Genomic DNA, 57,671 nt, shown 5'->3' on the forward strand with positions numbered 1-57,671 from the left:
CCTCGTACTGGTGCCGCTGTGCCGGGAGCCACTACCGCGCAGGCCCCGGCTCCGGGCGGCGGCCGCCGGACTGCTGCTCGGCACGGCGGTCCTGACGAAGGACCACTCGGCGCTGATCACCGTCCTTCCGCTGCTGCTCGCGCTGGCGCTGGGCTGGGGGCCGCCACGCCGGCTGACCGCGCTGACGGCGCTGGTCGCGGTGGTGCCGTACACCGTGTACGTGAGCCTGGTGTTCGGCTTCGGCCACGGTGCGCAGTTCTGGGACGAGAAGACGCACGGGGTGCGGCGGCTGCTCGGCTTCGTCCAGGAGACCGGGTTCAACGCGCCGGGCACCCCCTCGCTCTCGGGGCGCCTGTTCGCGGAGCTGCCCGGGTACGGGACCACGTACCTGCTGCTCCTGCTCACCCCGGTGGCGCTGTACCTGCTGCTGCGCCGCCGTGAGCCGGTGTATCGGCTGCTCGCCCTGTTCCACGCCTGCGCGATCCTCACCCTGGCGTACGCGCTGGGGCTCGGCACCCTTGAGGAGCAGGCGCTGTACCTGCTGTTCGTGCCGAACCTGGTGGCGCTCGCGGTCACCGTGCCGGTGCCCCGGCACCGGCCCGCGCTGCGGGCGCTGGCCGTGGCCGGCATCCTCGGCGTGCTGCTCGCTCCGGCGGCGGTGTACGCCACGGGCCGCTGGCAGCCGGACGACGGCTTCGTGAAGCTGCAGGCGTACCTGCGGACGCACGTCCCGGCCGGAAGCGGCATCGTGACGGTCGACGGGCAGCGGACCCGGGGCGTCACCTACTGGACCTTCGAGGACCGCTACCGGCTCGGCAACTGGATCACACCCGAGACGCGGAGCGCGGAGCGCGCCCAGTACGCGATCGTGCCCTGGAAGGTCGTCGAGCAGGGGTACGGGCGCAGCCCGCTGCCCGAGGTCCGCGAACTCACCCGGGGGGCCCGGCTCCTGTTCGAGTTCCAGGGGCCCACCTACGGATCGCTCGCGCTGTACGAACTGCCGTCGCTCCCCGGCCGTCCGGCGGGGCCGGGATGAGCTCCATCCCGCGCCGCCCGCGTGTCCTGCTCCTGACCAGCAGCCCGCTGGACGGGGCCGACGGGGCCGACGTGCGGCTCGCCTCGGACGTGCTGGGGGCGCTGCCGGACATCGAGTTCGTGTGGTTCTCGCAGTGGCCTCACCGGCGCGGGCACCCGCCGCCGCACCCGCCCGGGGCGCACGCGGTGCGGATCCTGTCCCGGGACGGGGTGCCGCACGTGCCCGAGCGGGTGCAGTCGGCGGTGGCCGGGGCGGTGTTCGCGCGCCGCTGCGACCTGGTGCACGCCTTTCTGACCATCGGCCGCACGCTCCCGGCCTTCTCCCGGCTGCGCCCGCTGCTCCTCGGCGCCCGGCCGGTCGTGCACACGGTCCCCGGGGTGATGGACCCGCGGCTGCTGCCCCGGGTCCGGCCGCTGGGGACGACGGTGGCCCTGTCGGAGTCGATGGCACGCCGGCTGCGGGCCGCGCGCTTCGGTGACGTACGGGTGATCCCGCCCATGATCCCGCTGGAGGACTGGCCGCCGCGGCCCCGTCCGCGCGGGGTGCCAATGGTGCTGTACGCGGGGCACCACGACCCGCAGGGCGGGGCGGAGATCGCCGTCGAGGCGGCGGCGGAGGCCGCCCGTTCGGGGGCCAGGTTCCGGCTGGTGCTCGCGATGCGCGGGCGCCCGGGGCAGGACACCCACGCCCTGGAGGAGACGCTGCGGGAGAAAGCGGGGGCGGAGGGGCTGCCGGACGTGGAGGTCCGCGGCTACGTCGACGACATGCGGGAACTGATCACGTCCGCGCACGTGCTGCTGTTCCCGCCGCCGATGATCGGCGGCAAGGCGGACATCCCGCTGACCGTGCTCCAGGCGCTGGCCACCGGCCGCCCCGTGATCCTCAGCGACCTGCCGCAGTTCGCCGACTTCGGCAACGCGGTGCTGCGGGCCCCGGCGGGCGACGCGCGCCGCACCGGGCAGCAGCTGGTGTGGCTGCTCGACCAGCCGCGCTCCTGGGACGTGCTGGCGGAGCGCGGGCGGGCCGCGGTGGAGGAGCACTTCGGGCCCGAGCGGTTCGCCGCGCAGTACGCGGCGCTCTACCGGGAGCTGCTGTCATGAGGCGCCCCTGGCCGGCCAGGCACCTGTCGCTCGGCCTCCTCGCGCTCCTCGCGGCGCTCGCGCTGGTCGCCGCGACCGTCGGCGCCCTGGACCGGAGCCCGCCGGGACCGACGGCCCCCGCGTACTCCTTCGGCACGCTCCAGACCGATCCGGAGCGGGCGGACACCGAGTACGCGCACGGGCTGCGGGTCGCCCATCTCCAGATCGACTGGAGCCGGTTCGAGCCCGAGAAGGGCGTGTACGACGACGGGTACGCGCAGCAGGTGCGGGAGCGGCTGCGGGCCTTCCGGGACGCGGGGCTGCGGGTGGAGGCGGGGCTCGGGCTCAACCATCCGCCCGACTGGCTGGCCGACGCCTACCCCGAGTCGGTGTGGCGCAATCAGTACGGGGAGACGTCCTCGACCACGCCGAACATCGTGTTCAGCGCCCCCGTCCGGGCCGAGGTCGCCTCGTACGTCCGGCAGGTGAAGGACCGGATCGGGTGGGACGAGCTGTGGGCGATCCGGCTCGGCATCGACGAGAACGGGGAGTTCGGCTATCCGGCGCCTGCGTCGGACGGGCACGACGACGCCGAGTTCTGGGCCTACGACCGGCACGCCCAGGAAGCGAGCCCGTACCCGGGCTGGCGGCCCGGGGAGCGCACGTACCAGGGGGCGCCGTTCACCGAGCGCCAGGTGCGGCGCTGGTACGACTGGTACCTCGCCTCGCTCTCCGACGCGGTGAACTGGGAGATCGGCCTGTACGCCGGGCTCGGTCACCACGGGGTGCTGAAGGTGCTCGTGCCGGGTGCCGGTTTCCACCCGGCCGACTACACGGCCGCCGTCTCCGGGTACCTGGACGGGACGCGCTCGGCGCGGCTGATCGGCCGGGGCGTCGGCTTCTTCGTCACGCTGGGACTGCTCGACCACCGGCCCGGCGTGCACCTCGTCACCACCGCCCTGGTGGACGGCACCGGCGACCCGGTCGACAACGGCTGCGCCCCGGGCGACGCGAGGACGTTCGCCGCCGCGGTCGCGGGCGGCGCCCCGGCCGCCGACGACGCCGTCCGCTCCTGGTCCTCGCCGCGTTGGGTGGCGGCGGTGGCCCGTTCCGAGGGCTTCGCCCACCTGGACGGGGAGAGCGCGGGTCAGCAGGTGGCCCCGTACGGGCCGGGCGTCATGGCGGCGGCCTTCCGCCAGTTCGACTCGTGCCGTCTCGAAGGGCTGATGTGGGCCTTCGACCACAACCTGTACGACGGGACGCCGGGTTCCTCGCTGGAGGCGTACACCGCGATGGTCCGGGCACGCACGGGCGGGGGCTGACGGGCGGGGGCGCGCCGACGGCTCGGGAGGGGCCGGCGGGACCGGAGGGAGCGGAGGGGCCGGGGAGGGACTGGCGGGACCGGCGGCTCAGGACTCGGGCCGCACGGCGGTGAGGAGGAGGACGCCGGTGTCCCCGTACTCGGGCAGGGTGCGGTCCTTGGCCAGCCGGGAGATGGTCAGCGCGGTGGTGAGCGGGGCGAACACGGCGCGCAGGGCGGTCTCGTCGACCGGGCAGGCGGGCCACACCGGGCCGTCGCCGATGCGGTAGCTGGGCATGCGCTCCATGAAGGAGGCGACGAGTCGCCCGCCGGGGCGCACCGCGCGGACGAAGGCCTCGCAGAGGGCCGTGAACTCGTCGAAGTCCTCGGTGACGCTCTCGGCGACGAAGTTCATGGAGGCGCTGCCGTAGGCGCCGTCGGCGAGGTCCCCCGCGTACCCGGCGACGACCCGGACCCGGGCGAGGGCCTCCGGCAAGGTGGCGGGCAGGGTGGGGTTCAGGGTCCGGCACAGGTCGTAGAAGGGCGTCCAGCCTGGGTCCGGGCCGTGTGTCAGCTGCCCGCGGAGGTAGGCGCGGCCGGCGGAGGAGGGTTCGAGCGCGTCGATGCGGCGGACGGCGCCGGCGGCGAGCATCAGCGGGTAGAGGTTGGGGCCCGCGCCGAGTTCGAGGGAGCGGGCGGTGCCGCGGGGGGCGAACCCGCGGTAGAAGGTGGAGTGGTGGTGGATGACGCCGATGTCGCAGGGGTGCAGCCGGCGGTAGTTCTCGGCCAGGTAGGCGTCGACCGGCCAGGCGTCCCAGTCCGCGTCGCGGTTCCGGCGGGGCGTGTCCCGCCCGAGGGCGGGGCGGCGGGCCGTGGACATCACGGCTCCGGGGACTGTCCGGCCGGGACCGCGCCGGGACGGGCGGGCACACTGTGCTGGAGCGGGAAGCGCCGCGCGAGGGCGGTGAGCGCGTCGTCGAGCTGGTCGATCTCCTCGTCGGTGTTGGCGGCGGTGATCTGGACGCGGAAGCCGACCCGGTCGCGCGGCACCAGCGGGTAACTGGCCAGGGTGACGTAGATGCCGCGCTCCCACAGGAAGGCGGCGACGGCCGCGAGGTCGTCCGCTTCGGCGAGGGGGATCTCGATGATGGGCAGGCCGTCGGTGTTGGGGGTGTCGATGCCCAGGCCGCGCACGTGGTGCAGGACGCGGGCGGTCCTGCGGTGCAGGTCGGCGCGGAGCGCGTCGCCGCGTTCGTCGTTGACGTGGAGTCCGGCGAGGGCGGTGGCGAGCGAGGCGGTCGGTGAGGGGCCGGAGTACAGGTAGGGGGCGGCGGCCACCTTGAGGTGGTCCTTGAGGCGCCGGGGCACGGCGAGGAAGGCGAGCAGGGAGGAGTAGGCCTTGGAGAATCCGCCGACCAGGACGATGCCGTCGTAGCTCTCGCCGAGGTGGCGGACGATGCCGTTGCCGCGCGATCCGTACGGGCTGGTCTCGCCCGGGGTGCGTTCGCCGATGACCCCGAAGCCGTGGGCGTCGTCGACGTACAGCAGGGCGCCGTTGGCCCGGCAGATCCGGGCGAGTCCGGGCAGGTCGGGGTAGTTGCCGGTCATGCTGTTGACGCCGTCCATGCACACCAGCCGGGGGCCTCCGCCGGGCGCCTCCCGCAGCATCGTGTCGAGCTCCCACGGCCGGTCGGCGTGGAAGCGGTGCACCTCGGCACCTTGGCCGCGGGCGATGACGCAGGCGTCGTAGATCGTCCGGTGGGCCTGGGCCTCGACGTAGATCCGGCCGCCGGCGGCGAGCAGCGGGATGACCGACTGGTGGATGAGGGTGATGGTGGGCAGCAGCAGGGTGTCCGGGGCGCCGAGCAGGTCGGTGAGCCGTTCCTCGATGCGGGGGTAGAGGCGGGGGCTGCCGATCAGCCGGGACCAGCTGGGGTGGGTGCCCCAGGCACGGACCTGGGGTTCGATGGCGGCCATGATCTCGGGGTCGAGGTCGAAGCCGAGGTAGTTGCAGGAGGCGAAGTCGATCAGCCAGTGGTCGCCGACGCGGAGCCTGCGCCCGTCGATCTCGTCGATGACGGCGTCGCACATCGGACTGGTCCGCTTGAGCCGTTCCAGGTCGTGCCAGCGGGCGTCGGGGCGGGCGGAGGGGGATCCGGTTCTGGCTCTCGTTCCGGCTCCGCGACCTGATCCGGAACCGGGCGCGGAGGCGGCCGCGGACGCGGTGGGGGCGCGGGCGGGCGGACGGTCGGGGGTGCGGGCTGCCTCGGACGGGGGCGGCGGGGTGGCGGGACGGCCCGGGCCCGCGGCCCGGCCCCGCACGGCGTGCTTGGCCGGCTCGGGGGCGCGGCGCAGGAAGGTCTCGGCCTGGTGGGCGGTCATCGGCCGGGCGAAGAGGAAGCCCTGTCCGTAGCGGCAGCCCATGTCGGCGAGGAGGGCCCGCTGCTCCTCGTTCTCGATGCCCTCGGCGACGACCTGGAGCCCGAGGACGTCGGCGATGCGGACGATGCCCTCGACGAGCGCGACCTGCTGCCGGTCGGAGGTGATGTCGTCGATGAACGACTTGTCGACCTTCAGGACGTCGATGGGGAACTCGCGGAGATAGCTGAGCGAGGAGAAGCCGGTGCCGAAGTCGTCGATGGCGATGGAGACGCCGAGGTCCTTCAGCGCCCGCATGGTCGTGCCGATCTGCTCGTCCCTGCGCATCAGCACGCTCTCGGTCAGCTCCAGGACGAGGGAGTCGGCGGCGAGGCCGGTGGCACGCAGGGTGTGCCGGACCACGTCGAGCAGCCCGGGGTCGCGGAACTGGCGGGCGGAGACGTTGACGTTGGCGCGCAGCGGCGGGGTACGGGGGCGGGAGCGCTGCCAGCGGGAGATGTCCCGGGCCGCGTGGTCGAGGACCCAGGCGCCGAGCGGCATGATGTGCCCGCTCTCCTCGGCCAGGGTGATGAACTGGTCCGGCGGGACCATCCCCCGGCGGGCGTGCGGCCAGCGGATGAGGGCCTCGAAGCCGGCCAGGGCGCCGTCGTCGACCTCGACGATGGGCTGGTAGCGCAGGGCGAAGGCGTGGTCGGCGATGGCGGTGTCCATGCCGGCCTGGAGCTCGTGCCGGGCGACCAGCCGGGAGTGCAGCTCGGGCCGGAAGCGGCGCCAGCGCTTCTTGCCGGCGGCCTTGGCGGCGTACAGGGCGAGGTCGGCGTGGCCGAGGAGCTCCTCGGCGTGGGCGCTGTCGAGGACGGTGGCGACGCCCACGCTGGTGGAGACGGAGACGGCGCCGTCGGTGAGGCGGAAGGGCTGGCTGAGGGTGTGCACGATCTCGGCGGCGAGGGCCTCGGCGTCGCCGGGTTCGCGGGCGCCCTCGATGAGGACGCCGAACTCGTCGCCGCCGAGCCGGGCCGCGGTGTCGGTGAGCCGGAGCACGGAGGTGAGGCGGCGGGCGACGGCGACGAGGAGTTCGTCGCCGACGGAGTGCCCCATGGTGTCGTTGACGACCTTGAAGTCGTCGAGGTCGACGAAGAGCATGCAGGTCAGGGTGGCTTCGCGGCGGCCGCGCAGCAGGGCGCGCTCGATGCGTTCCAGGAGCAGCACCCGGTTGGGCAGGCCGGTGAGCGAGTCGTGGAAGGCGCGGTGGGTGAGCTCGCGCTCCAGTTTGCGCTGCTCGGTGACGTCCCGGAGGGTCAGGACCAGGCCGTGGACGGTGGCCTCGTTGCGCAGGTTGCTGCAGCGGACCTCGACCTCCAGGTCGGCGGCGCCGCCGTGCAGCAGCTTCCAGTCGTCGCGGGCGTCGATGTCGCCGCGCGCGCGGACGTCGGCGAGGATCCGCAGGGCGCTCTGCGCGTCGCCGGGGGCGAGGAGTTCGGTGAGGGGGGTGCCGGGCAGCAGGGAGTGGCCGAACATCGACTCGGCGGAGGGGCTGGCGTACCGGACGGTGTCGTCGTCGTCGACGATGAGGATGACGTCCGAGGTGTTGTGCACCAGGGTGCGGAAGTAGGCCTCGCTGGTGCGGCGGCTGACCTCCTCGCTGAGTCCGAACCGCTCCAGGGCGAGCGCCGCCTGGGAGGCGAGGGACTGGGCGGGGCCGGAGATCTCGAACAGCTTCTTGTCCGTGCCGGCGAACAGGAGCGCGCCGAGCAACGACTCGCCGGCGGCCGGGGCCTGGAGGGCGAGCGGGCAGACCAGCACATGGCTCTCGGGCTCGGCCGCGGCGGCGAGGGCCGGGTCGAGGCGGTCGACGGGGAGCAGCCGCCTGCCGTCGCCGAGGAGCTCGGTCCAGGAGACGCTCCGGGAGCCGGGGCCGGTGATCTCCGCGATCTGGATGTTCCACGGGTGGCCGGCGGTGGGCACGGCGGTGAGCCGGCCGCGCCGGTCGCGGGCGAGCAGGATCGTCCGGTGCGGCGTGCCGGCGCCGAAGAGGGTGGCGGCCGCGGTCTCGACGGCCGCGGCGACCTCGCGGGGGCTCAGGGCGGCGACCAGGGAGGCGGCGGCGACGCGCAGGCTGCGCTCGCGGGCCTCGGCCTTGCGGTGGTCGGTCATCATGCCCCAGAGCCGTACCAGGACCAGCAGGAACATGATCGCGGAGAAGATCGCGATGACACCGACGTCCCGGTCGGGGTCCCGGCGCAGCGACTGGAAGAGCAGCAGGGCGGGCGCGATGAGGGAGGCGGCCGCCAGCAGCAGGAGCCGCCGTTCGGCGATCCCCGGGGCCGGTGCGGGAGCGGGCTCGGTCAGGCCGGTCATCGAGGGGTGCAGGGCGGCGAGGCCCCATGCGGTGAAGAAGACCACCCAGCCGAGGTCCCAGGGGGTGCCGACCTGCCAGGTGCCCTCCATCTGCTGCATGCCGTAGACGACGTCGGAGAAGAGGATGCCGCAGGTGCCGAGGGTGAGGAGCTGGACGGCGCGGGAGCGCAGTCCGCCGGGTACGAGGAGCCGGGCGAGCATGGCGAGCATCAGCACGTCGCCCAGGGGGTAGGCGATGGAGATCGCGCGCTCGACCCACGTCATGTCGGGGGACGTGGCGAGCGGGGTGATCAGGTTGACCCAGGAGAGCAGGGCGAGCCCGGAGGTGAGGATGAGCGCGTCGAGCGCCACCGCGAGGTCCCGTCCGGCGGCCCGGTGGCGGATGAAGCCGTACAGGCCGAGGGCGAAGAGCGGATAGGTGGCGAGGTAGAAGGCGTCCGCGACGGAGGGGAAGGGCCGGTTCTGGTGGAAGAACGCCTCCAGCACGTTGTACGCGGTGTCGCCCGCGACGAAGGTGAAGTTGGCGGCGGCCAGCACGAGCCAGGGCCAGCGGCGGGCCGGGCGGTGCAGCCTGACGCCCGTGAGGATGGCGGCGACCCCGCTGAGGCCGATGAGCGCCCACAGCACGGTGTGCCGGGACGGCACCTCCAGGTAGGCGACGGTCAGGGCGGCCACGAACAGCACGTACACGAGGGTCCACCAGCGCAGTGGCCCGGTCAGCTGTCGCAGCGCCATCGTCGACCGCCCCCTTGCCAGGTGGCCCGCAGGAGCCCGAGTACGTCCAGTCTCCCGGGTACGGCGGGGCCGTGCATCTCGCGGCGCCCGGGAGACCGGAGCGTGTCAGCGGGCGAGCTCGCCCATGGCGCCCCAGCCCTGCTGCGGCACCTCGACGTTGATGATCTCGGGGGTGGACGCGATGGCTCCGGCCATCGTCTCCAGGCCGGCCTTGAAGTGGGCGGACGCGACGTGGGCGGCGCCCGCCTCGGCGTCGGCGAAGGCCTCCAGGAGGACGTACTGGTGCGGGTCGTCGACGCTGCGCGACCAGTCGAAGAAGAGGTTCCCGGGCTCCTCGCGGGTGGCGCGGGTGAAGTCGGCGACGAGGTCGAGCCAGGTGTCGGCGCATTCGGGGCGGGCGGTGAACCGTACGGCGATGAAGATCATGCCTCCACGGTGCGCCGCCGCCGGGCGCGCGGCCAGCCGGGGCGGCCGGGATTCCGGCAGGGTCGGAATCGGCGGGTGCCGGGGAGCCGGCTACGGGGTGGCGGGCAGCGCCGCGGTGAAGAGCGGGACGGCGCGGGCGAGGGCCGCGCGCACGGCACCGTGCCGCTGCCGGAACCCGTCGGTGGGCAGGGAGACCGAGACGGCGTGCACGACCCCGTCGCGACGGGCGGCCGGCAGCACGGTGGCCAGGCAGGTGTACGCGGGGTCCGCCTCCCCCACGGAGACGGCGAAGCCGCGCTCGCGCACCCGGGCGAGCTCCGCCTCGAAACGCTCGGGGCTGGTGATGGTGCGCTCGGTGTACCGGGCCATGCCGTGGGCGGCCAGATACCGCCGGCGCTGCGCGGCGGGCAGCTCGGCGAGCAGCGCCTTGCCGTGGGCGGTGGCGTGCGCGCGGGCTTCGGCGCCGGGCACGAAGGGGTGTGCGGTGTCGGTGACCGGCGCGGTCGTGTCGACGACGGTGATCCGTCCGTCCCGGTAGGCGGTGAAGTAGGCCTCGGCCCCGGAGCTGCGGCGCAGCAGCCCGAGCAGCTCACCGATGCCGACCTCGCCGCCGCCGAGCCCGTGATGGCGCTGGTAGGCCCGGTGCAGCGCGGGCACGCGGGGCCCGGGCGCGTACCCCTCGGGGGTGCGGACGAGGTGGCCGCGGGCGATCAGCGGACCGGTCAGGTGGTAGACGGTCGACAGGGCACACCCCAGCGTGCGGGCGAGCGCCTTCGCACTGACGGGCCGGTCGGCGTCGGCGACGGCGTCGAGGAGTACGAGGGCACGGTCGACGGACTGGGGTCCGGGCGGGGACGGGGGCACGGGATCCCAGCCTAGGGCCTGGCGGGGAGGGGGTGCGGGGGCGGGTACCGGGGGGGGTGGGGATGGGTACGGGGGCGGGCATGGGGGTAGGCGGGCGGTCTCGGGGGCGCGCGACGGGCTCGGGCTTCCGGCGGACTCGGGGATCCGAGGTCCTGCGGACCCGGGGGTCCGGTGGGCCCGGGGGTCCGGTGGGCCCGGGGATCCGGCGGGCCCGGGGATCCGGCGGGCCCGGGGATCCGGCGGGCCCGGGGATCCGACAGACCCGGGGATCCGACAGACCCGGGTGAGATGATCCTCATAGTCCGATAAGCCCGATTCCGCGTACGGTGTACCGATACCCCTGACTCCTTACGCACCGGGAGGGTGTGTGCGCCGCTCCACGACCGACCACCCCACCGCGGCCCCCGCTGGGCGCCGCGGTCACATACGCAAGGCGGCGCTCGCGACCGGCGCGGTCGCGGCCGTCGCCGGAGGGCTGTACGTGGCGGGCCTCGTCGCCGCCGGGGACGACATATCCGCGGGCACCCGCGTCGACGGGGTGGACATCGGCGGGCTGAGCCGCGCCGAGGCCGCGGCCCGGCTGACGTCCGCCGCCCCCGCCGCCTGGAAGGACCCGCTGAAGGTCCGTATCGGCGACACGGACGCGACCGTCGACCCGGCCGCCGCCGGACTCACCGTCGACGTGGCGGCCACCGCCGACAAGGCGGCGGACCCGTCACGCGACCCGGTCACCGTGATCGGCCGCCTCTTCTCCTCGGGCGAACGGGAGATAGAGCCGGTCGTCGCGTTCGACGCCGCCAAGGCGCGCGCCGCGGTCGACGCCACCGCCAAGGAGCACGACCGTACGGTCCGCGAGGGCGCCGTGGCGTTCAAGGACGGCAAGGCGGTCCCCACCCAGCCACGCGACGGGCGCGCGCTCGACGCGGCGGCGGCGGTCGACGCCCTGCGCGGCGCCTACCCCGCGGCCGGCGGTTCGGCCCCCGTGACGCTGCCGGTCTCCGTGACGCAGCCGAAGGTGCAGGCGGCCGAGGTCTCCCGCTTCATGAAGGACTTCGCCTCCCCGGCCATGTCCGGCCCGGTGACCCTGACCTCGGGCGACAAGCGGCTCGCGATCTCCGCGGCCACACTCGGCGACCACCTGAGCGTGACGGCGGCCGACGGGCGCCTGAACTCGTCCCTCGACACCGCCTCCCTGCTGCGCGACCCGGACGTCTCCGGCCCGCTGGACTCCTTCACCGGCGCCCCGGTCGAGGCCCGGCTCGGCGTGCAGGACGGCAAGGTCGTCGTCGAGCGGGACGGCCGCCCGGGCCGCGAGGTGTCGCCGGCCGCCTTCCAGCAGGCGGTGGAGCCGCTGCTCACCAAGGAGGGGCAGGCGGCCCGTACGGCTCCGGTGCCGACGACGGTGACCGAACCCGAACTGTCGTCGAAGTCCCTGGCCGCACTGGGCATCAAGGAGCAGATGTCGACGTTCACGGTGAACTTCCCGACCGCTCCCTACCGGACGACGAACATCGGCCGGGCCGTCGAGCTGATCAACGGCTCGCTGGTGAAGCCGGGCGCGGTGTGGAGCTTCAACCAGACGGTCGGCGAACGCACGAAGGCCAACGGCTTCGTGGACGGCACGATGATCATGGACGGCCAGTACCAGAAGGCACCGGGCGGCGGTGTCTCAGCGGTGGCGACCACGATGTACAACGCCCTGTTCTTCGCCGGCGTCCAGCCGGTCGAGCACGGCGCGCACTCCTTCTACATCGAGCGCTACCCGGCCGGCCGCGAGGCGACGGTGGCGTGGGGCACGCTGGACCTGAAGTTCCGCAACGACTCGGGCAAGCCGATCTACATCAAGGCGAGCTCGACGGACTCGTCGGTCACGATCAGCTTCCTCGGCACGAAGAAGTACGACTCGGTGGAGGCGGTCGCGGGCCCGCGCACGAACATCAAGCCGCCGGCCGAGCGCAAGGACCCGAGCCCGAAGTGCGAGATCCAGGAACCGCTGGAGGGCTTCGACATCAAGGTCGACCGGGTCTTCAAGAACGGCGGGGCCGAGGTGAAGCGCCAGACGTTCTCGACGCACTACACGCCACGGGACAAGGTGACGTGCGTGGGCAAGGAATGACGCCCGCCTGAGACGACACCGGCCGAACGGGCGATGGCCCCCCTCCTTCCGGAGGGGGGCCATCGCCCGTTCAGGAACCACTCGTGGGCCGCTCACGAGCCATGCGAGGCTCAGGCGTCGGCACCACGGACGGACCCGCCGGCGGAAACCCCCTGAGCACCCGCGGCACCTCCTGCACCCGCCGCACCCGCCGCGTCCACGCCGTCCTCGGCGATCCCGGCGAGGTCCCGGTGCCGGGTCTCACGGGCGCAGCCGAGGGCGACGACGGTGAGGAGGGCGGCGGCGATCACGTAGAGGGCGATCGGGGTGGAGCTGTCGTAGTCGGCGAGCAGCGCGGTGGCGATGAGGGGGGCGGGGGCCCCGGCGGCGACGGAGGAGAACTGGGCGCCGATGGAGGCCCCGGAGTAGCGCATGCGGGTCGCGAACATCTCGGAGAAGAAGGCGGCCTGGGGGGCGTACATGGCGCCGTGCAGGACGAGGCCCACGGTCACGGCGAGCAGGAGGCTTCCGAAGGACCCCTGGTCGATCAGGGAGAAGAACGGGAACATCCACAGCCCGACGCCCACGGCGCCGACCAGGTAGACAGGCCGCCGGCCGACGCGATCGGACAAGGCCCCCCAGAGCGGGATGACGGCGAAGTGGACGGCGGATCCGATGAGGACGGCGTTGAGGGCGGTCTGCTTGGAGAGCCCGACCTGGGTGGTGGCGTAGACGAGGATGAAGGCGGTGATGACGTAGTAGCTGATGTTCTCGGCCATACGGGCGCCCATGGCGATGAGCACGTCGCGCCAGTGGTGCTTGAGGACGGCGACCAGCGGCATCTTCTCGGTCTGGCCCGCGGCGTCCGCCTTGCGCTGCTCGGCGGCGGCGAGTGCGGCCTTGAAGACGGGCGACTCGTCGACCGACAGGCGGATCCAGAGCCCTACGATCACGAGCACGCCGGAGAGCAGGAACGGGATCCGCCAGCCCCAGGACAGGAACGCGGAGTCGGACAGCAGCGCGGTGAGCGCGGAGAGCACACCGGTGGCGAGCAACTGCCCGGCCGGCGCCCCGGTCTGCGGCCACGAGGCCCAGAACCCACGCCGCCGCGCGTCCCCGTGCTCGGACACGAGCAGCACGGCCCCGCCCCACTCACCGCCGAGCGCGAACCCCTGCACCAGCCGCAGCGCGGTGAGCAGCAGCGGCGCGGCGGACCCGACGGTCGCGTGCGTCGGCAGCAGCCCGATCGCGAACGTCGCCCCGCCCATCAGCAGCAGGCTGAGCACCAGCAGCTTCTTCCGCCCGAGCCGGTCCCCGTAGTGCCCGAACACGAGCGCACCCAACGGCCGCGCCGCGAACCCGACGGCGTAGGTGAGGAAGGACAGCAGGGTCCCGACCAGCGGATCGGACTCGGGGAAGAACAACTTGTTGAACACCAGCGCCGCGGCCGACCCGTAGAGGAAGAAGTCGTACCACTCGATGGTGGTGCCGATGAGGCTGGCGGCGACGATGCGCTTGAGGGAACCGGGAGGCGTGGGGGCGTGTGTTGCGGCGGCCATGTGCACCACTTCCGAGCGGGCGAGGGGGACTGTTACGTGTCGCCACACCGTAGGAATGCGCAGGTCAGGGGCGTATGTGGTGGGACACCATAGTTCCGGGGCCCGGGGTGCGCGGGGGCACCATGCCCACCTCTCCGCGCCTCGCCGAGCTCCACCGGACGGCGCTCGACGAGGCCCGGAGAGGCCTGTCAGCTTTGCGTGCTGCGCCCCGGTTTGGGGGCGGGGTTCTGGATCCCGTGCTGGTTCGGTGCTGACCCGAAAGCCCATGTCAGCACCCCTGGGAACCTGTCCCGTGCTGGTTCGGTGCTGACTACGGAGCGTTGAACCGGGACATTCAGGCAGGGATCGGACGGGGTCCGAAGCCAGTCAGGCGTGCCTCGACGCGAGGTCTCACGCGGCCGTGACGAGCGCGTCGAACTCCAGGGGCAGCGTCAGTTCGGTCTCGCGGGTGAAGACGGCGTCCATGAGGCTCCGCAGCCGCTCCGGCGCGTCCGGCATGACGTGCGCGTACGTCTCCAGGGTGATCCGCGGATCACGGTGCCCCAGCCATTCGGCCACGTCCGATACCGGCACGCCCTTCGACAGGCCGGCGGAGGCGAAGAAGTGCCGCAGCCAGTGCGGTGTGATCTACCTCGTGATGCCGGCGCTGGCCTTGGCGCGGCGCCAGAGCCGGTCGACGAGGGAGTACATGAGGATGTTCGTGCGCCCGACGTTGGAGAACAGGTAGTCGCCCGCGAGCCGGTTCAGCCCTTCCTCCACCCGGAAGGTCCCATGCAGCCTGACATGCTCCCTCACCTTGGCAGCGATGTAGGCGGGCAGCGGTACAGCCCTGCCTTCGTCCATGTCACGCCATTTCAGGTGCCGGATGCGGTGGGCCCGGCCACGCCCCTTGGTGCGAGCCCTCTGCCTGGGCGTCTTCGGTTTCTCGTTCTCGCCATCCTGCGTGACCTGCCGGTCCACGAAGAGCGTGCCGGCCTCGAAGTCGATCTGTTGCAACGTCACAGCAGTCGCCTCGCCGATACGCAGTCCGCAGCCGACCATCAGCCAGACCAGCAGCTTGTACGGTCCGGGCAGATGCCGCTCGATCGCCTCGATCTCCTCAAGCGTCGGAAGCTGGATCCGCTTCCTCGCCCTGGGCTTCGCCCTCCTCCTGCTCGTACGGACCATGCTGGCAGGGGTTCTTGGCTATGCACTCGTTGGCGACAGCGAAGCCGAAGACACCGGAAAGAGTCTCGTATCGGTTGATCGCCGTCGACTCCTTGTAGCCACGGGTCTCGACGATCCACTTCAGCCACGCCTGCAGATCCACCGGCCAGCACCCGGCTGCCCTCACCCTGCTGGAGCGGTTCGGTTCACCGGCTCAGATCCGCAAGGCCAGCTGTCTGCGGCTGGTCACGCTGTTACGGCCGAAGGCCCCCAGGATGACTGAGCGGCTCGTCGAGGAGATATTCGCCGCCTGGGACGAACAGACCGTCACCGTTCCCGGCACTGAGGCGGCGGCACTGATCGTCCCGAGCCTGGTCGGATCGCTGACCGCGGTCCTTGGCCAGCGGAAGCTGCTGGCCGGACGCATCGAGGAATTCCTGGAGGCCCACCCTCTTTCGAAAGTCCTGACGTCGATGCCGGGGATCGGCGTCAGGGCCGGAGCCCGCAGGCTTCCGAGCTCGCCCCGGTCGAACATCAGGACCCTGGAACCCCGCGACCAAACACGTCTACCTGGCAGTTCTCGCCCCCGACACCTCTGCGAGCTGGACCTACGAATACGCGGGCATCGACACAGCGGCGGTTGGCTGACGCACGCTTCGCCACCACCGGGGTCACCGCAACAGCTTGACCAAAGAGATAGGAGCCCCCGGACCTGGTCCAGCACGCCGGCCGGTTCATGAAGATGCTGGACCGTTTCTGGGACATCAACGACAACCCGTTCGGCGAGCTGCCCTTCTCTCGCCATGCAACGAGACTGCGCGACAAGATCGAGCAGCACTCGGATAGGCCATCAGGGCCGTCCTCCAGCAACGGACGCCGCCTTGCAAGTCATGCGGCATCTCCCCAAGCCACACGTGGGTGGCATGCAGCGTAGCGACAGCGCGGGCCACAGAAAGGCGCCCGCGCAGCGCCGGTCGGGCCATCCGATACCGGTTGCCGACCGTACCCGGCACACCGAATCGCTTACCCGAAATCGGCATCCACGCCAAGCGCGAAGACCTTTCGGTGGCCTCTTATCAGGTACTGTCGACGGGGAAGCGACTATTCATCGCCACTTCCCAGTGGAATAAACGGGTCGAAAGTGTAGTAGCGGGACATCTGTTTAACATCCTCCACGAGGTTGGGGCCTGCGAATTCGCGAAACTTGAACCAAGTTTCAGGGAACCCGAGAAGGTAATCGGTCACCCGAATGCTGGCCATCTCCGGGACGGCCGCCCGGTCACTCGACAAAAGTGTTTCTATGAGATCGGCCGACTCTCTCAGCGTGAACACTTCAGGCACCTCAAGTGCTGGGAGTAGGATCCCCTCCACGAAGATTTGACTAACGAGGGAATACGGGCCAACCTCGGCGTCAAGATCGCCCATCAGGTCCCTATGATCGCGCTCCAGGGCCAGGATTGCCCCCCTATGGTTCGGGAATTTGCCCCAAATCAGCTGGCGGACATAGAGCCCATCCGAAATCTCTTCAGGCACGATAGATTCATCCTTTCCAAGAAGGGGTGCCCCCTCGCAAGAAGGTGGCACCCCGAACCTCGTCCGCGAATCAGGCGATATTTTCCGGATCGACCACACACTTTCCGCCGAACGAGCAGTCTTCCTGACGGAATGGCGCAGTGGCCGAGTCGGCGATAAATAGGATCTCGCCCACAATCCCAAGGCCGACCTGGGAGACGTCGTCCCCGCGCCTGCGGGGGTCTTCCGCGTGGAGCGGGGCCGTGGCCGACACACATCGCGTCGTCCCCGCGCCTGCGGGGGTCTTCCGCGTGGAGCGGGGCCGTGGCCGACACACATCGCGTCGTCCCCGCGCCTGCGGGGGTCTTCCGAGCCTCCTCATCGCTAGCACAGCCCCACTCACATACGGGCTTGGCAGTGGGAGAGCGACGCCGTACTCGCCGACGGCCGCCTGCTCCTGGCATGGCTGGACGAGCACACGGTATTCCCATCACTCTAGATCCCCTTACCCACAACTATTCGCGGAGACTTGCGGGCGACTCCAGCAAGATCTCGACACCCGCCATCGAAACAAGCGCGATCCAACCCTCTCGAAGTGTCATCTCATGTAAAGACTCGCACCGCAGCCCATGAGGGCGACGGATGGATTTACCCAGAGAAACCTTGCCTCTGATTGACGGGACAGCCCTACACGAGAACTTCGACAGCTCAAAGAAAAGAGCGAGCGAACGATCACAAAGTCACGCGAACTTTCAGCTACCGATCCATGCCATCACCCATCTCTTCGATTCTCTTCTTGCGCCATCGATTCGACCACGAGATAACGAAAATGGAAGAAATGAGCAAAAGAATAGGGATGCCCCAGAGTGCAACCATGAAGAGTTGACCCACCGACTCCACGAAATGACCTCCAATTGAATCCAACTAAACTCGACCACCGAAAAAGGGACACGGCAGCCCCAAGGGGCTACCGTGCCCCGAAAAGCACAACCGGGCGCTCGGACACTGCGAAGCCGCACATTGCACACTCCGCAGGATCCGGCTAACTCACGCTACCACTCCACTGATCCCACGAGAACACCTTGGTCCAGTAGAACTCCTGCCGCACGCGAGTACCCGTTCCACTCGCCACGTTTCCACCACCGCATGCGTGGTCGTGACAGAAGGAGGTCCAGTCCGTATTGTTCGCCGCCTTAAAATTGACGGTCACCGTTCGAGCCCTCTTGTTGATTTTGGCCACTTGGTAGCTTTCGCTCCAGGAGCCAACGACTACCTCAAAATCTGGATTACCGAATCTAGTGACCAGCCCGAGGGCATCCTTCCAGCTCCCGGGGCGGTTGGCGGGGTGCCAGCCCGACTTCGGTCCGACATTACTAAACTTACCCTGCCGAGCCAGTTCAGCGATTTCCTTCTCGAACGCCTTGTTGTGACTACTTCCGGCGATCATGCGAGTCATCTTCGACTGCGGACCGAAAACCAGCACGGGTATATACTGCCCCATCCCGTTCATCCACATGTCCGCTATGTCATACGGACCAAGCTCATTCACCGCGGAGAGGAAAGCAGGGTCGGTCGAATAGCCAAGCGGATACTCTATATCGCCGTAGTATTCGGGAAGGGCCGAGCATTTTCCTGAAACGAATGGGTAAATCGCACACGACGACTTCGAGTCATCAAGGTCGCCGAGCCCCTTACTTCCCCCGCTAGTGCCCTTACCAGCAGACTTAGTGGGATCTCCATCACCCTTACTGCTGCAGGCGTAGTAGCATCCTCCAGCTCCGGTTCCGCCCGGGGGGACACCCGGTGTGCTGCTTTGACCGCCGCCCGGGCCACCGCCAGGCTCGTTGTGGCCTGTCCCGTCGTCGATCCACAGACCCGTGGTGTCGCTGGAGGTCACAGGGGTGTTGTTTGCGTACGCGTAGCCGTTCAGCGACTGGTGCTGGTCGAGGACCAGAGCCGGGTCCACGCTGATGAACTGGCCGATGACCGGGTCGTACTCGCGGGCACCGATGTGCGTGAGGCCTGTGGTCTTGTCAGCGGTCTTGTCCAGGAAGCCCCTGTCCGTCGGCCACGTGCCGATCGCTCCGCCACGCTCGGCTCCGAAGGGCGTCATGTAGCGCTTGGTGGCGGTCTGAGTCGTGTCGGAGGTGACGGCGAGGGTCTGCGTGCCGTGGTGGTCGCCGGCGAGGAACTGGACCTGGACGGTGCCGGTCTGGTTCGTGCGGACGGCGATCGGGGTGCTGCCGGCGGTGTAGGTGCGCTGTGCCCAAGTACTCTTGTCCGCCCTGAGGTGAAGCTCAGTGGCCCCGGCGTACAGGATCCGCTCGCCACCCGTGGTGTTACGGATGAGCAGGGTCCCGTCGGCGTCGTAGATGTAGTCCGTGGACGTGCTGTTCTCGACGAGCTTGGCCAGCCGTCCCTCGTCCGACCAGGTCAGTTCCTGCTGCGCCGTTTTCCCCGGGCGCTTGGTGGTGTTTCCGGTGGTGTCGTAGTCGTAGACCTTGTCCTTTGCCGGGTCGGCGGTGCCGCACGCGGTGCGGGCTGTGGTGTACCGCAGGGCATGAGGCTGGTTGGCCGCGTTGTAGCAGTACGTCGTCGTGGTGTCGCCCGTGGCGGCGTGCTGGGTTTCGGTCTGCCGCTGGCCGCCCTGGTTGTAGGTGTACGAGGTCCAGTAGGGGGCCGGTCCGGACAGTGTGGTGGCGTCCTTGGTGTCGGTGCAGTTCTGGGATGCCGGGGTCCAGGCTTCGGTCAGGCGGCGGTAGCCGTCGTAGGTGAAGCACTGGGTCTCGGCCTTGCCCTTGCCTCCGAGGGTGGCCGGGTCGGCGATCGCGGTGATGTTGCCGGCCTGGTCGGCGGTGTAGGTGAGGTCCTGAGGCATGTACGGGTTGGTCTGGTCCACGACGAAACTGCGGAGCAGACGACCGGTGCCGGTTTCGTAGCGGTTGTTGACGTAGAGGTTCTTCTCACCGGTGCCGCCACGGCCGAGCGTGAGTTGTTCGACCTGGCCGAGCGCCGAGTAGTTGGCGTTCTGGAGGTAGTCGCTGGCGCCCTTCACCGTGGTGAGCTGTCCCAGGCTGCCATAGGTGTAGCCGATGAGCTCGCTCGCAAGGCCGCCCATCGCCGGCTCAGAGGTACGGCTGACTGTGCCGTCGATGCGGTAGAGGGTTTCGAAGTCGAGCGTGCCGTTCGTAAGGGGGGCGTACAAGGTGTCCGTGATCGGCAGCGTGAGCCGGGTGTTGGTGGGACGTGAGAGGGCGTCGTAGGCGGTGACCGACTTGGTGTAGGCGTCGCCGGTCTTGCCCTTGATGTAGCGGGTCGAGCTCGCGGGGAGCCCCAGCCCCTTGGAGACCGTGTCGTACGTGCGGCTGGTCAGCAGGTTGGCGTCTGCCACCGTGCCCGCCCAGGTTTCGGTGGGACGGCCGAGGACGTCGTACGCCGTCACCACGCTCTTGCCGCCCGTCGTAACCTTGTTCGGTCGGTCCAGCACGTCGTACTCGGTCGACGTCGTGCCCTTGTCCGGGTCCACCGCCGTCTTCTGCCGGCCGAACTGGTCGTAGGTGTACCTCCATACGGCCTTGTCCGGGCCGACGATCTGGGCCTGCTTACCGTCCAGCGTGTAATCGAACGTCGTCGACGTGTAAGAGGACCCCAGCGTTGCCCCGTACTGGCTGTCGGCAGGGTTGGGGCCCGCGTACTCACGGGTCTCCGCCGTCCGTCCCAGGGCGTCGACGATGGTCCGCTTTGCCGAACCTCCCTGCAACGCCGTCGTGGCGGTGGAGTCACCGGTATAGCTGGTGCTCGTACTCCACTTCTGCACGCCGAAGACACGCAGGGTGCTCGTCGTGGCCCGCTCGGCACCGTCGAAGAGCGTCTCCGTCTGCACGGGCGCCCCACCGTACTCCGCTCGCTGATACGTGCCCGTGGGGCCGCTGCTGGTGTTGAAGACGTCCGCGTAGGTCTCGTACGCGAGGCCTCGGCTGTTGTAGCGCGTGTCGGTCAGCAGCCGGCCGCCCTGTGGCGTCGGTGACTGCGTCTGAAGGGGGCGCAGCAGGGAGTCGTAAATCGTGTAGCTGTCGTTGTACGTCGTGCCGTCAGCCTTCAGGGTCGAGGTCCTGACCCAGGACTGGGTAGTGTCGCTGAGCGAGTAGGCGTACTTGATGTTGGCCGTCTCGGTGCTGCTGATGCGGTTGGGCAGCCAGACATCGGTCAGGCGGCCCAGCGCGTCGTACGCGAGCTCGGTCTTCTTCCCGTTCGCGTCATACGTACGTAGCGGGAGGCCGCGCCTCGGGTCGAAGTACGTGTTGACGTTGTGGCTCTTGGCGTTGGTGACCCTCGTGCTGGTCAACGGGCGCATGTCCGCGGGGGTGTACGTCGTGGTCGTGGCGTTCCCGCCGGCGTCGGTGACGGAGGTCGGACGTCCCAGTGTGTCGTATGCGGTGCTGGTGAGGTCGTCCCAGCTCACCTTCCCGGCTGCGGGGTACGAGGATGCCCGTCCGGTCCAGGTCGGCAGCCCATTAGTCGGTGTCATCGTCGCGGACCAGCCGATGTTGTCGTACGAGATCGCGGTGTCCGACAGGACGTTGCCCCGCGTGCCGTCCGCATTGGCGAGCTTCAGATCCGATTCGGGGACGTTGCAGTCCCCGCTGACCTGACGGACGCGGGATACCAGGTTGGTGAGGCCTGCGTTGTCATTGCGGGCGTACCAAGTTTCGGTACAGGTCTCGTCGCCGGTCTTCGCCTCGTCTCCCAAGTCGACGGCCTTGGTCGGCATGCCGTATGCGTCGAAGCCCAGGGTCGCAGTGGCACGGGACCGCCAGGTGCCGGCTGCTGTGAGGTAGGTGTAGGTGGTCGCTTGCTCTGTCCGGACGAACCGGGCGACGTGGTCGTCGGCGTCGGGGATGCTCTTCTGGCGCGCGGATTCCTTCGACCACGGCTTGCCGGCAGTGGCCGTGAGAGGGGTCGAGCCGTCGTACGTGACCTGTTCGCGCAGGGTGCCTGCGTACTGGTCGCTGTCCACGAGGGTGGGGACGTTGATCGGTGGCTGTGCGAGCTTCACGACGGAGGCGGACTTGGTCGTACCGTCCTTGTTCTTGTCTCCGTGCATGCCCTGCATGTACAGCGAGACGGTCTTGGAGCGGGGGAAGATTGTGCTGTCTGCCCCCTTGTACGAGGTCACTTCACGGTAGCCGCGCCAGTCGGACCACGTCCGTTCGGCCTTCGGGGTAAAGGGATCATCGTTGTAGTGCCAAGCGGCGCCGCTGTAGACGTACGAGTACTCGACGGCGTCGTTGCCCGCAAAGCCGGCGGTCGTCACGCCCAGGACGCGGTATTTGTGGAACCAGTCCAGCTTTGCATCCGGCGCACCATTGATGTGCCAGTACTGCGGGTAGCAGTTTCGGGTGTTCGTGTCCTCAGCCGGAAGCTGGCTACGCACGCACTCCTCGGCGGACAGCGTCACCTTGGTGATGCCGCCTGTCTCGGAGGTGATGGTGGAAATGCGCGGGCGGGTCAACGGCAGGACGTCGTCCGTGCTGCCGTCCACCCGGTTGCGCAGCTTCGTGTACGTGAATGCCACGGGCTTCATGGGCAGCGCCGCCGACCCGGCGTTCGCGGTCCTTGTGATGGACTTCAGGGTCAGTGTCTGGTCCGACGGGACAGCGAGGTCACCGTTCGCCACGTACTCCTGGGCGAACGCCCAGGAGTCCACCGGGTCGTAGCCGTTGGTGGAACCGATCCGCGAGCCAGTGTCGATACCGATCAAGCGCTTGCGGCTGAAGAACGAAGGTGAGGTGGCGGAACAGTCGGTGGAATCCTTGTCACAGAGTGCGTCGAACGGCACGTCCGGCCACATGTCGGCAGTTTCTTTGATGAGCGCGGGGCAAAGGTCCCCGTCGGTGTCGCACCGCTCCGTGTACCGGAGTGTGACCTTCGCTCCGGCGGGGCTGAACAGCGCGTCCTTGCGCAGCCCGTACTTGATCTCCGTCAGATAGCCACCGCGGGTGTAGGCGGCGTCGGCCTTCGTGGCCTTGTTCTTCTTGTAGTAGTTGCTCTCCTTGGCGTACCAGTACGTGGCCGCGTTACCGCGGGTGTCCTCGACGTAGTCGAGGTTCCAACGCCATGCCTTGTTCAAGGAGCGGGCCGCGAACGTCGTGCCCTTGTCGTAGCCGGGCTCTCCGACGTTGTCGCCGAAGACCGGGGCGGCCCACGCGGAGTTGGTGCGTTCGGTGGTGGCGCCGTCGAGCTTGTCCTTTCCGAAGACGTACTTGGTGCCGTCCCCGGTGGTGACAGTCCAGTACTCGCCTTCGTCGTCGGTGTTGTCGGCCCCAGTGGAGCGGGTCACCTGGGAGGCGTCGTCGTTCTCGAGCCGCCAGGTGTCCTGAGACACCTTGACCAGGCGGGAAGACTTGCCGTTCAGGACGAGACGGGCGTTGTCGTACTTCCAACACCGGTCGAAGACGTCGTCGTGCCCCTCGTCGTCGCAACTGGCGTACGAGCGCTCAATGTACGACTCGGTGAAGGCGAAGCCCTCACCTACCGAAGTGCCTTGGTTGTTGCTGGTGCCGGTACGGCCGTCGATGCTGCCCGAGTCGTAGGAGATTCCCAAAGACGGGACCGGTCCCGCTGCGACTGGCGGCAGTGTGAGGCCGTACGACCAGGTGAACGATCCGGAGTTGCCACCGGCTGCCCAGGACGAGGACGCGGACAACGGTGTCGCACCGTAGTCGCCGGTGCCCTTGGGGGACTGGGTGCCCGCTCCGGAGGCTGTCAGCGCCAACACGGTCGCGTCCGAGCCGGCCGCGCCCAGCTGGGTAGCGGTTCCGCTGTCAGCCTTGGCGATCACCACCGGTGCCGACACCGTGCGCCGCTTGGTGTCGTTACGCGAGGCGAGAGGCTTCTGGATCCGGCACTCCGCCTTCTGCGGAGTCGTCAACGCGCAGGCCGGAAGCTGGACGAGGCGGAGACGGCCGGACCAGCCGCCGCCGATCGCCGAGGCGAAAGCGTCGTAGCCGACGCTGACCTCGGCACTGCCGCCCTGCTGCGCCTCGGCCGTCAGCACGACGCCTGTGATGCCGAGCCGACTGGCGATCGTCTGGTCAAGGACGGTGACCGTTGCCTCAGCTCCCGTCGGGACGCCGGCCTTGCCCTTCACTGGTGTCACGGCGACCGGCAGACCGCCGGGCGTTGCGGTCGCAGCCTCCTTGGCGAGTGTCAGGTCGGCGGCACCGGCCTTCGGCCAGTCGTCGCGCTGCCGCTCTATACGGGCCCGGCCGGCTTCTGCCTCGTTGTCACGCAACTCCTTGGCGACCTGCGCGCGGGCCTTCCGCGCAACTACGTCGTTGACCGGCTCAACCCTACTCGCGCGCGGCGCAGGCAGGGCCGGACGGCCCAGTCCCCCCTCGCCGTCTGCGGCGGCGACCGGCGTGAGGCCGATCGGTACCGACAGCGCCGCCGCCAGTGGCAGAACCACCAGTGCGCGGCGGCGCCGGAAGCCGGCCCTGCCCCGCCAAGTAGTCGTCGTTCTTCTGCCGAATATCACAGAGACTCTTCCCCACCCTCGTCAACAATCCTGAACAGCGGCGAGCCGACGACGCGCCGCGAGAAAGGGGGCAGCACCCGGCAGCGCCGTACACATGGCGCCGGCGGGCCCACCCTGGCAGACGGTCAGTAGCCGACCTGCTCCTTGACCTGGTTCTCGTTGTGGATCGCGCCGGCCCACATACGTACACCGGCGACCTTCACCGGCAGGTAGTGCTTCCAGCCCCCCGCGGTGAACCCCTTGGCGAGAGCGAACTCACCCGAGCCGACCTGAGCAACGAACTCCGTCGGCTGGCTCACCGGCCCACCGGCGACACGGAGCGTGATCTCTTGCTCTTGGGCGTCGAAGACGCCGGTGACCCGGACCGCGCCACTGATCGTGTCGCTGGCCGACTTGACGGAGGAGAACGTCTTCCCGTCCGCACCGAGTCGGCCGAAGTGCCAACTGCCGACGGGAACCTCGACCTCGCCCCGAACCGGATCCAGGACAGTGGTCTTGGATTCCTTTTCGAACCACAGGCCCCAGGCGGAACCATCCGAGGTCCGCTGACCGACCACCTGGCCGATGTAGCCGTCGTCCTTGGCGGCGGCCTGGTCCTCCTGCAAGGCGACCAGCGCCGACACCGTGAATGAACCACTGTCATCCACCACGGGAGCCTGAACCGTAGTCGTGGCCGCGTCGTTGACACCGTCGAAGACGATTTCATCCCCTTCGACTGCGGCACCGTCTTCCAGCGCCAGATCCCGGCGATACGGCGAACCGTCCTTGACGGTGGATGCGGAGCTCCCCGTGGCAGACCAGTCGGCGACCAGCTCTGCCCCCGTCCAGCCACCGGGCATCACCAGTGCGGCCTCGTCGGCGATCTCGTCGCCTGTCAGTGCACGTTGCCAGGCCGCGACCTCATCGATCGATCCCTTCCACTGGTCGTAGTACGCGCCACGCCACCACGCGCGGCCGATCTGCAACCGTCCGGTGGAGGCCCACGTTGCCGAAACGGTGTACGAGCCCTGGCTCTTGCCGTTGACGTAGAGGCTGATCTCCTTGGAGGAGGCGTTGTACGTGGCGGCCAGGTGCGTCCAGACATGGAGGGTCGCGGGCTGCCTCGCCTTCACGATCTGAGTGCTGATGTCTCCGTCAGTGGCGTTCCTCGGCGAAGTGCGCAGCTCCCAGGTCTTCGATTCCGAGCGGTAGCCGAGGTAGAAGGCGCTGTACCAGTCGGGAGTCAGGCTCGGGTCCTGGCTGAGGGCGGTGTAGTTGCGAGTGTCATCCTCCAGACGCACCCATGCAGCGACGGTGTACGAGGCGGCCGTCTGCACAACCGGCCCGGTCGTGGCGGCGTAGCCGCTGGTTCCGTCGAGGACAAGTCCCTTGTCCTGCACTGGCTGGCTCAGCTTGACACCGTTCGCGTCATGGGCGATCAGTCCTCGGCGTCCCCGGTCGTCGCGGGATGCGACGCCGAACAGCGTGATATTGGACTTGCCTGTACCGGAGTCCACCGCCTCGCCGGAATCCTCCGTGAAGTGCCAGTTGCCGACCGGGCCCTCGCCCATCGCGACCTTGAAATCGACGGACGCGATGTCTCCGTCGCGCCCGGCGCTGTCGTAGGCGCGCACGTACAGCGTGTACTGCCCGGCCTTCGGCGGCACAACGGTCGCCTTCACTACCCCGTCGGCGAGCTTGTTCCAGGTGCTGGGGGTGGAAGTGGAGGTGGAGGGCGCCAGATAGTACTCATACCGCTTGTTGACGTCGCCGCTCGCCGGAAGGAATGTGAAACCGCCCTCGACACCTGGCGCACCTGCTTCCGCGCAATCTGTGGCTTGCGCGCATGCCTTGTATGGTCCGTCGAAGGTGATCGTCGGCTTCTTGGGACCCTGGGAATCGACCTTGAAGTAGCACCAATTGCCGTACGGGGACGACTGCGAGTGGGACCCGTTGTCGTAGAAGACCTGGGTGAGGGCCGCGTATCGGTGAAGGGCGCCGTCAGCCAGCTTGTTCTCCCACGTGAACGTGACCTTGACGTTGTCGACCCCGAAGTTGGGACTCGACGGGCGAGCTGTGCCGGAACCGGACCACGTGTTGTCCGTACCCTTGGTCTCGACACGGAACCAAGCACGGAGCTTCGCACCCGGTCCCGCTCCCCATGCCGCGCGAGGCGTGGCGTTCAACGTGGGGTAGGGGCTGGCGATGGTGGTCGGTGCGTTCGGGTCCTTGCTGCACACCGCTCCCGAGCCAGTCACGATGCCCACCCCCTGCGCGAGGGCCGGGTAGGCAACGTATGTGACGGCGAGGGTTGCGTCATTCCTGAACCGCTTCCAGGCACTCGCGTCGTTCTCATCCTTCGCACGGATTTCAAGGGTGAGCCGGGAGAACTTTCCCGCGGCGAACTCACGCACCGTCGAGGTCAGGTTCTGCCAGCTCTGGTTGGCGTCATCGTGGAACTCGATCGGTGCTGTTGTCGAGTTCGGATCGCATGCGGAGCCGCGTCCAGCCGAAACGTTCCGCTCGGTCAACCAGTCCAGCTCCGTCGGACGCGTGGCCCAGGTGGTGGAGGTGGAGATGTTGTTGGTGCGCACCAGCTGGACCACGCGCGGATCGCACTGGAACGCCCACGGTTCGGTCACCCGGAAGGTTGCGTCCAGTACGCGCTTGCCCGTCAGCCCGTCGGGCGCGAACTGGAAGTACAGCCGCTTCACATAGCCTGGGCCGCAGTACTCGCCGCCCCAGCTACCGCACTTGCCCACACCTTCGCCGAGGTTGTCAGTGCCGTTGTCCCAGCCGTAGGAGGCGTAGTTGTCGGACCGCAGCATGGTGCGTGTGGACTCACCCCAGGACACCGTCGGGTCGATGAACACCGGAAAGTGCTCCGGCTCGGTACCGGTCAGCATCTGTGCGTCCGGAACCACCGACAGCGCGGTGTCCGTCACCTTCACATCCATGCGGGTGACGTTGTCGCCCTGTCCCGGCTCCAGGCCCGAGCCGGACTCGGCCGCGCCGGACACGTCACCGGGGGACGGCTCCTCCTGTCCGGCCTTCTCCACAGCCACAAGCGTGCGCGTTTGGAGCTGGGCAACCGGCTGGGGTTCCTTCGCCTTGCCGGCCGAGTCCCACATCTGTGCGGGCGGAGCCTTGAAGACCGTGTTGCCGTCCCCATCGACCGCGGCAAGGTTGCCGGCGGCACCCTTGCGCAGCGTCACACCATCCGTCTTCAGCCCGAAGGTCAGCTCCTTGAGCGCCGGGTTCGTCGCTGCCTCAGGAGTCTTGACCACAAGGATGTGCTGGAAGCTCTCAACGGTCGCCGTCACCTTCAGGTCGACGCCCGGGAGCACTTCAGGGTAGAGGGCACTGGGCCCGTCGAGCTCGGGCGCCGGAAGCGTCCCCCGCCAGTCCAGCTCCATGGAACGCCCTTGGCGGCTCAGTTCTACCAGGGGCTTGGATTTACCCCCTCCGGAGAACGTCATCTCGGCCGACGCAGCCTTGGGGCCAATGGAGCCGTCAACCTTGCGCTCGAGCGTCGCGTCGGGAGCCTGCCAGCCTCCGCCCGGCTTCGCCACGCGCACCGGAATCGACGACTCCTCCAGCGTGAAGGTGAAACCGTCCGGGTTGGCGAACACGGTGGCCCGCTCCGAACGCTCCCCCGTCACCTCGACCCGCTGCCCCGACTCCTGCGCCTGATCAAGAGCCCTGCGTCCCTCGTCCGACACCGCCGCCGCGTCCACGGCCTGCCCGTCGGCCCGCGCCGTCGTCGGCGCAACTGCCACCGACCCCAGCACTAGCGCCGACCACGCAACGGCGACAACACTTCGGGCACGCCAAGGCGCCCCCCTCGTTCTCACAATCCCCACCCCTATGTGATGCACAGTTCACAGCAAGTGGGCAACCTAAGGGCCTCGCTCGCGAACCCGTCAAGATTGTTTATGGATGTTTGGCAAGTCCATGCTTCGGAGCGGGCGTTAGCTGCCGCTATACCCCTTCCGCTCTGACCCCGGAGCCGCAAGCAGGGGACCTTCTGGCCGGGTCGCTCGGGACCGAAGGGTCCATCAGCAGATGGCTGCGGGTTTGGCGTACAGCCGCACCGCTTAGAAGGCCTAACACAATGAGGCAACTGACTACATGCAGGCGACGCAGCGGGTGAGGTCTTCGGTGACGAAGACGACGAACCGCCGTTGTGATCCGCTGATGTTGGCCGAGTAGATTCGGTCTGTTCCCTCGGCATGGAGTGTGTCGACGGCTTGGGCCGGTCCGGGTCAAGGGGCGGCTCCATCGTCGAGCAAGTTCTGGTGCCGGTCGGACCAGATAGCCCAGAGCAGACGCGCCGAGGAGCTTTGGCTTCGGAAGACTTCAAAGTCCGCGCCTCCCTGGAGTTCGGCCAGGGCGACACGTGCCAAGGCGCTGTCGTGTCTGACGCCTCGACCACGTTGCTCGGGCCCTCGTTAGTCGTCCCGGAACACGACCCTGCGGCTGGTCAACGCTCCCGGTCGTGCAGCACGACGGCCGGGAGCCCGCCGGGTTCGCCGCCGCCCTCCAAGGACTGATGGCCGACCGGGCCTGGGACATCCCGGCCGCCGACACCACCGTCCTGGACAGCTGGCCCGACAGTGCGGCCTCCATCGCCCCGCAGCTGTCCGACCACGTCCACGCCGCCACCTTCCACCCGGCAAGCGGCCAGATCGACCTGCGCCTGGGCCCCCCGACCTACGCCACCCAGCTCCGCCTGATCACCGCGCGGATCATCGCCGCCGCCAATCCGGCGGCGACGCGGAGCGCGGGTCTCCCTCTCACCGCGCTTCCTGGCGGCCTCGCGGGCCTGGTGCAGAGCGACCCGGGCGAGGTCGACGCCGGACAGCTCCGGGCCGTCGACGGAGGGCCGCTAGCTGGCGGCGTTGCCGAGGCGATTCCGCCGCTCCGAGGCCGAGCGGCCCACTGTCGTCACGGCGTACGACCGTGGCGGGGCCCCAAGGCCTGACGCGCGAGATCGACGCCGCTCAGCGCGGCGAGCCGACCCGGGGGCCACCGTTGGACGTCCAACAGTGCCCACTCGCCCAACTCAGCGGCCGACTTCATGAAAGTCGACCACTCTGAGTCACACCGATCACCGGAGCAGGGGCGCCCGCTACACCGCCCACACCCAGCGCCACCGTTCTCGAACCAGCACCTCATTCTCCCGTGCTGGTTCGGTGCTGGTTCGCACGCCCCGCCAGTGGCAAAGCCGCAGGTCCTAGCCCTGGTCGAATGAGTTGTCGTACCACTCGATGGTGGTGCCGATGAGGCTGGCGGCGACGATGCGCTTGAGGGAACCGGGAGGCGTGGGGGCGTGTGTTGCGGCGGCCATGTGCACCACTTCCGAGCGGGCGACGGGGACTGTTGCGTGTCGCCACACCGTAGGAACGCGCAGGTCAGGGGCGTATGTGGTGGGACACCATAGTTCCGGGCACGAGGGTGCGCGGCGACACCATGCCTGTCTCACAGCCCCCTGCCAGAGCCCCGCGGACGGCGCTGGGGGCGCGACGGACGGCGCCCGGATCCCGCCGGGCACGACGCTGGCCTCCGGTCAGGCGTACACCAGCGGTGTGTCCAAGCTGGTCATGCAGACCAACGGGGACGGCAACCTCGTCGTCTACGCGGCGGACGGCTCCACCGCCCTGTGGGACAGCACGCTCGGCGGTCGCTACTTCATCGGCAACGGCTGGTGGAACGGCTACGGGAACCCCCACCCTGATCGGCACGGGCTGGGGCTCACTCGACCTGATGCTCTGACCTGACCGTCCACCCCCACCGCGCGCGGCTCGCCCGAGGAGGTGACCGCGCGACCGAGGGCCGCCCCCCTGCCGGGGGTGCGGCCCTTCTTCGCTCAGCGCCCACAGGTCCCCGCGCCCCGCCGTGTCGGCGGGGCGCGGGGACCTGTGGCGGGGTGTGGGCCCGCGGGTGCCCGGGTCAGTGACGCACGCCGGGTGCGCGGCGACGGCGGACCCACCAGATCAGCGCGCCGCCCACCACGGCGAGCGCCGAGGCCACGCCGGCGATCAGGCCGACCGGCGTGGTGGAGCCGGTGTGGGCGAGGTCGCCGCCCGGGGGCCGGGTCGGTCCGGTGGTGTGGTCGCCGCCCGGAGTGGACGGGGCCGGAGTCGACGGAGTGTGGCTCGGCTTCGGGTCGTCCGGGCGGGTCGGGCTCGGAGTGGGCTGGGGACCCGGGGTGGTCGGCTGGTCGGCGCTCGACCCGCCGAGGTAGGCGGTGTCGCCGTCCCGGTAGGTCACTTCGGTCTGCACGGACGTCTTCGTCGTCGTGTCGAGCCCCTTGTACTGGGTGTTGAACTGGCTCTTGGTGATGTCCCGCTTCGGCGCCTTGGAGAAGTCCACGCCGCCCATCGACAGGATCCACACCTTGCCGTCGTACACGCGCTCGAACTTGTAGTCGCCGTTCCGGAACGAGTGCACGTACTTGTCGTAGACGGTCTTCTTGTCCCAGTTCTTGTTCTCGTCGCGCAGCGGCCACCGCTTGACGTCGTTGCTGTTGATGATCTTGCGGAAGTCGGTCGGGGCGACCGCGTCCTGGCGCCGGACGTACTCGGCGGCGACCCGCGACGTGTACACCCGGCGCAGATCGCCGTACGAGGGGTCCTCGTTCACCCGGCGCTCCAGCTCGGGCTGGATCATCTGAAGGATCAGCGCCTCGGCCTGCTTGGTCTGAGCCTCCGTCAGCCTGCAGCCGCCGACCGGCACATCGGGGCCGTGCGGCACCTCCATGTTGACCTTCATCGGGGCGTCCAGGATGTAGATGCCACCGTCCTGCTCACGCACCTTCGCCGGCTTCGGCGTGATCCACTGGCGGATGATCGGCAGACACGGCATCCCCTCGGGCGTCCGGGGCACCGCCCGCCAGAACCGCTCCCCGCGCTCGTACTTGTCGGGGTTCATCGCGTCCGCGTAGTCATGCTTGAGCGTGAGGTCCGCCTCCAGCAGGACGCGGCCCGCGTCCGTCTTCGCGAACTCCTTGTCCATCACCACGTCCGGGCGGATCGGGTTGAGGTTCACCCAGAACCGGTCCGGGGTCAGCGCCAGCCAGGTGAAGAAGGCGTCCGAGGCGAGCTGGAGCTTCTCGTTGCCGCCGTACCCCGGATCGGTGTCCGGATCCTTCACGTAGTCGGCCCGCATCGAGTAGTCGAGCCCCTTGCCCTTCACCGGGGTGCCGACGTAGTTGATCTCCAGAGTGGAGAAGTCGATGCCGCCGGGGCCGCGCCCGTAGTATCCGCCGCTGTTGTTCTGGTTGTAGATCGCCTGGATGCGGCGGGCCTCGGCGGGCGTCTTGCCGGAGCGCAGCGCCTGGTCGATGAGCGGGCCCCGGCCGCCCTTGAGCGGGTCGGCGTTGAAGCGCTTGTCGTAGTTGGTGTAGACGTTCGGCTTCTGGGTGCGCTCGATGGCGTTGGAGCGCCGCTCGTTGACCCCGGCCTGGGTACGCGAGGTGCCCCGGTCGCGCCGGAGGTCCTCGTCGAACTTCCGGATCGCCTCCTTGGTGGAGTTCTCCGTCCGGGCACCGGTCAGATAGCGGAAGGTCGACTTCGGCCGCTCCTTGGCGATCTGCCGGTCCGCCTTGAGCTGGTCGCTCTCGATCTTGCCGTTGGACTTCATCTCGACCTTGCGCTCCGTCGCCCGGTTGTGGGCGTCGATCACGCGGTACCGCTTCTCGCCGGTCTCCGGGTCGGTGTACTCCAGGGTGTCCTGGCACCACCAGTCCGGGCCGACCATGTTGTACTTCTTGACCATCCGCGCCTCGAACGCCTCGCCGCGTGCCGGGTTGCCGTGGGCGCCGATGTACCGCACGTCGAGGAAGCGCTGGAATTCCTTGTAGCCGCGATCGCTGTTGTACTGGCTGTTGTACCGGGCGTAGATCTCCATGACCTTGTCGGCCGGGTTCTGCGACTTGTCGAACTTGCGCTGCCACTTGCGGTAGTTGGTACCCGCGGTCTCCCGCTGCTTGTCCGTGGGCGGCAGCACCCCGTCGTACGCCTTCGCCGGGTTGTCGTACGTGTAGTTCTCGTCGGTCGGCCAGGCGTCGTACGGCAGGTTGTCCGGCGGTCCCGAATTGGCGGGCGTCGACGGGAAGCTGCGCCCGAGGAACTTCTCGTCGCAGCGGACCGGTTTGACGTTCGGCGGCTTGGCCGCCACCGCCTCGTCAAGTGCGGGCAGGCCGGTCAAGGTGGCCGCGGCGGCGGCTGTGAAGGCGATCGCGAGACGGCCCCACACCTGCCTGACGCGGCCGCCCCGGCGTATGAGTGTGCTCACTGGCTTCTCCCCCTGGGAACCCAGTAGATGACATGGAAGGTGCGCGGCGCGAGTGGGCTCCGAGGTCAACTGGTCGTGGAGCGCCGCTAGTTGCGTACCCTAGGGGGACGTGGCCGAGAGCCCCCTGGTTCCCGTGGCGTGCCCCCGTCAACTTTGCAGGATTTTCACACGCCATCTGCATACGTCGCCGCGCACCGCCGCCGCCCCGGCGGCCCGGTCCCGGCCCCGGAGCCGCGCCTTCAGTCGATCCAGGTCTCTTCGAGGTCGCCCGCGGTCCGCTCGTCGCGCCGCACCCGGAACACCGAGAGCGTACGGCCGCTCCGGGGCAGCGGGCCGACGCTGCGCAGCACCGCCCTGGTCAGGCCCTCCCAGGACAGATCGCCCGGCTCGGCGTCCAGTTCGACGGCCCGCTCTGCCAGTTCGGCGGCGCCGATGCCGAACGCGACGGCGATGTCGCGCGGTGCGCCCGACAGGTCCCAGTCGCCCTCACCGGCCCAGCCCGAGGCGAACAGCCGGGTCCCGTCCGGGTGGTGGATCACATGGGTGTGGTGGGTCGCGTGGTGGTCGACGGTCGTCGAGCCGATGACAGCGGCCCCGGGATGGCGCCGGGAAAGCTCCTCCGCGACCTTCGCGAGAGGGAAGTCCCCGCCCGTGAAGGCCAGGGCCGGATCGTTGATCTCGATCAGCCCGCCCCAGTGCCCGATCCCGACCAGGTCCAGATCGGCCCGGGTGGCGAACGGCATCCGCCGCACGGCCTCGATCCGGTCCACCTCGGCGACCACGCCGTCCACCGTCCCGAGCCCCACGGCCAACTCCCGCGCCCGCTCCGGGTCATGGGCCGGCAGTCCGTCCATACCCACCGGGAACGGCGGCTCGACGACCGTGATCCGGAACTCCCCGTACCGCGCGAGCTCCTGCTCCGCGGGGTACGTCCAGATGCCGTCGACGCCGTCCTCGCCCTCGCCGTCGAAGCCGTCCTGTGTCATCACACCACCTCCGCAGATCGCATCGCGGCGCCACGCTACCGGGCCCATGCTCGACGCGTCGCTTCGGCGTCCCTGCCAACGCGGAGTCGAAGCCTCACTCGTTCGGGTCGGCGGGTGCCCACACCGTAGATCGGCGCCGGCCTTGAGTGCAGCCCCCACCCTCGTCAGTACCGTCCGAGCCGTCGACATCGCCGCCCGCGCCGTGCTCCCGCCCCTTTCGCAGCGGTGCGGCCGGTGCGGGGAGTGGGCCGGGGTCCTGCCGACGGGGACGTGTCGGTGTGCGAGAGGGGAGCGGGCGGAGCCCCCGCCGCTCGGGGGATGGACGACGGGGGCTCCGTAGACACTTCTGACGGCTGGACGATCCGGATGCGGCCAGGTCCCGCGAGCGCCGTCTTCGCGGCCGTGGAGTCGGCCGCCGCGCGCATCGGCTGGTCGACGGTCGGAGCTGTGACGACCACGACGGCGCCCGCCGGCTCCAGGACCGGCAGGCGCCCCGTACGACGGCCATGGCTCAGTCGCCGTGGCCCGTTCCGCCGCTGCCGAAGCCGCCGCTGGAGATGCCGCGCCACTTGCGGCGCTCCTCGCTCTGCGGTTCGCGGTCGGCCTCGCCTGCACTCGTCAGGTTGTACGGCAGGAGCCGGTGCTCGCCGTCCGTCTGCGGCATCTCGGAGGGCTTCCGGTACTCGGTCACCTCGCCGGGCGGCTGGTCCGTGGCGGGCCTGTGGGGCTGCGACTCCGGTTCCGGCGGGGGGAGTTCGCGATTCCTGACGCGGATCCCCAGCGCGAAGGCGCCGATCAGGACCGCGACCACCAGCAGTCCGCCGAGCACCTGGGCCAGACCGGACTGCCAGACACCGGCCGCGAGGACCGGCTCCACCAGCGTGTGCGTGTGCATGGACGTACCTCGCTCGTCTGTCCCGGCCGACCGGACGTCGGGCCGGGATTATCGGAAACCTCGTCCGGGTCTCCGTCCGTGCGGACGGACCGCGCCGCCCCCGAGGCGCTCAGAAACCCGCGATGCGGAAGGCGAAGAAGAGGGCGACCAGGACGGCACCGAGGGCGATGAGGGCGAGCCACATCATGGGGTGGTCCCAGATGCCGCCGTCCGGCCGTTCCGGGTGCGCGGACGAGGTGGAGCCCTCGACGGGCGGTGTCTCCTGGGGCGGAACGAGTCTGTCGGCCATGACGCCTCCGGTGGAACGTGCGCTGCGTGTGCTCCGCGTACGTACTCAACGTCTCTCCCGGCCCCCACTGAGGCCAGTCGCATCGTTGGTGCATCGAAAACACGGCGCTCTCGGCAGGGGGTGCGCGTTCGCCTTGGGCCGGCTGGGGGCCCTCCTCACCGGCGCGGCCTTCACCCCGGTGCTCGGCCGCCGGCTCAGGGACGGGCGTACGTGTCCGGCACCCGGCGCTGCCACCACCGGCGGCGGACACGCGGGTGGACGGCCCTGCCGAGGCGGCGGCCGACGAGGAGGTAGGCGAGGAGCGCGCCCGCGGTGTTGAGCAGGACGTCGTCGATGTCGAAAGCGCGTCCCGTGACGAGGGCGCCCTGGACCAGCTCCACGAGCAGCATGGTGCAGACGGTGACCAGCGCCACCCGGACGAAGCCTCGGGTCCTACGGGACAGCAGCGGCAGGAGCACACCGAACGGCATGCCGAGGAGCACGTTGCCGCCGAGCTGCTTGACGGTCTCGACGAAGGCCGGCTGCCGGAGGTACGCCTCGATGGACCGGCCCGGGGTCAGGTTGTTGTGGACGAGAGGGACGGAGGCGGCCGACTCCCCCAGGGTGAGCCTCGCCAGCACCGCGGCGAAGGCGACCATGCCCGCGAGGGCGACGAGGGCGACCAGCACCCGGACCGCGCGGCCGGGGCCGGTGCGGACCGACCCACGAGCCGCGGAGCCCTGGACGACCGGCTCCTCCTCGGGGCCGCTCTTGCGCGTCGCGCTGGGGCCGCTCTTGCGCGTCGCCTTGGGGGCGATCCTGTCGTGGGCGATCCTGCGCATCGCCGCGGGGAGGCTCCTGCACGTACGGCCGATGGCAGGTCTTCGCAGCGCTCTCCAGCCGATCATGTGACACTCCCCATCTCCGGTCGGGCGTCTCCGGTCGGTCCTGCCGACGAAGCCCGCCTACCCGGACGCGCGGCCCGCATGCCGAGGCGCCGGACGTCCCCGCCCCAGCCGTCACACCCGCCCTCAGATAGCACAACAGAGCTCTTCATGAAGGGAGTTGGGAATGATTCGCGGCAGGCCGGGGCACCAGCGGCCCATGGGAGAAGACACCGCGAACAGACGCTCGTCCCGCGGGACCCGACCGGCGGGGTCGGCCCGCCGGCGGTGGCCGCTCGCCGCCGTCGTCCTGGTCGTACTCGCCGTCGCCCTGATGTTGGTGGGGCAGATCCTGCGGCTGCCGGGACTGGACGTGTTCGGCACCGACATGAAGGACCGCTCCGGCCCCGCGGTCCTGAAGTCCGTCCAGGACATGCACCGTTACGAAGGGGCGGCCGGGACCTACCAGGTCGTGGTCGACCTGGAACAGGACGCCCGATTCCTGCCGGCCGCCATCCGGGGCACCCGCACGCTGTACGTGGCGACCGGCGGCGTCACCGCCTACGTGGAGCTGGGCGGAGTCGGCAAGGACGCCGTCACCGTCGACGCGCAGCGCACCACGGCGACCCTGCGCCTGCCCCACGCCCGACTGGGCTCCCCCGCGCTCGACCCCGAGCGGTCCTACGCCGTGTCCAAGCAGCGCGGCCTGCTGGACCGGCTGGGCGACCTGTTCTCCGACAACCCGGCGAGCGAGCGGGCGGTCAACGTCCTCGCCGCCCGGCGCATCGGCGACGCCGCCCGCCAGTCGGACCTGACCTCACGAGCGGAACGCAACACGACCTCCATGCTCCAGGGCCTGCTCCGCGCGCTGGGCTTCGAGCGAGTGACGGTCACCTACACCTGAACGGCGGACGGGCCCGTTCCGTGAGCTGCTCCACGCACCCCGCGCGGTGTCGTACGCGCGGGGCGGAGGTGGGTCATCAGCCGCAGGAGGAGGCGGGGTTCGACGTACCGAGCTGGATCAGTTCGGGTGCGGCCGGGCCGCAGCAGCCGCTCTCCTCGGACGGCCCCTCCGTCTTGTCCGCCGCAGGCTGGTCGAAGAGGCCTGCGCCGCCGCAGACACCGGTCTCCGGCAGGGTCAGTTCGACGCGCTCCGCCGCCTCCCGGTCGCCCGCGAGGGCGGCGGCGATCGAGCGGACCTGCTCGTAGCCGGTGAGGGCGAGGAAGGTCGGGGCGCGGCCGTAGGACTTCATTCCGACGATGTAGGCGTCCTGTTCGGGGTGGGACAGCTCGTTGACGCCGTGCGGGTAGACGGTGCCACAGGAGTGCTGGTTGGGGTCGATGAGCGGGGCGAGGGCGACCGGGGACTGGAGGCGTTCGTCGAGGCCGAGGCGGAGTTCGGAGAGGAAGGAGAGGTCCGGGCGGAAGCCGGTCAGGACGATGATCTCGTCGACCGGGTCGAGGCGGGTGCCGTCCTCGGCGACCAGGATCAGACGGCCGTCGCCATCGCGCTCGATCGCCTCCGTGCGGAAGCCGGTGACCGCGTCGGCGTGCCCCTCGTCGACGGCGGCCTTGGCGGCCAGGCCCAGGGCACCTCGGGCCGGCAACTGGTCGGCGCCGCCGCCGCCGAACGTGGAGCCGGAGATGCCGCGGCGCAGGATCCACAGGGCCTTGGTGCCGGCGCCGCCCTCGGCCTTCGCCAGGTTCGCCAGCGCGGCGAGTGCGGTGAAGGCGGAGGCGCCGGAGCCGATGACGGCGGTGCGCTTGCCCGCATGGCGGGCGCGGTCGGCGGGGGCGTCGAGGTCGGGGACCCGGTACGAGACGCGGTCGGCGGCGGCCCTCTCCCCGAGGGCGGGCAGGCCCGCGGCGCCCGCGGGGCCGGGGGTGGCCCACGTGCCGGAGGCGTCGATCACCGCGCGGGCGAACAACCGCTCCTCGCGGCCGTCGGCGTACGCGACGTGCACGAGGAAGGGCTGGCCCTCACGGTCGGCGTCGACGATCCGGTCGCGGCCGGCGCGGGAGACACCCGTGACCGTCGCGCCGACGCGGACGCGCTCGCCGAGGGCGTCCGCGAGCGGCTGGAGATACCGCTCCGCCCAGTCGCCGCCGGTCGGGTACGCCGCCGCGTCGGGCTTCACCCAGCCCGTCGGGGCCAGGAGCTTCTCCGCCGCCGGGTCGACGACCTCCGACCACGGGGAGAAGAGCCGTACGTGCGACCACGCGCGCACGGCCGTGCCGGCGGTCGGTCCCGCCTCCAGGACCAGCGGTTCGAGGCCTCGCTCGACGAGGTGGGCGGCGGCTGCCAGACCCGAGGGTCCGGCTCCGACGACCACGACGGGCAGCTGATCGGTGGCGGTGGCGTTCACGGCGACTCCCCTTTGTTTCGACATCCGTCGATCCCATATGCCGCCAGAATGACACTTGAATCGATGAGCGTCAACATAGACACCCATCGAATCCGAGGGGTCGGCGGGCGACCGAGGGGACGTAAAGGTATGGACCACTAGGCAGCTGGTTCGATGCATGTCAACATAGACACATGTCGAATGCCAAGGTGCTGACGCTGCTGGAACCCGAGACCGCCGCCCCCTGCTGCCCGCCCCTCCACGAACGTCCTTTGACCGCCACGGAGGCGGAGCGGACCGCCGCGATGTTCAAGGCCCTCGGCGACCCCGTGCGGCTGCGGCTGTTCTCCGCCGTCGCCTCGCACGAAGGCGGCGAGGCGTGCGTGTGCGACATCTCCGACGTCGGCGTCTCGCAGCCGACCGTCTCCCACCACCTGAAGAAGCTCCGCGAGGCGGGCCTGCTCGCCTCCGAGCGGCGGGGCACCTGGGTCTACTACCGCGTCGAGCCCGCCGTCCTCGCGGCCTTGGGCCAGTTGCTCACCAAGGCCGCGACGGCCTGAGGCCCCGCTTCACCCCAGCAGGGCGGCGATCTCCCGGGCCGCCTCGCGGGCAGGGCGGCCGACGCCGATCAGCGTCGCGGAGGCCGGTCCCGTCCAGTCGCCGTACCCGAGGAGGTGGAGGCGGGGTTCTCCGACGGCCCGGGTGCCCTCGGTCGGAACGTGGCCGCGCGGGCCCCTGAGACCGAGCGGGGACAGATGGGCGAGCGCAGGGCGGAAGCCGGTGCACCAGATGATCGCGTCCGCCTCGGCGGTCGCGCCGTCGGCCCACGCGACCCCCGTGGGCGTGATCCGGTCGAACATGGGCGTCGCCTTCAGCAGCCCGGCGTCCCGGGCCTCGCGGACGGGCGGCACGGCCACGATGTCGCCGAGCGACGCGACGCCCCCGGTGTCGGGTCCGCCCGCGTCGAGGGCGCGTCGGCGGGCGGTGGCGGCGTCGAACAGGGCTCGGCCGTCGATGTCGTCCGGGAGGTAGCGCGGTTCGCGCAGGGTCACCCAGGTCAGCTCGGCGTGGCCGACGAGGTCGGCGGCGATCTGCGCGCCGGAGTTGCCGCCACCGACCACGATCACCCGCAGACCGCCGAACCTCTCGGGGCCTCGGTACTCCACCGTGTGGAGCTGGGCTCCGCGGAACTCCGGGCGACCGGGCAGCGCGGGGAGGAACGGGCGGGACCAGACGCCCGTGGCGCTGACGACCGCGCGGCCGTGCCACGCTCCCCCGTCGCTCTCCACTCGCAGGACTTCGCCCGCACGGTGGACGCCGGTGACCCGTACGGGCCGCTCGATCGGGAGGTCGTACCGCTGCTCGTAGTCGGAGAGGTACTCCACGACGTGCGCGGCGCGCGGGAAGGTCTCGCCCGGCTGGGGCGGCATCAGGCGGCCGGGCAGGGAGGAGTAGGCGGCCGGGGAGAAGAGGCGCAGGGAGTCCCAGGCCTCGCGCCAGGCGCCGCCGGACGCCGGAGCGGCGTCGAGGACGACGAAGTCCAGCTTGGCCCGCCGCAGGTGGTATCCGGCGGCGAGACCCGCCTGGCCTCCGCCGATCACCACGACGTCGAACTTCCTGGTCACGTCCGGGGCTTCCCTTCCTCATGGCGGTGTCCCGCCGTCATTGTCCCGTGGCGGAGGGCGGGCGAAGTCCGCCCTCCCCGTTACGTGCGCGTGGCGGCGACAGCTCCGCAGGCGGCCACGACCGCCAGGAGGGCGAACAGGCGAGGGTATCCGCCGAGCGGACCGGCCAGCGCCGCTCCGGCGAAGGGCGCGAGCGCTCCCGCCACGGCGGGAAGGACGCCGAGGAGGCCCGAGAGCCTGCCGTAGTGGGTGGTCCCCCAGCGCTCGGTGACGGCGGTCGCCTGGGCGAGGGTGAGGTTTCCTCGCGCCATGCCCGCCGCCACCGACAGCGCCACGAGGAGGGGGTACGGGCCGGGGAGGAGGGACAGGGCCGCCGTGGCGAGGGCACTGAGGGCGATCAGGGCCGTCAGGCGAGCGCTCGGGCCGGTGCGGCGGGCCAGTCCGGCGTAGAGCGTGCGGCCGAGGGTCTGGCCGGCGCCTCCGAGACCCAGCGCCCAGGCCGCTTCCGTCAGCGAGAAGCCTCGTGCGACCAGCAGCGGGACCAGCGCCACGACGACCGAGAAGGCCGCGAAGGCGGAGAGGGTCGACGACAGGGCCAGCATGCGGAACCTGCGGCTGCGGGCGACGGCGGAGGCGCCGGTGGAGTTGCCCTCCCCCTGCGGGACCGGCGCCCTCGGCCACTCCGGCTTGAGGGCGATCGCGTGGGCGGGGATCGTGACGACCGCCAGCAGCGCGGCGAGCACGAGATACGTGCCCCGCCAGGACATCCGGTCGGAGAGCGCCGCCGTGAGCGGGGCGAACACGGTGGAGGCGAGGCCGCCCGCGAGGGTGACGAGGGTGAGGGCGCGCACATGATCGGGGGCCCACCAGCGGGTGACGGCGGCGAAGGCGGGCGGATAGAAGGTCGACGCCATGGCCACCCCGGCGAACGCCCAGCCGAGGAAGAACACGCCGGGCGTCCGGGCCGCGGCGATCACGACGAGACTCGCGCAGCCGAGGACCGAGCCCGCTGTCATCAGGGCCCTGGGCCCCCTGCGGTCGACGACCCGGCCCACCAGGATCCCGGTCAGCCCCGAGACGATCAGGGCGAGCGAGAACGCCCCCGTCGTCGCACCGGCGGACCAGCCCGTGTCCGCCGTGATCCCCGAACTCAGCACGGGGAAGGCGTAGTAGAGGATGCCCCAGCTCGTGATCTGGGTGAGGCACAGCGCCCGGAGCGCCCTGCGCCGCTGTCCCATGCCCGCCCCCGTCGCCGCCGGTGAGATCGCTCCGCAGCATTGCCCGCGTGATTCGACACATGCAAAAATAGAGGAATGTCGAACCTGAGTACGGTTCTTTCGCACGTCGATCCTTCCTCGGGCGCCGTGCCCTGCTGCTCCCCCCTCCTCGCCGCCGAACTCTCGGCAGCGGACGCCGACCGTCTGGCTGCCGTGTTCAAGGCGCTGTCCGATCCGGTGCGGCTGAGGCTGCTGTCCCGTGTGGCGTCCCACCCCGCCGGTGAGGCGTGCGTCTGCGACATCGCCGACGTCGGGGTGTCGCAGCCGACGGTCTCCCACCACCTCAAGAAGCTGCGGGAAGCCGGGCTGTTGACGTCCGAGCGCCGCCGGACCTGGGTCTACTACCGGGCCGACCACGAGGTGCTGGTCGCCCTGGCGGCGCTGCTCGGTCTGCCCGGCCGACCCTAGCCGTGCTCGACCCCAGCCGCGCTCGACCCCGGCCCCCGCTCGGGCGGGGGAAGCGGGCGGGCGTCGCGCACGGGGGAACGGTCGCGACGCCCACCCGCGGTCTCAGGGGGCGGTCCCGATCGTGTGCACGGTCGTTCCCGCCAGGCCCGTTCCCCGGAACGGCCGGGGGTCGAGGCCGTCGGACGAGGTGAACAGGTTCAACCAGAGCGGTGCGGCGACCGCCGCGCCGTCTCCGGACCCGTCCGCCTCCGCGTCGTACGACAACAGCGCGGTGGGGTCGGCGAGTTCGCCGAACCGGATCACTCTGTCCGCCTGGTGCGATCCGCTGCCCGGCTCGACCAGCTGCCCCGGCACGGCGGCGAAGCCGAGCCGCGACTTGAAGCTGAACAGCCCGGCGTTGCCCACGTGCCCGTACAGGTTGATGTCGCGCCCGAGGGTGGCCCAGCGGCGCCCGCACGTCCTGGCCTGGCGCAGCGTCTCCGCGTACAGGACACGGCTGAGGCTGTCGCCGCGCTGCCCGGCGGTGACGGCGGAGAAGCGCGCCCGCATCTCGTCGTTGGCCGGCAGGTCCTGGTTGAGGCAGGCGCCCACCAGCTCGTCGCCCGCGCGGACCGTGACGACGCGGTACGTGTCCGCCTCCGCCAGGATCTGCCCGCGCTGCTGGACCGCGACGGCCCAGCCGTTGCGCATGCCGGCGACCTGTCGCTCGTACACCTTCAGGAAGTCGTCGAGCAGCGCGACCGTCAACGGCTCGGTCTCGACGCGCAGCCCGGCCTCGCGCGCCTTGCGGTAGGCCGCCCGGATGTCGTAGCGGTCCTTCCCCGACAGCGTGGCCAGGTAGTGCTCCTCCGCATCCAGGGCCTCCGCCCGCCACATGACGACCTGCGGCTTGGGCAGGAACCCCGCCCGCCTCAGCTCGGGCCAGAGCCCGGCGGGCGGGTCCTGTACGCGGACGAGGTCCGCCTCGGCCGCGTACCGCCGCCATCCGCCGCTCAGCGCCTCGTCGGAATCGACGACCGCCATCGCCAGGCCCAGGGAATCGACGATCACGCCGCGGCCACCGTGGCAGGGCGACCGGCCGGGAGCGCGTCCGGCGCCGTGTACGGGCTCCCGGTGGAGGCCGACGTGAACCTCCGCAGCCGCAGGCTGTTCGTGACCACGAAGATGCTGGACAGGGCCATCGCAGCGCCCGCGATCATCGGGTTCAGGACGCCTGAGGCGGCCAGCGGGATGCCGGCCAGGTTGTAGAAGAAGGCCCAGAAGAGGTTGCCCTTGATCGTGCCGAGGGTGCGGCGGGAGAGGCGCACGGCGTCCGCGGCGTCGCGCAGGTCGCCGCGCACGAGGGTGATGTCGCTGGCCTCGATGGCCGCGTCGGTGCCTCCGCCGATGGCGATGCCGAGGTCCGCCTGGGCGAGCGCGGCGGCGTCGTTGATGCCGTCGCCGACCATGGCCACGTTGCGGCCCTCGTCCTGCAGCCGGCGCACGACGGCGGCCTTGTCCTGGGGCAGGACCTCCGCCTCGACGTCGGTGATGCCCATCTCCTCGGCGATGCGCCGGGCCGCGCCCTTGCTGTCGCCGGTCAGCAGGACGGGCTTGAGGCCGAGCCTCCGCATCTCGTCGACGGCCGCGCGGCTGGTGGGCTTGGCCTCGTCGGCGACGAGGAGCAGGCCCCGGACCCGCCCGTCCCATCCGACGGCGACCGGGGTGTGGCCGCTGTCGGCGATCTCTGCGAGGCGACGGCGCAGGGCGTCGGGCGTCGTCATCCGTTCGGCGACCCAGGCGGGGCGGCCCACCAGGACCTCGCGTCCGGCGACCTGGCCCAGGACGCCGAAACCGGCGCTGGCCTGGAAGTCGGCGACCGCGGGAAGGTCCTCGGTCAGTTCCCGGGCGGCCGTCGTGACGGCCGTGGCGATCGGGTGCTCGGAGGAGTGCTCCAGCGCACCGGCGAGAGTCAGCAGCTCGGCTCGGTCCGTGCCCTCGGCGCACACCGTCTCGACGAGCCGCATCGTGCCGGTGGTGACGGTTCCGGTCTTGTCCAGGAGGACGGTGTCGATGCGGCGGGTCGACTCGAGGACCTGGGGCCCTCTGATCACGATGCCGAGCTGAGCGCCTCGTCCCGTTCCGACGAGGAGGGCGGTCGGCGTGGCGAGGCCCAGGGAGCACGGGCAGGCGACGACCAGGACGGCGACGGCCGCGGTGAGCGCCACCGCCGCGTCTCCCCCGTTGCCGATCCAGAATCCGCCGACGCAGACCGCCAGGGCGACCACCACGGGGACGAAGACCGCGGCGATGCTGTCGGCCAGCCGCTGCACCGGCGCCTTGCCCGCCTGCGCCTCGGAGACGAGCCTGCTGATGTGGGCGAGCTGGGTGTCGGCGCCGACCCGCTCGGCCCGGACCGTCAGTCTGCCGTTCGTGTTGACGGTGGCTCCGACGACGCTGTCGCCGACGGTCACCTCGACCGGGACGCTCTCCCCGGTCAGCATGGACGCGTCGACCGCCGACGTGCCGTCGACCACGACGCCGTCGGTGGCGATCTTCTCCCCCGGCCGGACGACGAACGTGTCCCCGACGCGGAGCTCCCCGATGGGGATCTCGATCTCGCGGCCGGCCCGCAGGACGGTGACGTCCTTGGCGCCGAGTTCGAGCAGCGCCCGGACGGCGCTTCGGGCCCGGTGCTTGGAGCGGTGCTCCGCGTAGCGGCCCACGAGCACGAACAGCGTGAGGGACGTGGCCACTTCGAGGTAGATGTGGTGCAGGCCCTGGCCCGGCGTCGGGGTCATCAGGAAGGGCATCCGCATGCCGGTGATGCCCGCGTAGCCGAAGAAGAGGGCGTACAGCGACCATCCGAAGGCGGCCAGGACGCCGATGGAGACCAGCGTGTCCATGGTGCCGGCGGCCTGGCGGACGTTCTTCCAGGCCGTCGTGTGGAAGGGCCAGGCTCCCCAGACGGCCACGGGAGCGCCGAGGGTCAGCGACAGCCACTGCCAGTTGTCGAACTGCAGCGGCGGGATCATGGCCATGGCGATGACCGGAACGGTGAGCGCCAGGCAGACGTGGATGCGGCGGCGCATGGTGGCGAGTTCGCGCTCGGCCGCGTCCTCCGCGCTCTCACCCGCGTCGGCCTCGGCCGGTGTCGCGGCCTCGGGGGGCGGCGGGAGGACCGCGGTGTAGCCCAGCTTCTCCACGGTGTCGATGAGTTCGGCGACCGTACGGCGCTCGTCGAAGCTGACGTGGGCGCGTTCGAGGGCGAAGTTGACCTCGGCGGTGACGCCTTCCAGCTTGTTGAGCTTCTTCTCGATACGGGCTGAGCAGGCACCACAGGTCATGCCGCCGATGTCGAGCGTGACCACGGCTGGTGCCGTCGTGGCAGTGCCTGCCATGACTGCGTACTCCTTAGGGGAGGGGAACGGGACTGGGCGCGGTTACAGGGGCGGGAGCGCGCTTCCGAACAGGTACGAGACGCCGAAGCAGGCGACGAGGCCGACGGCGAAGAGGGCCAGCTTGACGGGCGGGTTCACGCGGCCGCCCCGGCGAACTCGTACCCGGTGCGCTCGACGGCGGCCTGGACCGTGTCGTGGTCGAGGACCCCGGCCGCCGTGACGGTGACGCGGCCGCTCTTGTGGTCGACGACGACCTCCGTACCCTCGCCGAGGTCGGTCTCGATGGCCGTGCGGACGCGCTTGGCGCAGCCGCCGCAGGTCATGCCGCGGACCTCGAAGACGGTGGCGGTGCTGCTCATGGGTGACTCCGATCGAAGAGGGGGCAGGCGAGGGGGATTCAGCTGGACTTCACATGGGCGGCGATGCGGTACAGGGCCTGGACGATGTCCTCGGCGCTGACCGCGTACGACAGACGGACGTGGTCCGGGGCGCCGAAGTCCCGGCCCGGCATCACCGCGACCCCGGCGTGTTCGAGCAGGTCGCGGGCGATGGTGTCCGCGCCGTCGTCGGGCCGGGTGTAGAGGCCGCGCACGTCGACGAAGGCGAAGAAGCCTCCCTGGGGGTCGCCGGCCAGGCGGAGCGGCGGCAGACCGGACAGGCCGTCCCGCATGAGCGCCCGCCGGGCGTTCAGCTCCGTCGCCCGGCGGGCGAGCTCGGTGTCGGTGTCGCCGGTCAGCGCGGCCAGCGCGGCGTACTGGGAGATCGAGGAAGGCGCCGAGCTGGTGTGCCCCTGGACGGCGGTGAGGGCCTGGGCCACCGGCCCCGGGGCCGCCGCGAAGCCGATGCGCCAGCCCGTCATCGCGTAGGTCTTGGAGAAGCCGCCGATCGTGACCGTGCGTTCGGCGACCTCGGGCCCCAGGGAGGCGACGCTGGTGAAGACCGCGCCCTCGTGGACGAGGTCGCCGTAGATCTCGTCGCTGACGATGACGAGGTCGTGCTCGACGGCGACGGAAGCGAGCGCCTGGAGCTCGGCTCGCCCGTAGACGACTCCCGTGGGGTTCGACGGGCTGTTGAGCAGCAGGACCCTGGTCCTGGGGGTGATCCGGGACCGGAGCGCCTCGGGGGTGAGCTTGAAGCCGGTGCCGGTGGTGTCGACGACGACGGGCACGGCTCCGGCCAGCGTGATCATGTGCGGGAAGCTCACCCAGTACGGGGCCGGGAGGATCACCTCGTCGCCGGGCTCGCACAGGACCGTGAAGACCTGCGCGAGAGCCTGCTTGGCGCCGTTGGTGGTGACGATCTGGGCCGGCTCGCAGGAGACGCCCCAACGGGTGGCGAGCCGCTGGGCGATCGCCTCCCGCAGCGGACCGATCCCGGCTACCGGGGTGTAGCGGGTACGGCCGGCGGCGATGGCCTCGCGCGCTCCGTCGGCCGCCTGCTCGGGGGTCGGGAAGTCGAGCTCGCCGCCGGTGAGGTTGATGATGTCGGCGCCGCCCGCCAGCAGCGACTTGATGTGGGCGTCCAGGGCGGCGGTGCTGGAGGCGGGCAGGCGTCGAGCGCGGGTACTGAGCACGGGCCTACGCCGCCTTCACGTCGAACGCGGTGGTCGAGGCCTTGCCGGTCTCCGGGGTGACGACGACGGTGACCGTCCAGTCGCCCGGCATGCCGAGCACCAGCTTGGCCTCGTAGCCGCCGCCCTGGGCGCTCGCGGACTGGTTGCCGCCCTTCATCTTCATGTTGGGCATCTCCGGGTTGATCTCGACCTTCGCGCCCTCCACGGCCTTGCCCGCCGCGTCCTTCACGGTGATGGTCGCCGCACCCGCCGCCCCGCCGCCCTTGGCCGGGCAGGGGGTCACCTTGAAGGTGACCTCGAGGCCGGCGTCGGTCCCTGTGGCGGTGCAGCTCGCGTCGAGGGGCGTGCCTCCGCCGGCCGCTCCCCCTGCGGAGGGCGTCGTCGAGCCGCATCCGGTCACGAGTACCGCGGTCAGCGCCGCGCCGCCCGTCACGGCGATGGCCGTGCGCCAGGTCATCTGTGCTCCTTCGGGAGTGCCGGTGGGGTGGGTCAGCCGCAGCAGGACGACTTCTCGGGGACGGCGGGCGCCTCGGCGTCGGCCGCGGGCTTGGGACCGCAGCACGACGACTTCTTCGGCGCGGCGGCCTCGGTGGCGGCGGCGGAGGCCGTGGGCTTGGGGCCGCAGCACGAGGACGTCTTGGGCGCGGCGGCCTGCTCGGTCTTCAGTGCGGGCTCGGCGGGCTCGGTCTTCTCGGTGTTCTCGGTCGCCGGGGCCGCGTCGGCCGTCGGCTTGGGACCACAGCACGACGACGCCTTCGGCGCCTCGACGGGCGCGGTCGCGGTCGCGGTCGCCGTGGAGGTCCCCTGGGCGGCGTCCCAGAACATGCTTCCGAGGGTGCTGTCAGACATGGGTGTTGTCCTTTCCGGTGGCGTTCTTGCGGGTGCGGCCCTCCTGGGCCTGGCAGAGTTCGGTCAACCGTCCGCCCGCGGTGAGCAGTTCGACGGGGCGGCCGGATTCGACGATGCGTCCGTCCTCCAGGACGAAGACCTGGTCGAGGTCCTCGACGAGGGTCAGCCAGTGGGCGACCACGATCGCCGTACGCCCGTCGAGGAGACGCCGGATGGCGGCGAAGACGAGGCGCTGGCGCTCCGGGTCGACGCTGGAGATGGCCTCGTCGAGGACGATGACGCGCGGGTCCGCGAGCATGGCGCGGGCCAGGGCGATGATCTGCCGCTCGCCCACGGACAGGCGTGAACCGCGCTCGCCGACCCGGGTCCGGTAGCCGTCGCGCAGTCCGGCGATCACCTCGTGGGCGCCGACGGCCCTGGCGGCTTCGACGACCTGCTCCTCGGTGGCCTCGGGCCGGCCGAAGAGGATGTTCTCGGTGACCGTGCCGTCGAAGAGCTGGGCCTCCTGGGTGACCAGGAGCACCTGGGACCGGACGGAGGCGCTGCTGATGCCGGCGAGGTCGTGGCCGTCGATGCGTACGGTGCCGCCGGTCGGCGTGTAGAGGCGGACGAGGAGCTGCATCAGGGTGCTCTTGCCGGCGCCGCTGGTGCCGACGATGCCGATGTGCTGTCCGGGCTCGGCGCGCAGGCTGATGCCGTGCAGGACGTCCGGCCCGTCAACGTACGCGAAGGTGACGTCGTCGACGGCGACGGCGCCCTCGACGGGCGGCAGGGTGCCCGACCCGCTCTGCTCCTCCTCCAGGTCGAGGACGTCGAGCATGCGGCGCGCGGAGGTGGCGATGTCGGACGCCTGGCCCATCTGGTTGGCGAGGTCGCGGACGGGGTTGAGCATGCGCTTGACGAAGAGCGCGAACGCGGCGAGCGTTCCGGCGGCCAGAGCGGTGCCGGAGGCCATGCCCATGGACGCCATCATGGTGTCGGTGCCCATGAGCATCCAGGTCATCGGCATCATGCCGGAGGCCATGTCGAAGAAGAATCCGGAGCCCAGCTGGTGCCCGTTGATGATCTGGAGGCCGCCGAAGAAGATCAGCAGGGCCAGGGCCAGGAAGACGCTGAAGCCCAGGTGCGAGGTGAGCCAGAGGCGCTTGCGGGACAACCTGTTGTGGACGGTGCTGTACTCCTCCGAGCGCTCCCGCAGGTCGGCGAGGACCGCCTCCTCCTGGCCGAAGGAACGGATGTCGGCGAGGCCGTCGATCCGCTGGTTGAGGTAGCCGACCATCTGGTCCCAGCCCTGGCGCTGCGCGCGGGTGTCGGGCTTCAGGCGGGCCGTCCACTTCACCGCGATCCACACCATCAGCGGGATGGTGACGAGCGTGGGCAGCGCCACCAGGGGGCTGAGGGCGAGCAGGAAGACGGCGAAGGCGATGAACCAGATGACGCTGTTGGTGATCTCCATCAGCGTCTTGGTGAGGAAGCCGCGGAAACGATTGGCCTCGAAGAGGACGCGGGTGACCCACTCGCCGCTGGCCTGGGAGACGTGCCGGGAGAGCTGGACGTTGTGCAGGCGGGCCACGAGGTCGTTGCGGATGGTGATGGTCAGGCGTTCGTTGACGCGGATCATCGCGGAGTTGTACGTGATGCGGATGACGTTGTCGACGACGGTCAGCAGGACGAGGTTGAGCGCCGTCGAGCGGACGGCCTCCATGTCGCCGATGACGATGTGCCCGATGCCGGCCATCACCGTGTACATCACCGCGATGGTGACGACGGTGTTCACGACCGCCATGGAGGTGGCGACGCTGAGCCAGCCCCAGTGGGGGCGCAGGTAGGGCAGGAAGCGCCGGATCGCCTTCAGGAGGGTCCGCCGCGCCTCGCGCTCGTCCGGGAGGACCGCGGGCGCCGGTGAGGTGGTGGTCGTGGTCATGAGTCCTTCCCTCCGTCCACGCCGGCCGCGGCGGCGAGCGGAGCCGTGGCGTCCGCGGAAGGCTCCCGGGGGGCGAGGCTGATGGTGCGGTCGGCGTAGGAGGCGACCGCGGGCTGCTGGGAGGCGATGACCAGGGTGCGGCCCCGCCGGACCCTGAGGACCGTCTCCAGGAGCGCGGCCTCGGTCTCGGCGTCCAGGTTGGCCGTCGGGTTGTCGAGCAGCAGGATGTCGGGGTCGACGAGCAGGACCCGGGCCAGCCCGATGCGCTGCCGTTCGCCGGCGGACAGGTCGAGGGTGCTGGCGCCGAAGGCGCGGTCGAGCGGGATGTGGGAGAGTCCGGCGGCCTCGACGGCGTCGGCGATCTCCTGGCGGGTGGCGGCGGGGCGGGCGAAGCGGACGTTGTCCTCCAGGGTCCCCTCGAAGATCCACTGCCGCTGCGGAAGGTAGAGGACGCGGCTGCGCAGGGCTTCGGGGGCGTACGAGCGGGCGTCGACACCGTCGTAGGTCACGCTGCCGGCCTCCGGGTCGCGGAGCCTGGCCAGCACGTGGAGCAGGGTCGACTTGCCGCTTCCGGTGGGGCCGGTCAGGGCGACGGCCTCGCCCGGCTCGATGCGGAACTCGGCCTGGTCGAGGATCCGGCGGCCCGCGACGTCGACGTCGATGCCGGTCGCGTGGATGCCTCCCAGCGCGGGGACGTCGGTGTCGCCCTCGCGGCCGGCGAGCACGGAGGGCGCCTCCATGACGCGCAGCAGGCGCTGGGCGGTGACGACGCTGCGGAAGGCTCCGTTCACGTGCATGGCGAGCATGTGGATGCTCATCTGGAACATCATCACGAGGGCGACGACGGCCACCAGGTCGCCGACGGTGCTCGTGCCGTCCAGGACCGCGTTGCCGCCGGCCCACAGGGCGATCGGCGTGGGCAGGCCTCCGATGACGTTCAGGACGGCTTCCCAGCGGCTGTACGTGCGCTTCATCTGGCCGTCGCGGGCGGTGTGCGCCTCGTTGACCTTGTTCAGGCGGTCCGAGGCGTCCGCCTCGCGGCCGTAGGACTTCACCACGTTGATGTTGGCGAGGGATTCGCCGACGCCGGCGAGCAGCTTGGTGAACTGGCCCTTCAGCTCGACGAAGGCCCGCTGGAGGCGGAGCTGGACGGTGAAGTTCCCGATGAGCACGAAGATCATGGGGATGCAGGAGAGCAGGGTCGTGCGGGGGTCGATGACGAGCGCCGTGATGAGCATGGCGAGCATCACGAGGACCTGGTTGAGCAGTTCGAGCAGGCCGCCGTTGGTGAGGCCGCGGACGGAGACGGCGTCGGAGATGAGCCGGGTGAGCGCCCGGCCGCCGGATGCCTCGGCCACGTCGGCGGGGCCCAGGTGCATCATCTTGCGCACCAGGTCCTCGCGCAGGTCGTTGACGGCCTTGCTGGCGACGGTGAACCGCATGCGCTTGCCGTAGTGCAGCAGGACCGTGGTGGCCATGCCCGCGGCGAGGACGCCGAGCGAGGTGATCAGCAGGCTGCTGGACTTCCCGCCGAGGACGCCGATGTCGATGGCGTAGCGCGTCAGGAGCGGCACGGCGATGTTGCCCAGGAGGCCGATGAACATGATCACCGTGGCGGTGACGATCTCGCGGCGGTAGCGCAGCGGGTAGCCATAGATGAAGCGCAGCGCGCGTAGCGAGTCGTTCAACGTCGAGCCCCCTCTGGAGTGGTGTGGGTCAGGTGGTTTTCAGCGGGCCGCACCCGACGGGTGCGGCCCGCCGTAGCGTCCCGGGTCGGGATCAGTCGCAGCAGGCGCAGGCGCAGCCGCACTCCTGGCCGTCCTCGGCCACGTCCTCGGCGCCGCTGGTCTCGCAGCAGCCCGAGCCGATCATGTCGTCAGCCATGCTTCCTCCTCTCCGAGGCTTGATTCGATACTTTCAAAAGTATCGAATCACGTGGTCTGGTGGAGCGTCAACAGATCTTCACCAAGCGGTGGTTGTCAGCAGCAGCTGGTGTGCGGACGGTTCACGGCGGCGTCCGCCGCGGCGTCGTCGAGCACCCGGATCGCGAGCTGCTCGCGCACCTTCGCGTAGTCCCGCTCCAACTGCTCCAGGCTGTCGCCGGCGAGCACGACGCGGCCGAAGGCACCGCCCTTGGGGTGCTCGACGGGCAGCACGGCGTCGCCGGGCTCGACGTCGAACTCCACGAACGGCGGCACCGGGGACTCCAGGCCGCTCAGCGCGCCGGCGGCCTTGGCGTCGTAGTCGATGCGCCCGCCGGTGTCGAAGACGATGCTGCGGTAGAGCCCGGCGGGCGCCTTTGCCGCCTGCGGATCCGCGTGCCGGCCGAGGGCGGCCTCGGTGGCGATGAGGCTCGGCTCGTGGCCCGTGGTGGACCTGATCATCTCGACCGCCTGGCCGCCGGGCACACGGGGGTTGATCTCCCCGGCACGCCAGCCGTCGGCGGTGAGGGTGAACTGGAGCGCCGCGACCCAGTCGTCGAGCCCGACGGCCGCGAGGCTCCGGTCGACGAGGTCGTCGAGCTCCGCCCGGCGTTCCGCGTCGAGGCGGCTCGGGAAGAACCCGCCGACCTTGACGAACGTCGGGGGCGGCCCGACCTCCCCCTCGACGACCCACACGACCTGGGTACGGCCGCCGACCCGGGAGGCGAAGACGCCGAACTCCGGCCCTGTCACGTACTCCTCGATGAGGGCGGAGTCCCGGCCCGCCGCGAGGATGGCACGGACCGCGCCTTCGGCCTCCTCCCGGCTCCCGCAGTAGGTGAGGCCGGCGGCGCTGGAGGCGTCGCGCGGCTTGACGACGACGGGAAGTCCCAGCTCCGCGGCGGCCTCACCACCTTCCTCGGCACCGGAGACCACCCGGTTGCGGGGCACGGGGACCCCGGCCTCGGCGAGGAGCCGGTGGGTCGCGGCCTTGTCGATGCAGTCGCGGGCCGCCTGCTCGGTGATGCCGTGGTCCAGCTCCAGCTCGGCGCGCAGCCGTCCGGCGAGCGGCACGAGGCGCTCGACTCCCGTGACGACGGCGGCGATCGGCTGCTCGGCGTGGGCCGCGGAGACCCGGGCGACCACGTCGTCCCAGTCGTCGAAGTCGACCTCCAGCGGGTAGTCGGCGAGCATGACCTGGGCGAGCGTCATGTTCTCCTCGGCGAACACGACGTCGTGGTCGGTGTGTTCCTGCAGCTGCTGCACCGTGCGCTGGCCGCTGAGGACGAGGACGCGAAGGGTCAAGGGACCATCACCTGCTGGTTGTCGGGCTCGACGCGGAGTCGGAGCGAATCGAGGATGGCGCGGTATCTGCTCTCCAGCTCCGCGGGGTCGTCGCCGTAGACCACGATGCGGCCGTAGCTGCCGCCCTGGGGGTCGTCGACGCTGCGGACGCTGTCGCCGGGCTCGACGTCGAGCGTGACGGCGGGCGCGTCGATGCCGTCGAGGTCGTACCAGGCCGTGCCCGCCCGCTCGGAGGTCACACAGCGGTACAGGACGCGGGTCGCGGTGGGCGTGCCCCGTGTGACGGGACGGCCGAGGGCGATCTCGGCGGCCGCACGGGTGAGGTCGACGCCGGTGAGGCGCTCGGTGGCGGCGCACAGCTGCCCACCGGGCGGCCGGGCGGCGACGTTGACGAGGACGGGACCGTCCTCGGCGAGCCGCACCTGGGCGTGGGAGACGGCGTGGTCGAAGCCCAGGACGTCAAGGGCCCGGGTGACGAACGCCGCCACCTCGGCCTCCCGCTCGGGGCCGAGCCCGCTGGGGAAGTCGTACCCCGTCTCGGCCTGCCGCGGGCCCGGTCCGACGTGCTGCGCCAGGATTCCGAGGACCTCGGTCCGGCCGTCGCGGGTGATGCTCTGCACGGCGTACTCGGGACCTTCGACGGCCCGTTCCAGGAGCAGCGGGGCGGGACCGAGCGCCTCGACCGCGCGGGCCACGTCCTCGGCCGTGCGGCAGAGCATGCTGCCGCGGCCGCCGGAGCCGGTGGCCTTCTTGACGACGACGGGCAGGCCGAGTCGCCGCGCGGCCGCGGCGGCGTCCGCCGGGTCGGCGGCCGGCAGGTGCTCGGGGACGCGCACTCCCCCGCCGGCGAGCAGCATCCGCATGCGGATCTTGTCGTGGCAGGCGAGGGCGGCACGGAGGTCGAGGCCGCGGGTCCCGAGCCGCGCGGCCAGGTAGCTGGCCAGCGGCAGGTGCGCGTCGTAGACGCTGAAGACCGCGTCGAGCGGGCGGGTGGCGTGGAGCCGGCGCAGCGCCGCCTCTGCGGCGTCCCAGTCGTCCAGGTCCAGATCGAGGGGGACGTCGACCTTGCAGGCCAGGTCCAGCGGCGTGGGGTCGTCGAGCAGGACCGAGCGCACGTCCAGGTGGTTCAGGACGTCGACGATCCGGCGTCCCGAGACGCACGCCACGCTCTGTCGCGCGTCGGCGTTCATCAGCAGCACCGCCTGATCATGTCGAGTTGCTCGTCGGGCCCTTGACACTTCTGCTCCAGGCGCCGGCAGGCCGCGTGGAGGGCGGCCCGGTCGGCGCGGTCGGAGGTGTTCAGGGCGAGGTAGAGCGGCACGGGGTGGGCGCCCAGCCTGCGCTTCTCCGCGCCGTTGGACCGGCCGAGGTCGATCGAGGTGACGTCGGAGGGGACGGCGCTCTCGATCAGCCGGCCGGCCATGGCCCGGTAGGGGACGAAGCGCGACAGGCGCTCGGTGTCGAGCCCTGCCAGCCACATCGACCAGGTCGGACCGAACTGCCAGCCCGCGAAGACGCCCACGGTGCGCTGCTCGGCGTCGGTGGCCGTGACCGTGCGCTCGTACGGCGCGAGGCGGGCCTTGACGGCGTGAAGGAACGATTCGGGGAGCACGTCGGTGGGTGTGCCGCGGTCCTTGAGGAGGGAGTGGAGCAGGCGCACCAGCGTGTCCGCGTCCGCAGGGGTCTCCGTCACCGTGTGCGCGCGGCCCGAGACCCGCCGCTCCTTCTCCAGCTTCCGGCGCAGGCGCCCCGAGGCGAAGCCCCAGTACTCCGCGACGGACGGGACGTCGGTGTCGCACCGGTACGAGGTGGTGATGTGCGCGGTGGCGTACCCCTGCCGCAGGAGGAGGCCGCTCAGGTCGCCGGCGGGGGCGTTGGCCACACCCCAGGTCCGTATCCCGTCGTGCCGGGCCGTGGTCTCCAGCGCGCCCAGCAGCGAGGCGAGCGCGTCCTCGTGCCCGGGTGTCGCGAGGGGCCCGCCGTCGAGCGCGGCGAGGCTGTGGGCCAGGAGGACGGGTCCGCCCAGGTCGAGCCGGGCGAGCTCCGTGAGATAGGAGAGGCGAGGGCACTCGTGCACCACGTACGCCGGGCAGACACCCACGAGCTCGTCGTCGCGGTACGCGAGGAGGTGGCGGGGCTCGAAGCGCCCCGGCGGGGCGTCCTCGAAGGCGGCGAGCCACTCCCAGGTGTGGAAGACGGTCCCGCCGGCCCGGGCGACGACCCGGTTCCACTCCCCGGCGTCGATCGAGCGGACCGACGTCCGGACGTCGGTCCGGTGCCGCCCCGACAGGGTCGCGGCGGAGTCGGTGAGAGTCATCCCGGCCACCTCAGCAGCACGACTTGAACTCGCGGCTGTCGGTCTCCGCGGGACCGAGGCCGTCTCCGAACACCACCTGGAGGCTCAGCGCCTCACGGACCCGGCGCTCGGCGGCGTCGAGCTCCTCGGCGGACTCGCCGTAGACGAGGATGCGCCCGTAGACGCCGCCGTTGGCGTGGTCCTTGGGCAGGACGGTCTCGCCGGGCTCGATCTCGACCTCGACGAGCGGGGCGAACGGCCCGGGCTCCCTCTCGACGTCGTCGTACAGGAGCGTGCCGGAGGTGTCGAACACGATGCTCGCGTAACGGGCGTACGGCACCGTGGCCCCGGCTTCGGACTGCGGGAGGCCCAGCGCCTGCCGCGTGACCGCTTCCGTCATGTCGAGCCCGCTGACGGCCGTGGTCATCTCCACGAGCCGCCCGCCCGGGCGGCGCGCGTTGACCTCGATGACGCGGAAGCCGTCGGGGCCGCGCCGGACCTGGGTGTGGCTGATCCAGTCGTCCAGGCCGAGTGCGCCGAGAGCACGGCCCATCAGCGCGTCCAGCTCGTCGCGTTCGGCCGGCGCAAGGCCGCTCGGGTGCTCGTATCCGAGCTCCACGAAGACCGGCGGCGGGGTCATCCGCTGCCGGAAGACGCTGAGGACGCCGGTCCTGGAGTCCTGCGTGAGGGTCTGCACGGCGAACTCGGGACCGTCGACGTACTCCTCGACGAGGGCCCCGGCCAGGGGGCCTGCGGGCGCGCCGAACAGTGAGGCGACGGCCGCGCGCAGTTCGCCCTCGTCCCGACAGCAGCGCACCCCGAACGCCCCCGCGCCGTCGCGGGGCTTGACCACGACCGGGTAGCCGATGTCCTCGGCCGCCGCGACCGCCTCCTCCACGGTGGTGGCGAGCGAGAAGCGCGGCACGGGCAGACCGGCCTCGCTCAGCACGGTACGGGTGCGCCACTTGTCCCGGCAGTTGGCGGCCGCGGTCTCGTCGAGGCCGCGAGGGCTCTCGACGAGGAGCCCGTTGAGGTACGCCATGAGCGGCAGCCGCGGTTCCGTGTGCGTGAGCACGGCCACGGGAGCCTCGTCGCCGAGTTCGGCACGGATCGCCTCCGCCACCGCGTCCCGGTCGTCGAGGTCGACGTCGACGTGGGCGTCGACCCAGGGCATGCAGTGCCAGGGCACCTGCGCGTCCACGAGCACCACACGGTGTCCGAGGTCCCGTACGACGCGGAACTCCCGCTCGCTGCGGCCTCCGAGCACGACGACGGTGCCGGCGCCCTTGGTGGATGGATCAGTCACGTCCCGCGGTCCTTCGGATGAGGTCGGAATGGGGCTGGGATCGGAGTGGTGACGACGGGACTAGCAGCAGGTGTTGGCCTTCTTCGCGGCGGCGGCGACGGCCTGCACGGCCGGGCGCTGCAGGGCGTCCAGCTTCATCGCCTCGACGATGCCGGCGATCTGGCCTATCTCCTCGTTCTTCAGGCCCAGCTTCTTGCCGGCGGCGAGGAAGGAGCGGACGGTCTCCTCGCGGTCCTGCATGAGCGCGGCACAGAGGGCGACGGCGGCACGGGTCTTGGCGTCCAGGGCGTCGTGGTCGAAGACCGCGCCGAAGAACTCCTGGTAGCTCTTGGAGAAGGCGGCGTGGTGCTCCCCGACCGTGGGGGCGAGCTGGACGAGCTGGGTGGAGACGGACTGCTGGGCCGCGGCCATGGTGGGACTCCTGAAGGGGGAAGAGGGTGGTGACGGGGTTCAGTTCGGGGACGCGAGGTGGCGGATCGCCTCCAGGACGAGCCTCCCCGCCTTGTGCAGGGCGTCGCCCTCGATGCGCTCGGGGCTGTCGAGCGGCGAGTGGTAGTGCGCCGCTCCGAGTCCGACTCCGGCGGCGGGGAAGCCGGCCGAGGCGTAGCGCCGGTTGTCCGACGCGACCGTGCCCGCGTACAGGGGGATGCCGAGTCGGCGACCGGAGGCGTCGAGCGCGGCGATGAGGTGCTGGGGAACCGGGTCGCCAGGGCCCAGTTCGACCGCGACCCTGCCGTTGAACTTGCCGGCCATGTCGAGGTTGAGCACGTCGGGCTCGGTGCCGGCCTCCCGCAGTCGCCGCGCGTGGTGGCCCGAGCCGAGCGTACCGATCTCCTCGGCGTCGACCAGGGCGAACAGGACGGGGCGGGCCGGCGGGGCGGAGGAGCACAGCACCCGCGCCACCTCGCACAGCACGGCCACGCCGCTGGCGTTGTCGCCGGCGCACGGGAAGTGCCGTTCGGGGTCGGCACCGACGCCGTCGTAGTGGGCGGTGAGCAGGATGGGCTTCGCCCGGGGATCCCTGCCGGGCAGCCCGGCCAGGATGTTCGTGCCCGTGGCGGGCACGCGCACCAGCGGCACGTGGGCCGTGACGACAGCGCCGACGGCGTCCGCGAGCAGGTCCGGTCGCACGGCGACGACCGGGAGCCCGACCGGCGAAGGCCCCTGCACCCGCTTGGTGAGGAAGCCCGAGGCGTCGGCGTTCTGCGCGGTGAGGATGCCCGCCGCGCCGCGCGCCGCCAAGGTGTCGGCGAGCTCGACGAAGGCGTTCCCCTGGGGGACGGCGAGCAGGGCCGCCCACTCCCCCTCGCCCGCGTCCTGGCCGGTCACCGGCCCGGTGACGGGCTCGGTCATCGGGCCCGTACGCGGATGCTCCGCGAACTCCGCACGGTGGACGAGCGCGCGGTCGAGCGGCGGGCCCTCGACGCGGAGGGTGGGCTGGGCCTCCAGCCGCATCACCTCACGGATCGCGAAGCCGTCGCGCTCCGGGGTGAGCCCGTACGACGCCAGCTCGGCGGCGAGGAACTCGGTGGCCAGGTCGTGTCCGGGCGTACCGGGCGCGCGCCCTTGCATGTCCGGCGTGCACAGGGCCCGGAGCGTCGTCAGGGCGCGTTCCGCGTCGAAGTCGTCCGCCGGCGGCTGCGCCGTGGCGGGCTCCCGGCCCTGTGCGGTGTCGGTCATCTGCGGGCGTCCTTCTCAGCAGCCGCCGCCGGGTTCACCGCAGCAGCCGCCGCCCTGGCCGCCGGTGACCGCGCCGGTGGCGTCGGCCGGCTCGCCGCAGCAGCCGCCCTGCGCGGCACCTGCGGTGTCGGTCGGGTCCGTGACGAAGCCGCCGACGGGCTCCTGCTCGGCCGCCTCGGTCGAAGTCGTGGCCATGACGAACTCCCTTTCAGCGCTTCTGATTTGAACTCCACTTACTTAAACAAGTATCGAATCAGAGAGATCGTCGTGTCAACGGTCCCGAAGGGCCCGCTCGCCGACCGCGTCGAGGAAGACCCGTATCAGCGGGTGGAGTTGCTCCGGCCGGGAGGACAACTCCGGCTGGAACAGGCTGCCGACGAAGAACGGATGGTTCGGCAGCTCCACCGCGCGGGGCGCCTTCTCCGCGTCCCAGCCGCTGACGCGC

42 protein-coding genes and 2 pseudogenes (2 of these 44 only partly in view) are annotated in these 57,671 nt (G+C 70.8%); 10 read left to right on the plus strand and 34 right to left on the minus strand.

Annotation, left to right across the window (positions count from 1 at the left end; genetic code table 11):
- The 3 genes in view from OG309_RS03900 to OG309_RS03910 are tightly spaced (each overlapping or abutting the next) and all read left to right on the plus strand, a layout consistent with a single transcriptional unit that may run on beyond the window.
- Positions 1–1,036, plus strand: partial view of an ArnT family glycosyltransferase gene (locus tag OG309_RS03900; protein ID WP_329418298.1) — the 3' portion only. Its footprint begins 533 nt before the window's first position; 1,036 of the gene's 1,569 nt are visible here — the last part of the coding sequence; its start codon lies off the left edge, out of view; its stop codon occupies positions 1,034–1,036.
- Positions 1,033–2,136 (plus strand): glycosyltransferase family 4 protein, encoded by a 1,104-nt coding sequence (locus OG309_RS03905; RefSeq protein ID WP_329418299.1) that lies wholly within the window; start codon positions 1,033–1,035, stop codon positions 2,134–2,136. The genes OG309_RS03900 and OG309_RS03905 overlap by 4 nt, the downstream gene beginning before the upstream one ends.
- Positions 2,133–3,437, plus strand: a complete 1,305-nt coding sequence (locus OG309_RS03910; RefSeq protein WP_329418300.1) for a beta-galactosidase — start codon at positions 2,133–2,135, stop codon at positions 3,435–3,437. Before OG309_RS03905 ends, OG309_RS03910 begins: the two co-directional genes overlap by 4 nt.
- Positions 3,438–3,524: 87 nt before the next feature.
- Here OG309_RS03910 and OG309_RS03915 read toward each other — a convergent pair whose 3' ends face one another.
- From OG309_RS03915 to OG309_RS03930, 4 genes are all read right to left on the minus strand, one after another.
- Positions 3,525–4,295, minus strand: coding sequence for a class I SAM-dependent methyltransferase (locus OG309_RS03915; RefSeq protein ID WP_329418301.1), 771 nt, complete (start codon positions 4,293–4,295; stop codon positions 3,525–3,527).
- A complete protein-coding gene (locus tag OG309_RS03920) occupies positions 4,295–8,887 on the minus strand; it encodes an aminotransferase class I/II-fold pyridoxal phosphate-dependent enzyme (RefSeq protein WP_329418302.1) in 4,593 nt (1,530 codons plus the stop codon). The genes OG309_RS03915 and OG309_RS03920 overlap by 1 nt, the downstream gene beginning before the upstream one ends.
- Before the next feature lie 105 nt (positions 8,888–8,992).
- Positions 8,993–9,313: a putative quinol monooxygenase gene (locus OG309_RS03925; protein WP_329418303.1), complete on the minus strand. Its 321-nt coding sequence runs from the start codon at positions 9,311–9,313 to the stop codon at positions 8,993–8,995.
- 90 nt (positions 9,314–9,403) lie between these two features.
- A complete protein-coding gene (locus tag OG309_RS03930; protein ID WP_329418304.1) occupies positions 9,404–10,177 on the minus strand; it encodes an IclR family transcriptional regulator in 774 nt (257 codons plus the stop codon).
- 367 nt (positions 10,178–10,544) lie between these two features.
- Here OG309_RS03930 and OG309_RS03935 point away from each other — a divergent pair, with 367 nt between their 5' ends.
- Positions 10,545–12,293, plus strand: coding sequence for a VanW family protein (locus OG309_RS03935; RefSeq protein WP_329418305.1), 1,749 nt, complete (start codon positions 10,545–10,547; stop codon positions 12,291–12,293).
- A 110-nt stretch (positions 12,294–12,403) separates the two neighbouring features.
- Here the strand turns inward: OG309_RS03935 and OG309_RS03940 are convergent, their stop codons facing one another.
- The 3 genes and pseudogenes from OG309_RS03940 to OG309_RS03950 all read right to left on the minus strand — a co-directional run bounded on the left by OG309_RS03940 (position 12,404) and on the right by OG309_RS03950 (position 15,140).
- Positions 12,404–13,831 carry an MFS transporter gene (locus OG309_RS03940; protein WP_329418306.1) on the minus strand — a complete coding sequence of 476 codons (1,428 nt, stop codon included), beginning with the start codon at positions 13,829–13,831 and terminating at the stop codon, positions 12,404–12,406.
- 390 nt (positions 13,832–14,221) lie between these two features.
- A pseudogene (locus OG309_RS03945) lies at positions 14,222–14,998 on the minus strand (tyrosine-type recombinase/integrase).
- Positions 14,931–15,140, minus strand: coding sequence for a hypothetical protein (locus tag OG309_RS03950; protein ID WP_329418307.1), 210 nt, complete (start codon positions 15,138–15,140; stop codon positions 14,931–14,933). The pseudogene OG309_RS03945 and the gene OG309_RS03950 overlap by 68 nt, the downstream one beginning before the upstream one ends.
- Before the next feature lie 7 nt (positions 15,141–15,147).
- On the opposite strand from OG309_RS03950, the pseudogene OG309_RS03955 reads away from it, so the two are divergent.
- Positions 15,148–15,480, plus strand: a pseudogene (locus OG309_RS03955) (IS110 family transposase); the annotation flags it as partial.
- 598 nt (positions 15,481–16,078) lie between these two features.
- Here the strand turns inward: OG309_RS03955 and OG309_RS03960 are convergent.
- The 3 genes from OG309_RS03960 to OG309_RS03970 all read right to left on the minus strand — a co-directional run bounded on the left by OG309_RS03960 (position 16,079) and on the right by OG309_RS03970 (position 27,784).
- Positions 16,079–16,510, minus strand: a complete 432-nt coding sequence (locus OG309_RS03960; protein WP_329418308.1) for a hypothetical protein — start codon at positions 16,508–16,510, stop codon at positions 16,079–16,081.
- A gap of 1,021 nt (positions 16,511–17,531) precedes the next feature.
- Positions 17,532–23,957, minus strand: coding sequence for an RHS repeat-associated core domain-containing protein (locus OG309_RS03965; protein WP_329418309.1), 6,426 nt, complete (start codon positions 23,955–23,957; stop codon positions 17,532–17,534).
- A 194-nt stretch (positions 23,958–24,151) separates the two neighbouring features.
- The gene (locus OG309_RS03970; protein ID WP_329418310.1) at positions 24,152–27,784 is read right to left on the minus strand and encodes a LamG-like jellyroll fold domain-containing protein; all 3,633 of its coding nucleotides are present in this window, start codon (positions 27,782–27,784) and stop codon (positions 24,152–24,154) included.
- Positions 27,785–28,503: 719 nt separating this feature from the next.
- Here OG309_RS03970 and OG309_RS03975 point away from each other — a divergent pair.
- Positions 28,504–28,989, plus strand: a complete 486-nt coding sequence (locus tag OG309_RS03975; RefSeq protein WP_329418311.1) for a hypothetical protein — start codon at positions 28,504–28,506, stop codon at positions 28,987–28,989.
- A 604-nt stretch (positions 28,990–29,593) separates the two neighbouring features.
- Entirely contained in the window at positions 29,594–29,785 is a 192-nt protein-coding gene (locus OG309_RS03980; RefSeq protein WP_329418312.1) for a hypothetical protein, read from the plus strand.
- A 172-nt stretch (positions 29,786–29,957) separates the two neighbouring features.
- Here OG309_RS03980 and OG309_RS03985 read toward each other — a convergent pair whose 3' ends face one another.
- The 5 genes from OG309_RS03985 to OG309_RS04005 all read right to left on the minus strand — a co-directional run bounded on the left by OG309_RS03985 (position 29,958) and on the right by OG309_RS04005 (position 35,294).
- Positions 29,958–32,303, minus strand: a complete 2,346-nt coding sequence (locus tag OG309_RS03985; RefSeq protein WP_329418313.1) for a hypothetical protein — start codon at positions 32,301–32,303, stop codon at positions 29,958–29,960.
- A 239-nt stretch (positions 32,304–32,542) separates the two neighbouring features.
- A complete protein-coding gene (locus OG309_RS03990; protein WP_329418314.1) occupies positions 32,543–33,289 on the minus strand; it encodes a DUF6333 family protein in 747 nt (248 codons plus the stop codon).
- Between the two features lie 511 nt (positions 33,290–33,800).
- Positions 33,801–34,184, minus strand: a complete 384-nt coding sequence (locus OG309_RS03995) for a DUF6479 family protein (RefSeq protein WP_329418315.1) — start codon at positions 34,182–34,184, stop codon at positions 33,801–33,803.
- Between the two features lie 109 nt (positions 34,185–34,293).
- A complete protein-coding gene (locus OG309_RS04000; protein ID WP_329418316.1) occupies positions 34,294–34,473 on the minus strand; it encodes a DUF6480 family protein in 180 nt (59 codons plus the stop codon).
- A gap of 194 nt (positions 34,474–34,667) precedes the next feature.
- The gene (locus tag OG309_RS04005; protein WP_329418317.1) at positions 34,668–35,294 is read right to left on the minus strand and encodes a VanZ family protein; all 627 of its coding nucleotides are present in this window, start codon (positions 35,292–35,294) and stop codon (positions 34,668–34,670) included.
- Between the two features lie 262 nt (positions 35,295–35,556).
- On the opposite strand from OG309_RS04005, the gene OG309_RS04010 reads away from it, so the two are divergent.
- Positions 35,557–36,240: a DUF4230 domain-containing protein gene (locus OG309_RS04010; RefSeq protein ID WP_443067535.1), complete on the plus strand. Its 684-nt coding sequence runs from the start codon at positions 35,557–35,559 to the stop codon at positions 36,238–36,240.
- 76 nt (positions 36,241–36,316) lie between these two features.
- On the opposite strand, the gene OG309_RS04015 is transcribed toward OG309_RS04010, so the two are convergent.
- On the minus strand, positions 36,317–37,702 hold the full coding sequence (locus OG309_RS04015) for an NAD(P)-binding domain-containing protein (RefSeq protein ID WP_329418318.1): 1,386 nt from the start codon (positions 37,700–37,702) through the stop codon (positions 36,317–36,319).
- Between the two features lie 173 nt (positions 37,703–37,875).
- On the opposite strand from OG309_RS04015, the gene OG309_RS04020 reads away from it, so the two are divergent.
- Complete coding sequence (locus OG309_RS04020) at positions 37,876–38,241, plus strand: ArsR/SmtB family transcription factor (protein WP_329418319.1); 366 nt, start codon at positions 37,876–37,878, stop codon at positions 38,239–38,241.
- Positions 38,242–38,250: 9 nt separating this feature from the next.
- On the opposite strand, the gene OG309_RS04025 is transcribed toward OG309_RS04020, so the two are convergent.
- Both OG309_RS04025 and OG309_RS04030 read right to left on the minus strand, forming a co-directional pair.
- The gene (locus OG309_RS04025) at positions 38,251–39,306 is read right to left on the minus strand and encodes an ArsO family NAD(P)H-dependent flavin-containing monooxygenase (RefSeq protein WP_329418320.1); all 1,056 of its coding nucleotides are present in this window, start codon (positions 39,304–39,306) and stop codon (positions 38,251–38,253) included.
- An 80-nt stretch (positions 39,307–39,386) separates the two neighbouring features.
- Complete coding sequence (locus tag OG309_RS04030; protein ID WP_329418321.1) at positions 39,387–40,544, minus strand: MFS transporter; 1,158 nt, start codon at positions 40,542–40,544, stop codon at positions 39,387–39,389.
- A gap of 75 nt (positions 40,545–40,619) precedes the next feature.
- Between OG309_RS04030 and OG309_RS04035 the strand changes: the two genes are divergently transcribed.
- A complete protein-coding gene (locus OG309_RS04035; protein ID WP_329418322.1) occupies positions 40,620–40,991 on the plus strand; it encodes an ArsR/SmtB family transcription factor in 372 nt (123 codons plus the stop codon).
- A gap of 102 nt (positions 40,992–41,093) precedes the next feature.
- Here the strand turns inward: OG309_RS04035 and OG309_RS04040 are convergent, their stop codons facing one another.
- The 16 genes from OG309_RS04040 to OG309_RS04115 form a co-directional block, all read right to left on the minus strand.
- Positions 41,094–42,041 carry a GNAT family N-acetyltransferase gene (locus tag OG309_RS04040; protein ID WP_329418323.1) on the minus strand — a complete coding sequence of 316 codons (948 nt, stop codon included), beginning with the start codon at positions 42,039–42,041 and terminating at the stop codon, positions 41,094–41,096.
- Complete coding sequence (locus tag OG309_RS04045) at positions 42,038–44,371, minus strand: heavy metal translocating P-type ATPase (RefSeq protein WP_329418324.1); 2,334 nt, start codon at positions 44,369–44,371, stop codon at positions 42,038–42,040. The genes OG309_RS04040 and OG309_RS04045 overlap by 4 nt, the downstream gene beginning before the upstream one ends.
- 134 nt (positions 44,372–44,505) lie before the next feature.
- The gene (locus OG309_RS04050) at positions 44,506–44,730 is read right to left on the minus strand and encodes a heavy-metal-associated domain-containing protein (RefSeq protein ID WP_329418325.1); all 225 of its coding nucleotides are present in this window, start codon (positions 44,728–44,730) and stop codon (positions 44,506–44,508) included.
- 38 nt (positions 44,731–44,768) lie between these two features.
- Positions 44,769–45,944, minus strand: coding sequence for a pyridoxal phosphate-dependent aminotransferase (locus OG309_RS04055; protein WP_329418326.1), 1,176 nt, complete (start codon positions 45,942–45,944; stop codon positions 44,769–44,771).
- A gap of 4 nt (positions 45,945–45,948) precedes the next feature.
- Positions 45,949–46,401: a FixH family protein gene (locus OG309_RS04060; protein WP_329418327.1), complete on the minus strand. Its 453-nt coding sequence runs from the start codon at positions 46,399–46,401 to the stop codon at positions 45,949–45,951.
- 32 nt (positions 46,402–46,433) lie between these two features.
- Entirely contained in the window at positions 46,434–46,793 is a 360-nt protein-coding gene (locus OG309_RS04065; RefSeq protein ID WP_329418328.1) for a hypothetical protein, read from the minus strand.
- Positions 46,786–48,717, minus strand: a complete 1,932-nt coding sequence (locus OG309_RS04070) for an ABC transporter ATP-binding protein (RefSeq protein ID WP_329418329.1) — start codon at positions 48,715–48,717, stop codon at positions 46,786–46,788. The genes OG309_RS04065 and OG309_RS04070 overlap by 8 nt, the downstream gene beginning before the upstream one ends.
- Positions 48,714–50,405, minus strand: coding sequence for an ABC transporter ATP-binding protein (locus OG309_RS04075; RefSeq protein WP_329418330.1), 1,692 nt, complete (start codon positions 50,403–50,405; stop codon positions 48,714–48,716). The genes OG309_RS04070 and OG309_RS04075 overlap by 4 nt, the downstream gene beginning before the upstream one ends.
- Before the next feature lie 291 nt (positions 50,406–50,696).
- Entirely contained in the window at positions 50,697–51,944 is a 1,248-nt protein-coding gene (locus OG309_RS04080; protein WP_329418331.1) for an ATP-grasp domain-containing protein, read from the minus strand.
- Positions 51,941–53,134: an ATP-grasp domain-containing protein gene (locus tag OG309_RS04085; protein ID WP_329428115.1), complete on the minus strand. Its 1,194-nt coding sequence runs from the start codon at positions 53,132–53,134 to the stop codon at positions 51,941–51,943. Before OG309_RS04085 ends, OG309_RS04080 begins: the two co-directional genes overlap by 4 nt.
- Entirely contained in the window at positions 53,134–54,261 is a 1,128-nt protein-coding gene (locus OG309_RS04090) for a GNAT family N-acetyltransferase (protein WP_329418332.1), read from the minus strand. The genes OG309_RS04085 and OG309_RS04090 overlap by 1 nt, the downstream gene beginning before the upstream one ends.
- A gap of 10 nt (positions 54,262–54,271) precedes the next feature.
- Positions 54,272–55,546: an ATP-grasp domain-containing protein gene (locus tag OG309_RS04095; protein WP_329418333.1), complete on the minus strand. Its 1,275-nt coding sequence runs from the start codon at positions 55,544–55,546 to the stop codon at positions 54,272–54,274.
- A 60-nt stretch (positions 55,547–55,606) separates the two neighbouring features.
- Positions 55,607–55,957, minus strand: a complete 351-nt coding sequence (locus OG309_RS04100; RefSeq protein ID WP_329418334.1) for a carboxymuconolactone decarboxylase family protein — start codon at positions 55,955–55,957, stop codon at positions 55,607–55,609.
- A gap of 39 nt (positions 55,958–55,996) precedes the next feature.
- Entirely contained in the window at positions 55,997–57,226 is a 1,230-nt protein-coding gene (locus tag OG309_RS04105; RefSeq protein ID WP_329418335.1) for a M28 family metallopeptidase, read from the minus strand.
- Between the two features lie 15 nt (positions 57,227–57,241).
- Entirely contained in the window at positions 57,242–57,421 is a 180-nt protein-coding gene (locus OG309_RS04110) for a hypothetical protein (RefSeq protein WP_329418336.1), read from the minus strand.
- A 75-nt stretch (positions 57,422–57,496) separates the two neighbouring features.
- Positions 57,497–57,671 carry the 3' portion of a glutamine amidotransferase-related protein gene (locus tag OG309_RS04115; RefSeq protein WP_329418337.1) on the minus strand. 518 nt of this gene lie beyond the right edge of the window, so only the last 175 of its 693 coding nucleotides appear in the window; its start codon lies beyond the right edge, outside the window — the gene reads right to left on this strand; the stop codon is at positions 57,497–57,499.

It is taken from the genome of Streptomyces sp. NBC_01268, from assembly GCF_036240795.1.
GTDB lineage: Bacteria > Actinomycetota > Actinomycetes > Streptomycetales > Streptomycetaceae > Streptomyces.

What these genes read in the sequence shown, in the direction of transcription:
- OG309_RS04050 (WP_329418325.1), bottom strand. Translation starts at nt 44,730, where the DNA reads ATGAGCAGCACCGCCACCGTCTTCGAGGTCCGCGGCATGACCTGCGGC.
- OG309_RS04035 (WP_329418322.1), top strand. Translation starts at nt 40,620, where the DNA reads ATGTCGAACCTGAGTACGGTTCTTTCGCACGTCGATCCTTCCTCGGGC.
- OG309_RS04085 (WP_329428115.1), bottom strand. Translation starts at nt 53,134, where the DNA reads ATGAACGCCGACGCGCGACAGAGCGTGGCGTGCGTCTCGGGACGCCGG.
- OG309_RS03915 (WP_329418301.1), bottom strand. Translation starts at nt 4,295, where the DNA reads ATGTCCACGGCCCGCCGCCCCGCCCTCGGGCGGGACACGCCCCGCCGG.
- OG309_RS04090 (WP_329418332.1), bottom strand. Translation starts at nt 54,261, where the DNA reads ATGACTCTCACCGACTCCGCCGCGACCCTGTCGGGGCGGCACCGGACC.
- OG309_RS03925 (WP_329418303.1), bottom strand. Translation starts at nt 9,313, where the DNA reads ATGATCTTCATCGCCGTACGGTTCACCGCCCGCCCCGAATGCGCCGAC.
- OG309_RS04005 (WP_329418317.1), bottom strand. Translation starts at nt 35,294, where the DNA reads ATGCGCAGGATCGCCCACGACAGGATCGCCCCCAAGGCGACGCGCAAG.
- OG309_RS03990 (WP_329418314.1), bottom strand. Translation starts at nt 33,289, where the DNA reads ATGACACAGGACGGCTTCGACGGCGAGGGCGAGGACGGCGTCGACGGC.
- OG309_RS04010 (WP_443067535.1), top strand. Translation starts at nt 35,557, where the DNA reads ATGGGAGAAGACACCGCGAACAGACGCTCGTCCCGCGGGACCCGACCG.
- OG309_RS04000 (WP_329418316.1), bottom strand. Translation starts at nt 34,473, where the DNA reads ATGGCCGACAGACTCGTTCCGCCCCAGGAGACACCGCCCGTCGAGGGC.
- OG309_RS04020 (WP_329418319.1), top strand. Translation starts at nt 37,876, where the DNA reads ATGTCGAATGCCAAGGTGCTGACGCTGCTGGAACCCGAGACCGCCGCC.
- OG309_RS04105 (WP_329418335.1), bottom strand. Translation starts at nt 57,226, where the DNA reads ATGACCGACACCGCACAGGGCCGGGAGCCCGCCACGGCGCAGCCGCCG.
- OG309_RS03920 (WP_329418302.1), bottom strand. Translation starts at nt 8,887, where the DNA reads ATGGCGCTGCGACAGCTGACCGGGCCACTGCGCTGGTGGACCCTCGTG.
- OG309_RS04045 (WP_329418324.1), bottom strand. Translation starts at nt 44,371, where the DNA reads ATGGCAGGCACTGCCACGACGGCACCAGCCGTGGTCACGCTCGACATC.
- OG309_RS04070 (WP_329418329.1), bottom strand. Translation starts at nt 48,717, where the DNA reads ATGACCACGACCACCACCTCACCGGCGCCCGCGGTCCTCCCGGACGAG.
- OG309_RS03905 (WP_329418299.1), top strand. Translation starts at nt 1,033, where the DNA reads ATGAGCTCCATCCCGCGCCGCCCGCGTGTCCTGCTCCTGACCAGCAGC.
- OG309_RS04065 (WP_329418328.1), bottom strand. Translation starts at nt 46,793, where the DNA reads ATGTCTGACAGCACCCTCGGAAGCATGTTCTGGGACGCCGCCCAGGGG.
- OG309_RS04060 (WP_329418327.1), bottom strand. Translation starts at nt 46,401, where the DNA reads ATGACCTGGCGCACGGCCATCGCCGTGACGGGCGGCGCGGCGCTGACC.
- OG309_RS04100 (WP_329418334.1), bottom strand. Translation starts at nt 55,957, where the DNA reads ATGGCCGCGGCCCAGCAGTCCGTCTCCACCCAGCTCGTCCAGCTCGCC.
- OG309_RS03995 (WP_329418315.1), bottom strand. Translation starts at nt 34,184, where the DNA reads ATGCACACGCACACGCTGGTGGAGCCGGTCCTCGCGGCCGGTGTCTGG.
- OG309_RS04110 (WP_329418336.1), bottom strand. Translation starts at nt 57,421, where the DNA reads ATGGCCACGACTTCGACCGAGGCGGCCGAGCAGGAGCCCGTCGGCGGC.
- OG309_RS04030 (WP_329418321.1), bottom strand. Translation starts at nt 40,544, where the DNA reads ATGGGACAGCGGCGCAGGGCGCTCCGGGCGCTGTGCCTCACCCAGATC.
- OG309_RS03910 (WP_329418300.1), top strand. Translation starts at nt 2,133, where the DNA reads ATGAGGCGCCCCTGGCCGGCCAGGCACCTGTCGCTCGGCCTCCTCGCG.
- OG309_RS03940 (WP_329418306.1), bottom strand. Translation starts at nt 13,831, where the DNA reads ATGGCCGCCGCAACACACGCCCCCACGCCTCCCGGTTCCCTCAAGCGC.